Raw genomic sequence first — 56,704 nt, forward strand, 5'->3', positions numbered from 1 at the left:
CTGGGCTCAGTGTGCGATAGTCGATGTGCAACGTAACGGGGGAATGATATGCAACTGAGTATTACCGACACCATTACTGAACATGAACAGGAAGAGTTACTGCAGGGACTGCGGATCTATAACAGCCAGTTTATTAGTTTCTCCCGCGTGGCGAGCGATATCGCCGTCTATGCCCGTGATGAGAGTGGAAAAATGCGCGGGGGGCTGATCGGCAACCGCCAGGGCGAGTGGCTGAACATCAAATATCTGTGGGTCAGCGATGAAATTCGCGGAAACGGGCTCGGGGGCCAGCTGATGCAGGCCGCCGAAGACGAAGCGCGGAAACAAGGGTGCCGGCATGCGCTGGTGGATACCTTCAGTTTCCAGGCGCGTCCGTTTTATGAAAAGCAGGGCTATCAGGTAACCATGACGCTGGAAGATTTTCCGTATGAGGGAATACAGCGCCACTACCTGTCGAAGGCGCTTTAAGCGCCAATCCCGCCACCGATCACCGCCAGCGCATGACGGACGATCTGCTCAGGCGAAAGAGCGCGTAACCTCTCGTCATTCCGCATCCGGGAAAAGGGCACCAGCACCAGGCTTAACAGGGTGGTGAACAGCAGTTCTGGCGCCAGGCTGGGGTTCAGTTTGCCCTCCTGCTGCCAGCGGGCGACGGTATTCAGCGTCGCCTGATATTTTTCGTCGCCAAACCGGGCCTGCAGATGCGCACGCAGCACCGGCATTTCACCAATCACCTCCTGCATCCACAGCGGTGCGAACCAGTGATGTTCAACGGCCAGTTCGGCCAGCTTCTCAACCATTAACGTCAGGGCAGTCACCGGATCGTCCGGGTGGGCGCTGAAAAGGGTGGCGATGGCGCTGCGAAGCGGCAAAAAGCGCTCCTCGATCATCGCGTCGAGCAGCTGCTCCCGGGAGTTGAAGTAGTAGTGCAGCATCGCCGGCGTTACGCCTGCCTCTCTGGCGATGGCGTTGAGCGAGGTGCGGGCAATCCCCTGACGGGCAAAGAGATCCAGGGCGATATCCAGCAGCTGTTCCCGGCTGGTGGCATTGGGTTTGCTCCCGCGCGGGCGACCGGGGCGGCGGGCCTGTGGCGTGACGTCGGAATTATCTTTATGTGCTGACATGCGCGGGGGATCCCTTGACCTGATTCATAACTTCATTAAATATTAATTATCCAATTAATTAATTTCAAGCGGTGTTTCATGGTGTCCGATTCGACAACGCAAACCAAAAACGCGCCTTCCGTGCGGCTGCTGTTCAGCGCGCTCCTGCTGGTGATGCTGCTCTCGGCCCTCGATCAGACTATCGTCTCCACGGCGCTGCCCACAATTGTGGGTGAGCTGGGCGGGCTGGATAAGCTCTCCTGGGTCGTTACGGCCTATATTCTGAGTTCCACCATTGTGGTCCCCTTGTACGGCAAGTTTGGCGATCTCTTTGGCCGCAAAATCGTCCTGCAGATCGCGATTGTCCTGTTTCTGGTCGGCTCCGCCCTGTGCGGGCTGGCGCAGAACATGACCCAGCTGGTGCTGATGCGCGCCCTGCAGGGGCTGGGTGGCGGCGGGCTGATGGTGATCAGCATGGCGGCGGTGGCCGACGTCATTCCACCTGCCGAGCGTGGCCGCTACCAGGGCCTGTTTGGCGGGGTTTTTGGCCTCGCGACGGTCATCGGCCCGCTGGTGGGCGGCTTTCTGGTGCAGCACGCCTCCTGGCGCTGGATTTTCTACATCAATCTGCCGCTGGGGCTGTTTGCCCTGCTGGTGATTGGGGCGGTATTCCACGGCAGTGCGAAGCGTAACAAGCACGAGATCGACTATCTGGGGGCGATTTACCTCAGCATGGCGCTGCTGTGCATCATCCTGTTTACCAGCGAAGGGGGCACGGTACGCGAGTGGAGTGATCCGCAGCTGTGGTGCATTCTGGCCTTTGGCCTGACGGGTATTGCCGGGTTTATCTATGAGGAGCGTCTGGCCTGGGAGCCGATTATTCCGCTGTCGCTTTTCCGGGATCGCAGCTTCCTGCTCTGCAGCCTGATTGGCTTTATCATCGGCATGTCGCTGTTTGGCTCGGTGACCTTCCTGCCGCTCTATCTGCAGATTGTCAAGGAAGCCACCCCGACCGAGGCCGGTTTACAGCTTATCCCGCTGATGGGCGGGCTGCTGCTGACCTCGATAATCAGCGGCCGCATTATCAGCCGCACCGGGAAATACCGCCTGTTCCCGATCCTCGGCACCCTGCTGGGTGTTGTGGGCATGGCTCTGCTTACGCGGATCACTATTGCGTCGCCAGTCTGGCAGCTGTACCTCTTTACCGGCGTGCTGGGCGCGGGGCTGGGCCTGGTGATGCAGGTGCTGGTCCTGGCGGTGCAGAACAGCGTCTCATCCAGCCAGTATGGGGTGGCGACTTCGGGCGTGACCCTGTTCCGCTCCATCGGCGGGGCGATTGGTGTGGCGCTGTTTGGCGCGGTCTTTACCCATGTCCTGCAGTCGGGCCTGATGGCGCGCATTCCCGAGGGCACCGAGTTGCCGCGGGAGATGAACCCGACGGCCATCCATCACCTGCCGGATGCCCTGCGCCTGGACTATCTGGATGCCTTTGGCTCCGCCATTCATGCGGTGTTTCTGATGGCCGCGGGGATTATGGTACTGGCCTTTGTGCTGTCGTGGTTTTTGCGCGAGGCGCCGCTGCGCAAGCGGGAAGTAAAAAGTTAGCGATTCGGCTATTTGTTGCGAGTCGCTTTCCGAATTTGAACGCTTTGGCTTGTCTTCCTCACAGGCGTTAGCGCATGCTTTGGCCTGGTCAATAAACCAGCAGAGGTTGCGATGGAACGTAAGGCAAAAGTGATCAAAAAGGGACGAAATCAGGCGGTTATCCTGCCTGATGAATTCGCGTTTGATACGGACAGTGTGTACATCCGGCGGGATGAAGAGGGGAATGTTGTTCTGAGGGCAATGTCAGAGAAAGAACGCCACAGAGAGCATTTTTTGCGTTTATTGAGGCAGACTCATTTTCCTGATTCGTTCCTGAGCAAGGAAGAGCGCAATCAGAGCTATACAACAAGAGATCCCTTTGAAGGGTTATAAACGATGCTGCATATGCTAGATACTAACATAGTCAGCCACCTCGTAAGGCAACACCCCAGCGTGGTTAATCACTATTCTCAAATAGCGCCAGAAGATATGTGTATTTCAAGCGTAACGGAGGCTGAACTGCTTTATGGCGTCGCCAAAAAGCAAAGTCATGCATTGCATGAAACCATATCGGCCTTTCTGAAAACCATCACCATCTGCGACTGGGACAGTGACGCCGCGGCAATATACGGCAAGCTACGTGCCGATATGGAAAAGCGCGGGAAAGTCATGGGTGATCTCGATCAGTTGATCGCAGCGCATGCGCTCAGCAGGGGAACGACGATTGTGACTAACGATCGGGCCTTTGGGATGGTGCAGGAACTGAAAGTCGAAGACTGGACTACCGCAGCCTGAGCCTCTCGCCCGGTGGCGCTACGCTTACCGGGCCTGGAACACTCCGGCACATAGTCACCCGGAAAAACCTGCATATAACTTATCCTTCTTATTGATTCCTTTTCGTTTTTTAACCTGCCGCTGGGTTGCCGATATAGTCGATAAAACATTTATCAAAAGGACTGACCGGTGAAACTTCGATTGGGTGCGCTTCTACTCGCTGGCCTGCTGCTGGCGGGCTGTGACCAAGGCGGCAGCGATGCTAAACACATTAAAGTGGGCGTGATTAACGGCGCTGAACAGGACGTGGCGGAAGTCGCCAAAAAAGTGGCGAAAGAGAAGTTCGGCCTCGACGTCGAGCTGGTGGGTTTTAGCGGCTCGCTGCTGCCAAACGACGCCACCAACCACGGCGAGCTGGATGCCAACGTGTTCCAGCATCGCCCGTTCCTGGCGGAAGACAACAAAGCGCACGGCTACAAGCTGGTGGCCGTGGGTAACACCTTTGTCTTTCCGATGGCGGGCTATTCCCGCAAGATAAAATCGGTGTCTGAACTTAAAGATGGCGCAACCATCGCCATTCCGAACGACCCGACCAACCTGGGCCGCGCGCTGTTGCTGCTGCAAAACGAAAAGCTGATTACCCTGAAGCCTGACGTGGGTCTGCTGCCGACGGCGCTGGATATCACCGCAAACCCAAAAAACCTCAACATTATGGAGCTGGAAGGGGCGCAGCTGCCGCGCGTGCTGGACGATCCGCAAGTGGATGTAGCGATTATCAGCACCACCTATCTCCAGCAAACCGGGCTATCCCCAGTGCACGACAGCGTCTTTATCGAAGATAAAAACTCGCCGTACGTGAACATCGTGGTTACGCGGGAAGACAATAAAGATGCGGAAAACGTGAAGGAGTTTATCCAGTCGTATCAGTCACCTGAAGTGGCGAAGGCGGCAGAGACCATCTTCAACGGCGGTGCTGTGCCGGGCTGGGAATAAAGTCATTATGCTGCGGCGAGCCGATCGCCGCATCCAGAAAGTAAGTTGGCCCAATCCCATCGCTGAATGCCCTTTTGACCACATTCTGCCGCTCCTCCTCCGGCTAAACTTTTTGCAACACAGACCGGAGAACAGCTCATGAACATCACCCACATTCGTAACGCAACACAGCTCATTACCTACGCCGGAAAACGCTTTCTGATCGACCCGATGCTGGCACCCAAAGACGCATACCCCGGTTTCCCGGGCACCGCGCGGGAGGAAATCCGCAACCCGATGGTAGAGCTGCCCTGTGCGGTTGAAAGCCTGCTGGATGTCGATGCGGTTATCGTGACCCACACTCATGACGATCACTGGGATCGGTATGCGATTGAACAGATCGCCAAAGACAAGCCGATCTTCGTGCAGAACGACAATGACGCGCAGCTACTGCGCAGCCAGGGCTTTACGCACCTCACCGTGCTGACGGACAACAGCCGGTTTGGCGACATCCAGCTCACTAAAACCGATGGCGGCCAGCACGGTACCGATCGTGCCTATGCGGTGCCGGAGCTGGCGGAGCGGCTGGGCGAAGCCTGCGGGGTGGTGTTTCGTCATCCTGATGAAAAGACGCTCTGCATTGTCGGGGATACCCTCTGGCGCGAGTCGGTCGCGGCCGATCTGCAAAAACATCAGCCGGATGTGGTGGTGATCAATGCCGGTTACGCCCATGTAGTCGGTTTTGGGCCGATCATCATGGGCCAGGAGGATGTGCTGAATATCCATTTCCTGCTACCGCAGGCGAAAATTGTGGCGGTTCATATGGAGGCCATCAACCACTGTCTGCTGACCCGCAGCGCGTTGCGTCAATATGCAGAGGATAATCAGGTCAGCGAGGTGCTGAGCATTCCTGAGGACGGAGAATCCGTTATATTCTGAAGCAATCAGGGGAAAGGAGAGAACAATGCCACTTACTAACGTCGCGATTGTCGCCGTGGACGGGTTTAGCCCGTTCCACTACTCCGTTCCCTGCATTCTGTTTGGCGATTCGGTTTCGAGTCAAAAGCGCTTTAACGTCACGATCTGCGCCGAAAAACCGGGGTTACTGACCTCGCCAGACGGCTTTGCGCTCAACGCAACGCAGGACTATTCCGCTATCGGGCGGGGCGATATTGTGGTGGTGCCCTACTGGCAACACGTGCTGAATCGCCCACCGCAGACGCTGCTCGACAGGCTGGTGCAGGCAAGGGACAACGGGGCGGAGATTGTCGGGCTCTGTCTGGGGTCGTTTGTTCTCGGATACGCAGGCATTCTCGACGGCAAACGGGCGGCTACACACTGGGAGTTCGAGCGCCAGTTTCAGACGCTTTTCCCGGACGTACAGCTCGATATCAACGCCCTTTACGTCGATGACGACCGCATCATTACCTCTGCCGGCACCGCCGCCGCGCTGGACTGCTGCCTGTATATTATCCGCCAGCGCTTCGGCGGCGCGGTGGCAAACCAGATTGCCCGGCGGATGATAGTGCCGCCCCACCGCGAGGGCGGACAGGCGCAGTTTATTGCCCAGCCGGTGCCGGAAACCACCCGCGATGTACGGATTAACAACCTGATCGACTATCTCCAGCGTAATATCAGCCAGCCGCTGAGCCTGGATGCTCTGGCAGACAGCGTGGCGATGAGCCGCCGCACGTTGACCCGCCATTTTATGAAAGCCACCGGAATGAGCGTCAGCGAGTGGATCACCGCCGAACGCCTGCGGCGTAGCCAGCTGCTGCTGGAAAGCAGCAATCTGCCGATAGAGGCAGTGGCAGAGCAGGTGGGGTATCTCTCAGCCGTGACCTGGCGCCAGCAGTTTAAGGCCCGCTTTGGCGTCAGCCCGGCGGAGTGGCGTAAAACCTTTCGCACTCAGACCCAGGCCGGGCAAGCGTAGCGCCTGCCGGCATTTACCCCAGCCGCGCCATCTTCGTCTCTCCCTCCGCCATCGACAGCTGATACAGCGAAAACGATCGCTGCTTCTCGATCAGGTTCGCCAGCTCCGGCGAGTGGCTGGTAAGCCAGATCTGCGAATAGCGGCTGGCCTCGGCAATCAGGCTCGCCAGGGCAGGCAGCATCTGCGGGTGCAGGCTGTTTTCCGGTTCGTTGAGGGCGATAAAGGCGGGTGGACGCGGGCTGAGCAGCGCCACCGCCAGGCACAGGAAACGCAGCGTGCCGTCGGAAAACTCCGCGGGCTCCAGGGGGCGGCTTAAGCCTTCGCGCTGCATCATCATTCGGAAACGCCCCCCCGTGTTATCGCTGTAAAACACGCATCCCGGGAACGCCTGGTCGAGGATACGCATCAGCAGCAGTTCGTCGCCAATCTCAACGATGGTCTGAAAAGCGGCCGCCAGGTTGGCGCCGTCGCTGGCCAGCACCGGGGAGCGGAACCCCACCTGCGGGGCGCGCATGGCGGAACCGGACGCGACGGAAAACTCATGATAAAAGCGCCAGTTACGCAGGGACTCGCGCATCTGCGACACCTCCGGGTAGAGGTGTGGCTCGCCAAGCTGCCCGAACACCGATTCGTTCTCATACAGGGTGCCGCTGTGGGTCACTTTCTCGTGGTGAACGTTATTCAGAAACACCGTCTGGTTTTTGCGCTGCATCAGACGTGCGGAAGGGCGGCGCTGGTGGCCGCTCAGCCAGATGGACTCCTCTTTGATCACCGGATCGAGCTGAAACTGCGAGGGGTAGGGCAGTTTCTCAACAAAGCCCACCTGCAGTTCATACTCATATGTCTCTGTTTCCACCGCCAGATTCATGCGCCTGAGCTGGTCGCTGCGGGTTTTGCCCGCCCAGAACACCTTCAGAATGCCGCCTTCATTCGCCAGCGCCTGGGAAAACTGCCCCTGCGCCGCGCTGTGCATCAGGTGGATAGCTTTATAGATATTGGATTTGCCAGTGCCGTTTGGGCCGAAAACAATGTTGAGTTGCTCCAGATCCAGCGACATGTCGCGAATCGAGCGGTAGTTCTGAATGTGCAGGGTGTTGATCATCAGCGTACCCCTTTGCGGTTGAAAAGCTGTATAAAGTTACAGTATTTTAAGCCAGCTGCAAAAAAAAGACGACAGTGAGGGTGTCGTCTAAAAGGGGTATTGTTCGGGCCTCTGTGGGTCAACGGGGCCTTCGCATTTTTATCTTCATGTCACGGCCAGACGCAGACCCAAATCATCAGGATAGGGATCAAAGTAGTTTTGCGTCATCAGATAGCGGTCGGGGTATTCCGCCAGATAGTGCTTCAACAGCGTAAGCGGGGCGAGAATGGGCAGTAGCCCGTCGCGATAGTGCAGGATCACATCGCGGAGCTCGCCGCGCTGGCGGCTGTTCAGCTGGTTACGGAAATAGCCCTGAATATGCATCAGCACGTTGGTGTGAGTTTTCCGCGAAGCGGGTTGCTTCAGGATCGCCATCAGCTTTTCGCGGTACGCCTCGAAGAATTCATCCAGATCCTCCCACTCATGCAGGGAGGCGACGAACGGACCAATTTCCCGGTAGCCCGCCTGATTATGGGCCAGCAGCTGGAGTTTGTACCGGCTGTGGAAGTCCAGCAGCGCGCGACGCGTCAGGCCCCGGGCGCGCAGGGAGTTCAGTTCGTGCAGGGCGAAGACGCGCTCCACAAAATTCTCCCGCAGTACCGGATCGTGCAGGCGTCCATCTTCCTCCACCGGTAGCCACGGCCAGGCTTCAAGCAGGGCGGCGGTGAACAGCCCGACACCCTCCTTGCGGCCCCGATTGCCGTTTTCATCATACAGCCGCACGCGCTCCATGCCGCAGCTCGGGGATTTGGCACAAACGATAAAGCCAGCCAGAACGCCGACTTTTGGCAGGTAAGCCGCCACAAAATCGGCCATCTTCTGCGTCATATCTTCGTGAGGCGCTTTGCTGAACCGCATCTGCGTCTCACCGCTGTCGGTCATTATCAGGCGTAGCGCCGGACGCGGCGTAGGCAGGCCGATAGCCATCTCCGGACAGACGGGCCTGAAGTTGACCCACTGGGCCAGCTCGTCCATGACAAAGCCCATACGCTTATGCCCGCCGTCGAAGCGAACGGCGGAACCGGTCAAACATCCGCTAATACCCAGTACAGGTTTCGTTGTCATGGTGTGTTCCTCCAGAGCCTATCCCTAAAAGTTACACAACATGATAAATTTGTCCAAGTATTAACGGAGATATTTTTTAATATCGTTATATATCAAACGTTTTTAACTTCCCTTGTAGGTTGAATAACCGTACTGGCTCAGCAGCAGAGGAATATGCAGCTTTTCGTTGGTGCGGGTCACGGTAAACAGCACCGGGATCTCCGGGAAGAACGATTTCAGCTTATTCGCCTGGAAGTATTCAGCGGTTTTAAAGGTCACTTTATAGACGCCAGGCTGCATATCCTGATCCTCTGGATAGAGCGACTTGATGCGGCCGTCCTGGTCGGTTTTACCGCTGGCGACCGGGGTCCATTTGTCCTGCTGCTGTTTTTCCAGGGTGACGCTGACGCCCGGCGGCGGCGTGCCGGTTTGCTGGTCAAGAATATGCACGCTCAGCGTGCCGACAGGGGCACTAAAGGCGACAGGGGCAAAGGCCAGAGAGGCCAGGATCAGCAGAGGGGCAGTTTTTTTCATTGGGTTTTCCTGTGGAGTGGTAAGTCACAGGAAAACGTTAGCATCTGCCGCGCGGGAAAATATTCAACTTTTCGTGAAGATTCCCCCAGAAGAAAATCGTCAGAGGATAATCACCTCAAGGGAAACCTGCTGCTGCCACTGCTCCACCTGCTTTTTGCGCGCGGCGTTGAGTTTACCGCTGGTGACCAGCAGCCACCGGCGGTCCGGGAAGATTTCCGGGGCCAGCGCGGCAGGGGGAATGGGCAGAACGTTGATCCGATGGCCCTGACCGGTGCGCGCCAGGGCTTCGAGCCAGATTTCGCACGGATCGTTCAGGTGCCAGCCGGTGAGCAGAAGGTTATCCCCCGGCGCTTTCTTGTCGCCCTCAAGACAAAACGAGGTGTAGGCGACGATGATGCCGTCGAGGGCCTCCCGCAGGGTCATGGCGGCGGCAACGTTGGCCGAGACCTGGCTGCGCAGGGGGCGTAACACCTTCGCGACCAGTTCCGGCCGCGGATATTCGCGACCGGCGTCGTAAATCATCTGGCGCACGGATTCGATTCTGCCCTCCTGCAGACGTTGCAGCATGTTCATTTGCAGCGTCAGCCAGTTATTAGTGCGGTTCGGGGAAGGGCGCTCCAGCAGCGGCTTCACCTGACCAATGGGGACGCCTTTTTTCACCCAGTCGAGGATCTTCAGCGCCTGCTGGACGTCCTCTTCGCTGTACTGGCGATGGCCGCCCTCGGTGCGCTGCGGCTTGAGTAAACCGTAGCGGCGCTGCCACGCGCGAAGAGTGGTGGCGGTGATGCCGCTGAGTCTGGCGAATTCGCCGATGGAGTAGGCCATGTCTGCATCCGAAGGAAAGGAATAATCTCAATATACTACGAATATTTGCCTGCGGGATGAAGCACCAGACCGGTGCACTACACTTTACTTCCAGACGCGCAAATGAAAGGAGTTCTCATGAAACTATGGCCTGTTGTGACCGGTGTCGCCATTGCGTTGACCCTGGTTGCCTGTAAATCCCCGACGCCGCCAAAAGGCGTGCAGCCGATAACCAACTTTGACGCCAGCCGCTATCTCGGCAAATGGTACGAGGTTGCCCGGCTGGAAAACCGCTTCGAACGTGGCCTGGAGCAGGTAACTGCCACCTACGGCAAGCGCAGCGACGGCGGGATCAGCGTGCTCAACCGGGGATACGATCCGGTGAAGCGCAAGTGGAATGAGAGCGAGGGCAAAGCCTATTACACTGGCGCGCCAACAACCGCTGCGCTGAAGGTCTCGTTCTTCGGCCCGTTCTACGGCGGGTATAACGTGATCAAGCTGGACGACGACTATAAGTACGCGCTGGTCAGCGGCCCGAACCGTGACTACCTGTGGATCCTGTCACGCACGCCAACCATTCCGGACGCGGTGAAACAGGATTATCTGAACACCGCGCGCAGCCTGGGCTTCCGGGTCGATCAGCTGGTGTGGGTGAAGCAGTAAAGATCGTGCTTTCCGGGGCGGTAAAAGCGGACCCGCTGATGCCGCCCATACTTGAAAAGCAGTCCAGCGGTGACCTTCCTGCAATATGTTCTGCGGCGCACCCGGCTACAGCTTCAGGACATCCATCTGGCGGTGGGCATTCCGGGAAAAACGTGACGGTCATTGTGCCGAAAGACGGGATGTATGCGCTGATGGAGGTACGGGTTTAGGGCGAGGTAAAATATATACGCAATATTCACCGCTTGATTGAAATCCATTGCTCAATCATGATCGCATCATGAAAATCGAATCCGCAGTACCCTCGCAATTTGAACGTCTCGTCGCGATCTGGGAGTCCTCCGTTCGCGCTACCCACCACTTTTTGCAGGAGAGCGATATCGCGGCCCTGCGTCCGTTGCTGCTCAATGCTTATCTGCCGAACTTAAAGGTTGTCATTGCCCGGGACGAAACCGGTGTGATTCACGGCTTTTTAGGCGTGGATGAGAACCGCATTGAGATGCTCTTTGTCGACGATGCAAGCCGGGGAAAAGGCGTGGGTAAATACCTGCTCACTTACGCCATTGAGCATCTCGGTGCCAACGAAGTGGATGTTAACGAGCAAAACCCGCAGGGCGTCGGGTTTTATCAGCATATGGGGTTTGTGCAGACCGGGCGGTCGGAGCTGGACGGGCAGGGCAATCCGTTCCCGTTATTGCATATGCGGTACGAGGGCTAATTCCCGCACAACGCCGGGTGGCGATGTCGCCTTACCCGGCTTACAAAATGGCTGATTGCGGATTACATCAGCCCCAGCGCCTGTGGAATAAACAGGGAAATCTGCGGGATATAGGTGATGAGCATCAGCGCAATCAGCAGAGCGGCATAGAACGGCAGCAGCGGCTTGATCAGGTGCTGAATTTTCACTCCTGAGATCGAACAGCCGACGAACAGGGCGCTACCCACCGGCGGCGTCAGCAGGCCGATGCACAGGTTCGCCACCATCATGATGCCGAAGTGCACCGGGTCCATCCCCAGCTCCTGGGCGATAGGCAGGAAAATCGGCGTGAAGATCAGTACCGCAGGCGTCATATCCATGAAGATGCCGACAATTAACAGCACGATGTTAATCAGCAACAGGATCACCAGCGGGTTATCCGAAATCCCCATCAGCGTGTCGCTTATCATGTACGGGATATCGGCGTTGGTCATTGCCCATGACATGCCTACCGAGAAACCAATCAGCAACAATACGATAGACGTCGTGACCACTGATTCCAGAATCAGCTTCGGCAGCTGATGCCACTTCACCTCACGGTAGATCAACACCGACAGGATAAAGGTATACACCACCGCAATCGCTGAGGCTTCCGTGGCGGTAAACACGCCGCCCAGAATACCGCCCATCACGATAACCACCAGCAGCAGGCTTGGCAGGGCGTCCAGAAGCGCTTTCGCCGCCTGGGCGCAGGTCGGGCGTTCAGAGAGCGGATAGTTGCGGCGTTTGGCGATGATGGCACACACCACCATAATGGCCAGCCCCATCAGGATGCCTGGCAGATAACCCGCCATAAACAGCGATGCTACCGACACGCCACCCGCCGTCAGGGAGAAGACGATGAGCACGTTTGACGGTGGGATCAGCAGCCCGGTAATACAGGAGGAGACGTTCACCGCCGTTGAGAATGCCGGATCGTAACCCTGCTTTGTCTGGATAGGATTCAGCGTCCCGCCCACTGCCGCTGCGGCAGCAACCGCCGACCCTGAGATTGAGCCGAACATCATATTCGCCAGCACGTTTACGTGGCCCAGCGAGCCCGGCACGCGGCCGACCATCACCTGCGCCAGGTTGATCAGCCGTATCGCGATCCCGCCGCTGTTCATCAGCGTTCCGGCAAAAATAAAGAACGGGATCGCCAGCAGGGCGAAGTTATCCAGCCCGTTTGCCAGACGCTGGGAGACGGTGATCACCGCGATATCCCACGGGAACATCAACAGCATCGAGGCGAAGGTGGCAATGCCGATTGAAAACGAAATAGGCAAGCCAATAAACACCAGCACAAAGAAAGTGCCGAACAGGGTTAATGCGATCATTCCATCCATCAGTGAGTTCCTTCCTGCGGCCGGGACAGGCTGTGAATGCCGGTAGCAATAAAGTACAGGGCGTAGAACATCATTACCGCGCCGCACAGGGGCAGGATCAGATAGACGTACCCCATCGGGATTTGCATGGCGGCGGAGACCTGGGAAGTCGCCAGCGTTTTATCAATCAGCTTCAGGCCGCCGGTAACGATCACCAGCCCTGAGAAGAGGAAAATCAGCACGTTAATAACGATATTCAGGATGAGCTGCTTTGGGCCTTTCAGCATCATGGCGAACAGATCGATGGAGAGATGCCGCTGTGCCCCGACAGTGTACGCCGCGCCCAGGAGTCCTACCCAAATCATCAGGTAACGGGCCAGTTCATCGGTCATCGTGCTGGGCTGGTTCAGCACATAGCGGCTGAACACCTGCCACACCACGCAGACCACCAGCGCGATCATCACGGCGACGGAAAAGGCCGCAATGGTGCGATCAACCAGCGTTTTTATGCGGTTAATTATCATAGGTTATTCCCTGGAGAAGCGGGCCTGCAGGCAGGCCCGGAGGCGTGTTATTCAGCAGCTTGTTCGAATTTTGCGAGCAGGGCGGCCTGCTTAGGATCTTTTTTGAAATCGTCGTACAGCGGCTCTACGGCTGCGCGGAACGGCGCTTTATCGACGGTAACAAACTTACCGCCCATTGCTGTGGCCTGCGCCCGGGTTTCTGCTTCGACCTTATCCCAGGCTTTCTGCTGCCAGGCCTCGGAGTCCTTCGCGGCTTTGGTGAGGATCTGCTGCTGTTCCGGCGTCAGCTTGTTCCAGGTTTTGGTGGAGATGACCAGGAAGTCCGGAATGGAAGCATGCTCGTCTTCAGAAAAGACGTTAGCGATTTCAATATGCCGGGTCTGCACCCAGGACGGGACGTTATTTTCAGCGCCATCCACCACGCCCTGCTGCATGGCGGTATAGACTTCGCCGAACGAGATTGGCGTAGGGGAACCGCCCATCAGCTCAACCATTTTCAGGGTCGTCGGGCTTGCCTGAACCCGAATTTTCAGCCCTTTTAAATCCGCTGGCGTGGTAATGGGTTTTTTAGCATAAAAGCTGCGGGTACCGGCAACATAAGCGGAAAGCGCAAAGAAGCCTTTATCTTTGCTGGCATCCATAATTTCTTTACCGACGCTGCCAAAGACAACCTTATTAAAGTGCGCTTGATCCTTAAACAGGTAGGGTAAATTATAAATGGCATACGTATTATCAAATGACTCCAGATCGCTGGCGGAGCCTTTGGTCATATCCAGCGCGCCGTTTTGCAGTAATTCCATGGTTTCACGGGCGCTACCCATCTGGCTGCTCGGATAAATACGTAGGGTCATGTTGCCATTGGAAAGTTGTTTGACCTCTTTTGCCATCTGTTCGAAAGCCTGATGAACAACGTGACTGCGTTCGAGGTTATGTGCCAGTTTTAACGTGACTTTTTCTGCTGCATATGCCCCGGTTGCCAGCAATGCAAACAGTGATGCGCCCAGAATTGTTCGGGTGAATAAATGTGATTTCATGACGTGCTCCATGCTGAAATAATATAAGTATGGTTTATATCTGATGACGATTTAACATGTCCTGTATGACATCTTATCCTGGTTGTCAGACAGCAATGGATAATCTGCGTCACACTTTTTCCGCAGGTAATGAATTTGTGTCGCTTTTTGTGCGCTGAGTTAAATTTATTTGCGAAGCATGCAGTACGAATTATTAATATCGGAAATATAACGCAGGGAATACACAGGAAAAGCCGATGGGTTGATTCATTATTAACGAGGTAAAATATTTTTTCAGGGGAGGCTTCGGAAATATCGATTATTTAATCAGGAATAACTGGGGTAATGCCAGAGTATTGGCACGGTCGGCTCCCTCTCCTCTTTGGGGAGAGGGTTGGGGTGAGGGGGAATATGCAACTCAGGTGGTGGTTCCGTTCACCTTACGTTCTGCACTCCTTTGTAGACCGCGTCACTCGTGAATGTAGGTCACGCCCTCTCGACGCATCTATGCGCCTCGCCCCAGCCTACAGGAAACGCTTCGGCGATTTTCAGCCGGACCAGGGAGTCGCGCTTAGTTAGTCGATTTCATGGGTTTCTTTATTGCTGTGGGGTTGTTACCTGGTCGTGATGCCAGAGTAAGTGCCCCTTCAATGTCTTTATTTAATTCCATGCATTTTTGCTCGGGGTGGGGGCTGAGAGCTCGCCACAAAAAAGGATTGGCATGGTCGGCTCCCTCTCCTCTTTGGGGAGAGGGTTGGGGTGAGGGGGAATATGCGACTCAGATGGTGGTTCCGTTCACTTCATGTTCTGTGCTTCTCTGTCAATCGCGTCACCCGTGAACGTGTTAAGGGGGCTATCGCGCCCCCTTAACAATCCCGGCTCCCGGCAAAGAAAATCGCCGCTTCGCGGTCCCCTCAGCTTATTCCTTCCGGCTTTCGGGTCAGGCGTGATCCTACATCCCTGTAGGTCACGCCCTCTCGGCGCATCCATGCGCCTCGCCCCGGCCTACAGGAAACGCTTCGGCGATTTTCAGCCGGACCAGGGAGCTGCTATTAGTTATCTGATTTAAAATAATTTCTTCGTTGCTGTGGGTTCGTTATCGGGTTATTAAGCCAGAGCCAGGGCGCCTTCAATGCCTTTCAGCTTTTGTTGCGCCTGTTTTAATTCGCTCAGCAGCATCTTTTCATATGGATTGTGCGCCATCACCACGATGCAGCCATCCATGACTTTGACCGTCACTTTATCGCCAGTATCAAACCCCGCCGCACGCAGCCATTTGCCGGAAAGTCTCAGGTTTGGCGTACTGCGATCAAGACCTTGCGGGCGATATCCCACAATTAATGTACGCTCAGTTCCGGTTGCGGTAGTGTCTGGGGTAGAATGCGAATCAGCCATAATCAACTCCTTGATAGTTGGTGAGGTTAGATGCTCCCGTGTGTTCCTGCACATTGGGGCGTTGATAAAACAGGAGGTTTAGGTGGCCTCCTATATGGTTCAGATTAGATGGATAGGTGGCCTCATGTCAATCATAGCGCGCGAAAAAAAACCAAAAGGCGGCGGGCAGTCCCCGCAGTTTAAAATGCGTATTGATCCGGCACTGAAGGCGCAGTTGGATGCTGTGGCGGCGGAGGAAGGAGTGAGTCTCGCCAGCTGGTTGAAGGAGCTGGCGAGGGCTGAATTACGTAAACGGAGTATTCAGCCTAAAGGGTAAAATATTCAATGCGTGATAAAATGATAGCCATTTAACTTCTTAATAAATTGAGCTGTAGTATCAAATGGGACATCTACACTTTCAAAAAAAGCAAGTAAAAATAAAACTTCTATAAATTTTTCATATTTTCTAAGTTTGCCCAATTCTACTATTAATTCATTGGCATGTGTTATATCATTTCTTAATTTACATATATTAGATAATTCACTTTCTAAAATAGACCAGTTAGATTTTATTTCAGTAGGGATTCTACAGAGAAAACCCCTTAAACATTTCTCTGTGTTATATTTTGTCTTGTTACTATGGATTATTCTTTTTATGAAGCTATTAACATTTTTCTTGTCATTAAAAATATTATGTATCTCTGCTTTGTATTTAGAAATTGTGTCTTGCAATAATTTGCCATTAAGAAATTCCTTTTCAACATAACACATTGACTCCAATAATCTAAAAAATCCCAAAAATCTTTCTTCAGCATTCTGCAAACGTACATAGTGATTATATTTTTCTATGAAAGAATATTTCTCATGATTATAAAAGCTTTCAAACAAATTAAGAGGGAGTTCAGGAAGATAAGAGTAACCCTGTTGAATATTTCTGCCTAAAGGAAATAAAATGGTAATTTTCTCGGAATTTTTATTCTTTGTCGGGTAATAGAAAACAATACTTTTTCTGGTATTCCTTTTTATTAGGTTTATCTCTGAAATGTCTAGATCCCCCCCAACCAGAAAGGAAAATATCTGATAGGTTTTTTTAAGCTCAACCAAAAGGCCTTTTTCATCTTGAGGTTTCTCTAGCCTCCAGGTGAACGATGGAGGATAATATGTTCCAGACTGAAATTTAGTTATATCATAGAAAATATTGATATCATAATCACAGCTAAACACACCAAAATTTTTTACAGAGGTTCTAAATTCTGAGGTGTCAATATCTCCATTTAATAAACTTCCAGAAACGCCAAGTTTACTCTGAATTTCAGATGGTTTATTTGTAATGCCTAACCATTTGTTTAAAGATTCAGATTTTATATTAAATAAGAAATATTTTTCTTGATTAACGCATCCAGAATCTCCTATAAAAACGCATTCAGCTTCAAACTCTACTTCATGAAATGCAATAGAAGTTGGGGAGTATTGAATAGTTCTCCAGCCACCAGTAATTAATTTCAAATTCAAAAGAGTAAATGTATGGTCTCGTTCATAACAAACGAGTTTTTCTAAATTTCTACAATGACCAATATCTGGGAACTCTCTGGAATCGCTACCCTCTCCACAAATGTAGATGGATATTTTTTCAGGAGTAAGAGTTAATTTCCCTGCATAAGGTATATTATTTTCTTCAATCCAAATATTGAGTTTATATTCCTTGCTAAGAGATATTTTATCTTTCATCACATTTCCCCTTGAAATGGTTTCTTGAAAAAGAAATTTTAAGGGAATAGTAATATGAATTGGCGGAAGATCACAGGAGTCGAACCTGCCCAGGACCGCTGGCGGCCCCAACTGGATTTGAAGTCCAGCCACCTCACCGGAGATGACGATCTTCCGCGCCTCGATTGCTACATGGAGGCGGGGCGCATTATATCTACTTTCAATCATTTACCCCAACCTTTCGCACACATTTTTTACCCCTCCTTTGACCTGTATCCCCTCTTTTAAGCTAATTCTTAGGAAAATCCTCAGGTTACATTTTCCCCGTCAGCACTTTTACCGCGATCACAAAAAACAAGAATCGTAAAAACGTAACCAGAAAACGCAATACCTGCCTTGGAGGGGATGGTTTACAAGAAATGTAACCGGTCTCAGCGCCCCTACGCGTGAAGGAAAAATAATGAAAAACGAAGTCTTATCCGTCAAAGAGAAAATTGGTTACGGCATGGGTGACGCCGCAAGTCACATCATTTTCGACAACGTCATGCTCTACATGATGTTTTTCTACACCGATATCTTCGGCATCCCCGCCGGGTTCGTCGGCACCATGTTCCTGCTGGCGCGCGCGCTGGACGCCATCTCCGACCCGTGTATGGGGCTGATCGCCGACCGCACCCGCAGCCGCTGGGGTAAGTTTCGCCCGTGGATATTGTTCGGTGCCATCCCGTTTGGCCTGGTCTGCGTGCTGGCCTACACCACGCCGGACCTCAGCCTGAACGGCAAAATGATCTACGCCGCCGTTACCTACACCCTGCTGACTCTGCTCTATACCGTGGTCAACATCCCTTACTGCGCGCTGGGCGGGGTGATCACCAACGACCCGACGCAGCGTATCTCCCTTCAGTCCTGGCGCTTTGTGCTGGCGACGGCGGGCGGCATGCTCTCTACGGTGCTGATGATGCCGCTGGTGAATATGATTGGCGGCGAGGATAAAGCGTTCGGCTTCCAGGGCGGCATCGCGGTGCTGTCGGTGGTGGCGTTCCTGATGCTGGCGTTCTGCTTCTTCACCACCAAAGAGCGCATCCAGGTGCCGCCGAGCACCACCTCCATGCGCGAAGATCTGCGCGATATCTGGAAGAACGACCAGTGGCGCATCGTCGGGCTGCTCACCATCCTCAATATTCTGGCGGTCTGCGTGCGCGGCGGGGCGATGATGTATTACGTCACCTGGATCATGGGCTCGCCGGAGCTGTTCGTCGCCTTCCTCACCACCTACTGCGTCGGCAACCTGATTGGCTCCGCGCTGGCGAAACCGCTCACCGACTGGAAGTGCAAAGTCAGCGTCTTCTGGTGGACCAACGCCCTGCTGGCGGTGGCGAGCGTGGCGATGTTCTTCGTGCCGATGCAGGCCAGCATCACCATGTTCGGCTTTATCTTCGCGATTGGCGTGTTGCACCAGCTGGTGACGCCGATCCAGTGGGTGATGATGTCCGATACCGTCGATTACGGCGAGTGGACCAACGGCAAACGCCTCACCGGCATCAGCTTTGCGGGCACGCTGTTCGTACTCAAGCTGGGTCTGGCCCTGGGCGGGGCGCTCATCGGCTGGATGCTGGCAGGCGGCGGCTACGATGCCGCAGCCAAAACCCAGAACAGCGCCACCATCAGCATCATCATCGCCCTGTTTACCCTTGTACCGGCCGCGTGCTACCTGCTGAGCGCGGTGATCGCCAAACGCTACTACAGCCTGAAGACGCCATTCCTGGTCAAAATCATTAACGACCTGGCGCAGGGCGCGCGACGTAACGAGCAGGAATTTAACACCCTGCCGGTCAGCAAAGAATTACAGAACTAAGAGGACGAAAGCATGAAAATCAGTGATGGAAACTGGCTTATTCAACCCGGGCTGAACGTGACATATCCGGTTCAGGTATTCGATGTGGAGCAGCAGGGCAATGACCTGGTGGTGTACGTCGCCCCGCGTGACGTGCGCGAGCGTGCCTGGCAGCTCGACAGCCTGATGTTTACGGTGCGTCTGTTTTCCCCGCAGGAGGGGATTGTCGGGGTGCGTATCGAGCACTTCCAGGGGGCGCTCAATAACGGCCCACACTATCCCCTCAACGTCCTGAAAGACGTTAACGTGCAGATCGAAAACAACGCGGAACTGGCGGAGCTGAAAAGCGGTAACGTCAGCGTGCGCGTCACCAAAGGCGAGTTCTGGTCGCTGGATTTCTTCAGGAACGGGCAGCGCATCACCGGCAGCCAGCTGAAAAACAACGGCTACGTGCAGGACGGCAACACCGATCGCAACTACATGTTTGAGCGGCTGGATCTGGGCGTGGGCGAAACCGTCTACGGCCTGGGCGAGCGCTTCACCGCCCTGGTGCGCAACGGCCAGACGGTCGAGACCTGGAACCGCGACGGCGGCACCAGCACCGAGCAGTCGTACAAGAATATCCCGTTCTACCTCACCAACCGCGGCTACGGCGTGCTGGTCAACCACCCGGAAAACGTCTCGTTTGAAATCGGCTCCGAGAAAGTGTCGAAGGTGCAGTTCAGCGTCGAGGGCGAGTATCTGGAGTACTTCGTCATCGATGGTCCGACGCCAAAAGAGGTGCTGAATCGCTATACGCAGTTCACCGGCCGACCGGCGCTGCCGCCTGCGTGGTCTTTCGGCCTGTGGCTCACCACCTCGTTCACTACCAACTACGACGAAGCCACGGTCAACAGCTTTATCGACGGCATGGCCGAGCGCGACCTGCCCCTGCACGTCTTCCACTTCGACTGCTTCTGGATGAAGGCCTTCCAGTGGTGCGACTTCGAGTGGGATCCGGTCACCTTCCCGGACCCGGAAGGGATGATCCGTCGCCTGAAGGAGAAAGGGCTGAAGGTCTGCGTGTGGATCAACCCGTACATCGGGCAGAAATCGCCGGTCTTTAAAGAGCTGAAAGAGAAGGGCTATCTCCTGAAACGCCCGGACGGCTCCCTGTGGCAGTGGGATAAATGGCAGCCAGGGCTGGCGATCTATGACTTCACCAACCCGGACGCCTGCAAATGGTACGCCGACAAGCTGAAAGGCCTGGTGGATATCGGTGTCGACTGCTTTAAAACCGACTTCGGCGAGCGCATCCCGACGGACGTGCAGTGGTTCGACGGCTCCGATCCGCAGAAGATGCACAACCACTACGCCTACATCTACAACGAGCTGGTGTGGAACGTGCTGAAAGAGACGGTGGGCGAAGAAGAGGCGGTGCTGTTTGCCCGTTCAGCGTCCGTGGGTGCGCAACAGTTCCCGGTGCACTGGGGCGGCGACTGCTACGCCAACTACGAGTCGATGGCCGAAAGCCTGCGCGGCGGGCTGTCCATTGGCCTCTCCGGGTTCGGGTTCTGGAGCCACGATATCGGCGGGTTCGAAAATACCGCCCCGGCGCACGTCTATAAACGCTGGTGCGCGTTCGGGCTGCTTTCCAGCCACAGCCGTCTGCACGGCAGCAAATCCTATCGGGTGCCCTGGGCGTATGACGACGAGTCCTGCGACGTGGTGCGCCATTTCACCCAGCTTAAATGCCGGATGATGCCGTACCTCTATCGCCAGGCGGCGCTGGCCCGTGAGCTGGGTACGCCGATGCTGCGGGCGATGATGCTCGAGTTCCCGGACGATCCGGCCTGCGATTACCTTGACCGCCAGTACATGCTGGGGGATTCCGTGCTGGTCGCCCCGGTGTTTAGCGAGGCGGGTGACGTGCAGTTTTACCTGCCGGAGGGGCGCTGGACGCACCTGTGGCATAACGATGAGATCCAGGGCAGCCGCTGGCACACACAGCAGCATGATTTCCACAGCCTGCCGGTCTACGTGCGCGACAACACCCTGCTGGCGCTGGGCAACAACGACCAGAGGCCGGATTATGCCTGGAATGAAGGCACCGCCTTCCAGCTGTTTAACCTGGCCGATGGCGCGACGGCGGTAAGCGAAGTCCCTGCGGCAAACGGCGCGGTGGCCTTTACGCTTACCGCGACGCGCACCGGCGATACCCTGACGTTAAAAGGGAGCGGCGAGGCGCGGGGCTGGTCAGTCTGTTTGCGCAATGTGCAGCGGATCGGCGGGGTAAAAGGAGGGTCAAACGTCGGCAGCGAGTGGGGCGTAGTGGTGAAAGCGGAGGGGAACGAGGTGGTGATTCACCTCTGAGCGGTCTGTTAAACGCCCGGTGGCGCTACGCTTACCGGGCCTGCAATGTGGTTTTGTAGGCCGGGTAAGGCGAAGCCGCCACCCGGCGATGCAGTGCGGTCTGATGCCCGGTGACGCTGCGCTTACCGGGCCTACGGATCGTGCAAGCTGTGGTTTTTGTAGGCCGGGTAAGGTGAAGCCGCCACCCGGCGTTGTCCGGAGCCACTAGGGTGAAGCAACCGGCTGCTCAACCGTACTCACCGCCCCGCCCGTCATTGTCTGCGTCACCTGCTGTTTATCCATATTTATTGCGCTAAGCCTGCCGTTGACCGTCGGTTTCAACGGGGAATCCTTCTGCACGTTGCCGCTGGCGGTGAGCTGAATATTGCCGTCGCCGGTCACCGGCAGCGCCGGCCAGCCCCACTGCTGGATCACGTTCAAGGGGACGCCGCGCCCGGTCAGGTTGACGGACGTCTGGCGCACCGGCGTCTGCGATACCGTCGCTTTTGCCTCCAGAATGCCTTTCTCCGTAAAGGCGCTCAGTTCGCTGATGGAAATTGTCGAGGCGTTAGCCGAGAGCGTCAGCGACGGACGGCGCACGTCCACGCGGTTAAAGGTGGCGGCCGCGCCGTTCAGCGTGGCGGTGCCCGCCCATACGCCCCACTCACGATCTTTCGCCAGCTGCAGGTTGGTGCCGTAACCGTCCAGGGAGGTGATCTGCCACGGGAAATCAGTATCGACGTCGATCACCAGGTTACGGCTCAGGCCAAATTTACGCAGCGTGACGCTGTTCAGCCACTCCGGCAGGGTCGTCATCCACTGGGTTTTCCAGTTCTCCGGCAGGGTGTATTCCAGCCCGGCGACGGCGACATCATCCAGCACCAGCGCTTTACCGCTGCGCAACCAGTTGCCGGAGGTGCGCACCATCCCGCCTTCCCAGCGCGAGGTGAACTGGCGCAGGGCGATCCCCTGCGGGGCGAATTCGGCGTTCAGGATCGGGTCGAACAGATGCAGTGAACCGTAGATAAATTCACTCGCGTTCATCGACAGGCGACCGTCCTCACTCTCCCAGTCGCCCTGGATAAGGGTCAGGTTGCGCAGATTTAAATCGAGATCGGTTACCGCCCAGTCCGGCCCCTGCAGGCTGGCGTCGGTCACATCGAGGCGGCCAATCTGCAACGACGGCAGGGTGGTGATGGGGGCAAAGAAGTCGGCCAGGGATTTATCGCTCTGCAGGCGGATGTCGTTCAGGCGCATGTTGTCCACCTTCCAGCCGCCGTTGGCGTCGCGGCGCGCGGTGCCGGTGAGCGAGCCCCGGGCCATATCTGCGCCGATGGTGGTCAGCACCACCTCTTTATCGCTCAGCTCGCCTTCAATCAGCACGTTACTGGCCGGAACGCCGTTCAGCGTCAGCGACCCGGCGCTGATCTGGATCTGGGCTTTTTTGCCCAGCACGTTACCTGCTTCAGGATCCCAGGGCCGCACGCCGCCGGTCACCTTCTGGGCGCTCAGGTCCCACGCGGTATTCGGGCTGTTAAACGCCATGTTATTCAGCAGCAGACGATCGGCCTTAAAAGGAAGAGGTGCGGTCTGCGGGGAGAGGTTCAGCGTGCCGTCAAACAGGGTGATGGTATCCATGTGCAGCGGATCGGTGAGCTGGCGGCTGCTCACGCCAATATCCACCATTTTTGCGACCAGCGTCGCGGGCTGGCCATCGCGCCCGAAGGTGACGTTTTTCAGCACCAGGTGTGTGGGGGACGAGAAGCGGTGATCCATCAGGTCGAAGTTGAGTTCGTAATCGGTGTTTACCGTGATCCAGTTGCTGACCTGCGCTGCGCCCCAGCGGGTCTGGACAAGGATATAGAGCGCGAGGATCGCAATAAGCAGGACGGCCAGAATACCGACGAGAAGCTTTCCAATAAATTTCATGGTCTTCCATCACGTAAAACGCACATAAAGGAGTTATGCACGATTTATACGCAATGCTCAAGGCGGGAATGGTGTAATTACGTGTCACGGCAGCAGTTGCCTGCTGCCGTGAAAGGGGATCAGTTTTTTTCTGGCGGGAAAATCAGGTTCAGGACGATAGCGGTGATCCCGCCGGCGGCGATGCCGGAAGAGAGCAGGTTCTTCACCCAGTCCGGGGCGAACTGCAGGATCAGCGGCTGCTGAGAAACACCCAGACCCACCGCCAGCGACAGGGCAATGATCATGATAGCGCGGCGGTTCAGCGGCTCGCGGGAGACGATACGCACGCCCGATGCCGCGATGGTGCCAAACATCACCAGCGTTGCACCACCCAGTACCGGCTCAGGGATGTGCTGCACAAAGCCGCTCACTGCCGGGAACAGGCCGAGCACGATCAGCATCAGCGCCACGACAAAGCCCACGTAGCGGCTGGCAACGCCGGTCAGCTGGATCACACCGTTGTTCTGGCCGAAGCAGGAGTTCGGGAAGGTATTGAACACGCCGGAGACAAAAGAGTTCAGGCCGTTTGCCAGCACGCCGCCCTTCAGGCGCTTCATGTACAGCGGACCAGAGACCGGCTGTTCAGAGACGTCAGAGGTTGCGGTAATGTCGCCGATGGTTTCCAGAGAGGTGATCATGAATACCAGCATCAGCGGCAGAAGCAGGTTCCAGTCAATGCCCAGGCCATAGTAGAGCGGTGTCGGGACCATAATCAGCGGGCTGTCGGTCGGGGCAGCAGACTGCGGCAGCATGCCCATCGCCCAGGCAGCCAGGTAGCCTGCGGCCATGGCAATCACCAGCGACGCGACGCGCAGGTACGGGTTGCGCTGACGGTTAAGCAAAATAATGATTGCCAGCACGATGCCCGCCAGCAGCAGGTTTTTCGGTGCGCCGAAGGTGTGGTCGTTCATCGCCGCATAGCCGCCGCCGATGGAGGTCAGGCCTACCTGAATCAGCGACAGGCCGATAATCATCACCACCACGCCGGAAACCAGCGGGGTAATGATGCGGCGCGCCAGGTGAAGAACACGGGAGATGACCATTTCGGTGCAGCTCGCCAGCATCAGGGTACCGAACAGCGCCGCCATCATCGTTGGCACATCCGCGCCGCCGGTTTTCAGCGCTGTGCCGCCCATGATCAGCGGGGCGACAAAGTTAAAGCTGGTGCCCTGAATCGACAGCAGACCGGAGCCCACCGGGCCCCAGGCTTTAATCTGAATGATGGACGCCACGCCCGAGGCAAACAGCGACATGCTGATGATGTGTTGCGTGTCCTGCGCCGGTAATCCGAGCGCCTGGCAGATCAGCAGAGCGGGAGTAATAACGGCCACAAACATGGCCAGCAGGTGCTGACAGGCGGCGAACAAGGTCTGCGCCAGCGGCGGACGATCTTCAAGACGGTAAATCAGTTCACTGTTTTGCGTCTGCGCAATCGGTTGCGCATCCTGCTGTTCAACGGCGTTAACGGACATCTGCTGCGACCCCTGGAGGAAAAGCGGGCATTTTAGCCGAGTGGATGAGAAAAGCAAACGATTGCCAACAAAAAACGCAGAGAAATTCTACTGCAAAATACGCCTTTTTCTGTCCCGACGCGGCAAAGTTCATTACACTCCTGCTCCCGATTGTGGTTATAACGCGCAATCGTTACAGGAAAACGCGCATGTTGATGGAGCACGTGCCTTTAAAGGAGCCCACTATGATTCATCTCGATACATTGTCGACCCTCGTTGCGGCAACACTTGTTTTACTGCTTGGCCGTAAACTGGTTCACAGCGTCCCCTTTCTCAAAAAATACACCATCCCGGAGCCCGTCGCGGGCGGATTGCTGGCCGCCATTGCGCTGCTGGTGCTCAAAAAAAGCATGGGTTGGGAAATCAACTTTGACATGACCTTAAAAGACCCGCTGATGCTGGCCTTTTTCGCCACCATCGGCCTGAACGCCAACCTGTCCAGCCTGCGGGCAGGCGGCAAAGTGCTGGGGGTGTTCTTGATTGTGGTGGTCGGGCTGCTGGTGATGCAGAACGCCATCGGCATCGGTATGGCGTCGCTGCTGGGGCTGGATCCGCTGATGGGTCTGCTGGCCGGTTCGATCACCCTGTCGGGCGGACACGGTACCGGTGCGGCATGGAGTAAGCTGTTTATTGAACGCTACGGCTTCCAGAATGCCACCGAAGTGGCGATGGCTTGCGCCACCTTCGGGCTGGTGCTGGGCGGCCTGATTGGCGGCCCGGTGGCGCGCTATCTGGTGAAGCACTCCACCACCCCGAACGGCTGCCCGGACGATGAGATCACGCCGTCTGCCTTTGAAAAGCCGGACGTTGGGCGCATGATCACCTCTCTGGTGCTGATTGAAACCATTGCCCTGATCGCCATCTGCCTGACGGCAGGTAAAGTGATTGCACAATTGCTGGCGGGTTCCGCGCTGGAGCTGCCGGTCTTTGTCTGCGTGCTCTTTGTCGGGGTGATCCTCAGCAACAGTCTCTCACTGCTGGGCTTTTATCGCGTCTTTGAGCGGGCGGTATCGGTGCTGGGTAACGTCTGCCTGTCGCTGTTCCTGGCGATGGCGCTGATGAGCCTCAAGCTGTGGGAGCTGGCGTCGCTGGCCCTGCCAATGCTGGCGATTCTGGGGGTACAGACCCTGTTTATGGCGCTCTACGCTGTCTTCGTCACCTGGCGACTGATGGGCAAAAACTACGATGCGGCAGTGCTGGCGGCAGGACACTGCGGCTTTGGTATGGGGGCAACGCCGACGGCGATCGCCAACATGCAGGCCATTACCGAGCGCTTTGGCCCGTCGCATATGGCGTTTCTGGTGGTACCGATGGTGGGGGCGTTCTTTATTGATATCGTCAACGCGATCGTCATTAAGCTCTATCTGATGTTGCCAATCTACGGCTGATCAGGCGTTCGAGTAACGCTCGGTCTCTGGCATCCAGCGGTCGATTAACGCTGCCGCCTGTTCGGGGTAGCGTTCATGAATATGGCGTGCCAGACGCTGAACTTCAGGGATCATGCCCTGATCGCGCAGTAAATCCGCCACTTTAAATTCGGCATTACCGGTCTGACGGGTGCCGAGCAACTCACCCGGCCCACGAATCTCCAGATCCTGTTGCGCAATCACAAAGCCGTCGTTGCTGTCGCGCAAAACCTGCAGGCGCTTCTGTGCCGTTTTCGACAGCGGGGCTTTATAAAGCAGCACGCAGTGGGAGGCCACCGCGCCACGTCCGACGCGGCCACGCAGCTGGTGCAGCTGGGCCAGACCCAGACGCTCCGGGTTTTCGATGATCATCAGGCTGGCGTTAGGCACGTCCACCCCCACTTCAATTACCGTGGTGGCGATCAGCAGATGCAGCTCGCCCTGCTTGAAGGCCTGCATCACCGCCTGTTTCTCGGCAGGCTTCATGCGGCCATGCACCAGGCCGACGTTCAACTCCGGCAGGGCCAGCTTTAACTCTTCCCAGGTGGCTTCTGCCGCCTGCGCTTCCAGCAGGTCGGACTCTTCAATCAATGTGCAGACCCAGTAGGCCTGACGGCCTTCCTGGCAGGCGTTGCGCACGCGATCGATAATATCGCTGCGGCGCGTGTCAGGGATAGCGACAGTGGTCACTGGCGTACGCCCCGGGGGCAGTTCGTCGATGACGGAGGTGTCGAGATCGGCATAGGCGGTCATCGCCAGGGTGCGGGGGATCGGCGTCGCGGTCATGATCAGCTGGTGCGGATGGTACCCCTGCTGTAGCCCTTTCTCCCACAGCGCCAGACGCTGATGCACGCCGAACCGGTGCTGCTCATCAATGATCACCAGCGCCAGACCGTGAAACTGCACCTGCTCCTGGAAGATGGCATGAGTACCAACAATCATCTGCACCTGACCGCTGGCAATCGCCTCCTGCTGCGCCTGTCGCGCCTTGCCTTTTTGCTTTCCGGCCAGCCAGCCCACTTCAACGCCCAGCGGCGCAAACCAGCTGCGGAAATTGTTCGCGTGCTGCTCGGCCAGCAGTTCGGTGGGCGCCATCAGCGCAACCTGTCTGCCGTGTGCAATGGCGCGCAGGGCGGCCAGGGCGGCCACCAGCGTTTTGCCCGAGCCCACGTCGCCCTGGACCAGGCGCATCATCGGCACGTCCAGCGCCATATCGCGCTCGATCTCGGCGGTCACGCGGGCCTGTGCTCCGGTAGGTTTAAACGGTAGCGAGGCCAGCAGTTTATCTTTTAAATCTTTACGGGCCGGGAGCGGCAGGGCGTGAAAACGCTGGGCACCGGCGCGTAACGCCAGCATGCTCAGGTTATGCGCCAGTAACTCTTCAAGGATGAGGCGTCGCTGTGCCGGATGCTGCCCGCTCTCTAAATCGCTTAGCTGCAGCGTCGGCGGCGGGCGATGCAGGGTACGCAATGCGTCAGGCAGGCTCATCATCCCTTGCGCCAGCTCGGGCGGCAGCAGTTCCGCTATGGCGCAGGTGTCCAGCAGCTCCAGCGCCTGATCGGTCAGCTTGCGCAGCGTCGCCTGCTTAACCCCTTCGGTGGTCGGGTAGACCGGGGTCAGCGTCTCCTGTAGCTCCGGCGTGCTGAGATCGCCCTGTACGCGGTACTCCGGGTGGATCATCTCCGCGCCGTATTTGCCGCGTTTGGCTTCGCCGTAGGCCAGCACCCGGCGCCCGGTAGCGAGACTGTTCTTCATTGCCGCGCTGAAGTTAAAAAAGCGCATCGTCAGAATGCCGGAGCCGTCGCTGATCTGGCAGGTCATCATCCGGCGGCCGCCGAAGGTGATGTTGCAGTTCAGGACTTCGCCTTCAACGGTGGCGTAAATGCCAGGCAGGAGTTCGCCGATCTGATAAAGCTGGGTGCGGTCTTCGTAACGCAGGGGGAGATGCAGGAGGAGATCCTGCACGGTATGCAGGCCAATTTTTGCCAGTTTGCTGCTCTGGGCCGCGCCAACGCCCGTCAGGGAATTGAGCGGCACAGCATCCAGCAGACGGCCTTGCATGATTTACTTCGCCGCCTGCATCGTGGCCCACCACGTCGCATCGGCTTCAATTTCGCCCTGCTGATTCACGTGGGGGTAGGGTAATTTTTTCTGCTTCGCCACTCTGGCCAGCACCGGATAACCGCCTTCAAACAGCAGGCGCTGCTGTTCCTCTTCCGGCAGCATGCTGTTTTCGCGCTGGTACATTCCGGCATTTTGCCGCTGACGCTGGGCTTCATACAGAATGAGTGCCGAGGCTACGGAGACGTTCAGGGACTGCACCATGCCGATCATGGGAATGATGATGTCCCGATCCGCCAGATCTAACGCTTCCTGGGTGATCCCCGTTTTTTCCTGACCCATCAGAATGCAGGTCGGGCGGGTGTAATCAATCTCACGGAAATCGACGGCTTTGTCGGAAAGATGCGTCGCCAGCACCTGCATGCCGCGCCCTTTCAGATGCGAAATGGCTTCGCCAATGGTGTCGTGGGCTTTAACCTGTACCCAGCTGTTGCTGCCTGCGGCAGCCGAAGCCATGGGACGCATCCGCGTCCCCTTCCAGACGGCGTGCACTTCATGCACACCGACGGCATCTGCGGTACGGACGATAGCAGCAACGTTATGAGGTTTATGGACCTGCTCCATGCAGACCGTCAGATCGGGCTGACGCCTGGCGAGCATCTCACAGATGCGTGCATAACGCGTTGCATTCATAAAGCTAGTTTCGGTTACGGGTGACTTTAATGACGTCGGCCATCACGCGGATTTTGCGCATGATATTCGCCAGATGTACGCGGTCCCGCGCCGTCAGACGAATAAAGGCGCTGTACACACGGCCATCCTTCTCTTCGGTATTCAGGCTGTGAATATTAGAAGAGGCGGTATTAATCGCCGCCGTCAGGTTCGCCAATGCGCCCTGGTGGTTGAACATATCTACCTTAATTTCGGTGATAAATTCCTGTTCGGTCTCTTTATCCCACTCGACCGCCATAAACTTCTCGGGCTCTTTCTGGTAGCCGCGAATGTTACGACAGGATTCGTGATGGATAACCAGGCCTTTACCCGGGCTGACGTGGGCAATAATGGGGTCGCCAGGGATAGGTCGGCAGCACTTGGCAAAGGTGATCAGCACGCCGTCGGCGCCCTTGATCGGCAGATGCCCGTGGCTGGCGGACGACGGCTGCGGTACAGAGGTTTCGCCCTGCTGCAGGTTCTTCGCCACCACGACGCTCATGGCGTTGCCAAGACCGATCTCCGCCAGCAGATCGTCAAGCGTGGCAAGCTTCATACGCTCGATTTCACGCTGCACGTTCTCTTTCGGGATCTCTGCCAGCTTGCGGCTACCGCCGAGCGCATGGTTGAGCAGACGGCGACCCAGGCTAACGGAGTCGTCGCGTTTGAGGTTTTTCAGCAACTGGCGGATTTTGGCGCGAGCCTTCGAGCTCACGACAAAGTTAAGCCACGCCGCGTTCGGACGTGCGCCAGGTGCAGTAATGATTTCTACCGTCTGGCCGCTGGTCAACGGCTGTGACAGCGGGTACGGCTGCCTGTCGACGCGTGCCCCCACGCAGGCATGACCGATATCGGTATGCACGGCATAGGCGAAGTCGACCGGCGTGGCACCAGCAGGCAGTTCGACAATGCGCCCTTCTGGTGTGAAAACGTAAATCTCATCCGGGAAGAGATCGGATTTAACGCTCTCGATAAATTCAAACGAGCTTCCGGCGCTCTGCTGCAGTTCCAGCAGGCTCTGCATCCAGCGCTGGGCGCGGATCTGCGCAGTGGTGCTGGTTTCGCCGTGCTCTTTGTAAGCCCAGTGCGCGGCAACACCCATCTCCGCCATCTGATCCATATCTTCGGTACGGATTTGCACTTCAACCGGCACGCCGTGCGGGCCGATCATCGAGGTGTGCAGAGACTGATAGCCGTTCGCTTTTGGAATGGCGATGTAATCTTTCATCCGACCTGGACGCGGTTTGTACAGGCTGTGCATCTGACCGAGCACGCGATAGCAGGTGTCGGAGTCGTGGACGATCACGCGGAATGCGTAGATATCCATGATCGAGTGAAAACGCTGCTCTTTGAGCACCATTTTGCAGTAGATGGAGTACAGATGCTTTTCGCGACCGCTGACGCGGCAGGGGATACCGGCTTCCTGCAAACGTCCTTCGATTTCGGAGAGGATCTTCTGAATCATCTCTTTACGATTGCCACGTGCGGCTTTCACCACCTCTTTAATCACGCGGAAGCGGTTCGGGTACAGCGCTTCAAAACCCAGCTCTTCCAGCTCGGTTTTAATGTGATGAATACCTAAACGGTGCGCCAGCGGGCTATAGATTTCGAGGGTTTCACGGGCAATGCGGCGACGTTTGTCCGGGCGAAGAGAGCCCAGCGTGCGCATATTGTGGGTACGGTCAGCGAGTTTGATCAGAATGACGCGGATATCCTGCACCATCGCCATGATCATCTTGCGAAAGTTTTCGGCTTGCGCCTCTTTCTTGTCGCGGAAGTTCAGCTTATCAAGCTTAGAGACCCCTTCCACCAGCTCGGCAACGCTTTTGCCAAACAGCTGTTCCATATCCTGGTAGGTGGCAGGGGTATCTTCGATCACGTCATGCAGCAGGGCGGCCATCAGCGTTTCATAGTCGAGTTTCATCTCGGCCAGAATACAGGCCACCGCTACCGGGTGCGTGATATAGGGTTCACCGCTTGAACGTGTCTGGCCCTCGTGAGCGTCACGTGCAACGAGATACGCCTGCTGGAGACGTTTAATCTGGTCTACCGGCAGGTAGGTTTGAATCAGTTGATTCAGGCTTTCAAACAGATACAAGGGCGACCCGCAGGTTTAATTAACGACGACCTTCAGCAATGGCGGTAACGGCCTGCAGTTCTGCGGCTTCCTGCTCTTGCTGCTCCTGGCGCTCACGAACATCGAGGATCTGGCTGTTGATCAGGCCTTCTTCGATTTCGCGCAGTGCGATAACGGTAGTTTTATCGTTTTCTTCCGGTACCAGTGGATCTTTACCGCCTGACTGCATCTGACGAGCGCGACGCGCGGCGACCAGCACCAGGTCAAAACGGTTACCAATTTTCTCTACAGCGTCCTGAACAGTTACGCGTGCCATACTTAAAATGCTCCACAGATGAAGAAATGACTGGGCATGATACTGAATGTGGGTTCAGTCTGCCAACAGTTTGGTGATTAATGCGTCATGTCGCTGCTTCTGGCGGCTCATGCGCAGACGTTCGGCGCGAAGGATAGTTTTGAGATCGCTCAGGGCGGCATCAAAATCATCATTCACAATCAGGTAATCATATTCGGCGTAATGGCTCATTTCCGCAACTGCCTGGGCCATACGTTTTGCGATAACCTCTTCGCTATCCTGGCCGCGGCCACGGAGTCGGCGATCCAGCTCATCTTTCGATGGCGGTAAAATAAATATGCTCCGTGAATCAGGCATTTTCTTGCGGATCTGCTGTGCGCCCTGCCAGTCGATATCAAGGAACACGTTTACGCCGGTCGATAATACCTGCTCAATGGTTTCACGCGAGGTGCCGTAATAGTTACCGAAGACTTCAGCGTGTTCAAGAAACGCATCTCTGCCAATCATCGTTCTGAATTCGTCGTGATCGACAAAGAAATAGTGTTCACCGTGTACCTCACCCGGACGCGGCGCGCGCGTGGTGTGAGAAACAGAAACCTGCGTATCGTACAACGGTTGGGTTTTTAACAGCGCCTGAATCAGGCTGGATTTACCCGCGCCACTTGGGGCAGAAACAATATAAAGCGTGCCTTGAGCCATGAGAGTCTTTTGTATGTGTTAGCGAAGAAAGTCCTACATACGGGCTTATTATACACGTCGCCGCTGCGTGACGTAGCCTTTGTCACACTTTTTCCGCGTTCTTGTTGATTTTTGCGAGCCTTTTTCTGGTTTTCTGCGGCATTTGCTGCAACAGAAATTGAGTTCTGACGCTGCCTCGTAAAGTGGGTTTTTGCGTCTCGCCTGCGGCGGCACAGCGCGGTATACCCTTTGAAAAACAGGGGGGTGTAACGATATGGCGATATTTTGGCGTACTGGTGTGGATCTGGAGCAGTATGGGGCTGGCGGTATGCCCGGTGTGGTCGCCCACGCAGGCAGAGCAGGAGATAGCCAGGCTTAGTGCACAGCTCGCCCGCTGGGATAAGGCGTACTGGCAGCAGGGCGTCAGCGACGTGAATGACGACGTATATGACCAGCTGGCTGCGCGGTTGAAGCAGTGGCGGCGCTGCTTTGGCGATGAACAGGCATCAGAGGCGCTGGCGGGGGCGGCGGGGACGGTTAAACACCCGGTAAGCCACACCGGGGTTCCAAAGATAGCCGATAAAGCGGCACTCCGGCAGTGGATGCTGTCCCGTCGCGACCTGTGGATCCAGCCGAAAGTGGACGGCGTGGCAGTAACCCTGGTTTATCGACAGGGGCAACTGGTACAGGCGACAAGCCGGGGTAACGGCCTGCAAGGCGAAGACTGGACGGAGAAGGTCAAACGTATCGCCTCGGTGCCCGGGCAGGTAAAAGGCCCGCTCGGCAACAGCGTGTTGCAGGGTGAGCTCTTCTTACTGCGCGATAACCATATCCAGCGGCAGATGGGGGGAATGAATGCGCGGGCAAAAGTCGCCGGAGCATTGATGCGGCACGATACCGGCGCAGGGCTGGATCGCATCGGTATCTTCATCTGGGCGTGGCCGGACGGCCCCGCCTCCATGCCCGACCGTCTGCAGGCGTTAACCCGGGCGGGCTTCACTCTTACCGGGACGTGGACGCACAAAGTCAGTTCCGTTGAGGAGGTTGAAAAATTACGCGATCGCTGGCTTACGTCTGCGTTGCCTTTTGTAACCGATGGGGTCGTGAACCGCGCGGCGCAGGAGCCCGCAGGCAACCGCTGGCAGCCCGGTGAAGGCAACTGGGTCGTGGCGTGGAAATATGCGCCGGTCGCGCGGGTTGCTGAGGTTCGGACCATCAACTTTACCCTGGGGCGTACCGGCAGGGTTGCGGTGGTCGCCACGCTTGAGCCCGTACAGCTTGATGACAAAAGGGTGCAGCGCGTCAACCTGGGATCGGTGAGGCGCTGGCAGGAACTGGATATTGCGCCAGGGGATCAGGTTCAGGTCAGCCTGGCCGGGCAGGGGATACCACGCGTCGATAAAGTCGTCTGGCGGGGGAGCGACCGACGCAAACCCGTGCCACCCGAAACACGCTTTACGCCGCTCACCTGTTTTTATGCCACGCCGGAATGTCATGGGCAGTTTATGGCCCGTCTGACGTGGTTGAGTTCGTCGTCAGCGTTGAATATCGAAGGGCTGAGTGAAGCGGGCTGGCAGTTACTGCACCAGGCGCACCATTTTGAACACCTCTTTTCATGGCTGGCGCTGTCTCAGGAGCAACTTCAGCATACGCCCGGACTTTCAGCGCAGCGTGGCCTGCGGCTCTGGCATCAGTTCAGCCTGGTGCGTCGTCAGCCCTTTACCCGTTGGCTGGATGCGCTGGGCGTTCCCCTGCCACGTATGGCCATGCGCGCGCTCAGCGATCGGGACTGGCAGCAGTTGCAGAGCAGAAATGCATTAGGCTGGCAGCAGGTGCCTGGCGTTGGCCCGGAAAAGGCGCGCAGGCTGGTGGAATTTGTGCATCACCCCACCGTTAATGCCCTGACGTCCTGGCTGGGCGAGCAGGGTGTGCAGGGTTTCTAGTGGCTGTCGTGAGTGTAATAAAATACGGGTAACCCCAGCTTTAAACGCAGTGCCAGCAAGCGGGCGGCAAAGCCAAATAACAGCGTGGAGATGATCACTACGTCCTGATTGCTCACGTAATGCTGGAGCGCGACGTACAGCACGGCGGAGGCGAACGAAACCCCGGCGTAGAGCTCTTTCTGAAAGACCAGCGGGATGCGCTTACAAAACATATCGCGCAGTACGCCGCCAAATACACCGGTGATCACCGCCGCGATAGTAGCAATGACCGGGCCATGACCCATATCCAGCGCGACCTGGGCGCCAATAATGGAGAACACGATCAAGCCGAGGGCATCCAGCACCAGAAACAGACGGCGCAGATGGGGCATAACCGGGGCGGCAATGGTCGTCAGCACGGCGGCGACGGCCACGATAATCACATATTCAGGGTGTTGTACCCAACCGAGAGGATAGTGGCCCAGCAGGATATCCCGGACAGATCCGCCGCCCAGCGCCGTGGCGGTGGCAATGATAATGACGCCAAAGGTATCCATACGTCGACGTCCGGCAGCCAGGGCGCCGGTCATGGCTTCAGCGGTGATACCGATCAGATACAGGATATGCAGCAGCATGTTACCCCCCAGAGTTAAGGCCGTAAGGGTAACGTTTTGTGCTCTGGCTCACGATTTAGATTTTCTTGTGCGAGCGGTTATGCCTTAGTTTAGCTAATGGCAATTTGGCTTAAATAGGGCAATTTTGGGTTTTTGATCCAGATATCGCATTAGATTTATTTAGTCTTTAACTATTATGGCGGGTAAATACCTGGCGGAACATCGGCACCAGTACTTTATTACCGGTTTCACTGAGGTGGTTATCGTCGAAATACCACGGCTGTAAATTTTTGCTGCCCATACAGCGGCCCGCAGTGCAGAGCCAGGCGGTGGGATCAAGCACCTGAACGCCACACTGTTTAGCTGCACGCGCCTGGGCCTGCAGAATGACCGCATTTTGTTTAGCGTAAGTCGCGACCGGTACTGATAAATCGTGCGTGGTTCTGCCGGTCATCAGGCGATGCGATAACGTACGGGGAACATTCTGCGCCATTTCCGGGATGGGGTTGACCAGATAAACGGGACGCGTGCTGTTAAGTGAGCATGCCATATCCACTATCGCATCCGAATACAGACGCAGGTAGTCCTGCTTGTTTTGCTGTCCGGTACCAAAGTTGACCAGTTGCTTTTCGGCATAGTGCGTGAGGCGATTAACGATCACCACCGGTACGCCAGACGGATAGTCCTTCAGCCGTGAAGGGAGAGAGCGGTTAAACGCCCCGCATCGGTTGTTCTCACTCAGCTCACCTGCCGCCAGAGTCGGACAGCCAGAATAGGTGATACCGACAACCGATCCCTTGCCTTGCGCAGCTTCTGCCAGCGCGGTCGCGGTGGCTTCCGCATGGCTGTCCCCGATGATAATGGCCACAGGCTGGCCTGTACCGTATGTGCTCAGGTGCGTTTTAGGGTTGGCAGCATAGTTTTTGTTGGTGGCTTCCAGCGCGATGTTGTTCACTATCGGGTCGGGCTGGCTGACAACGATCTGGTTTTTCACCAGATAACTGAACAACCATGCGGCACCCACGCAGGCAAACAGGATCAACCAGAAGGCACGTGTTGAACGCTCGCTAAGGTAATTTTTGCCGGGTTGCTCAATCAGCACCCATGACAGCCAGCCGACGGCAAAGGAGAGTGCAATCGCGCTCATGACCCAAAGCCCGTTGTGCTGCTTTCCGCAGTAGAGCAGGAATACCGCAACAGGCCAGTGCCATAAATAGACGGAATATGAACTCAGCCCCGCCCAACGAAAATTGCGATCAAACAGGCTCACCAGCGGCTGGTAGTCACTGTAGATCACCAGCATCGCGCCCGCGACGGGCAACAGGGTCAGGGGGCCAGGCCAGGCCTGGTCAGCGGTAATGAAAAAGAGGGACAGCATGATCAGCGCGTAACCCGTAATTGCCGCAACCGGACGAAGCATGAGCGGCATAACAAAGCGCTGAGCGGCATACCACACCAGTCCACCGCAGAGCATCTCCCAGGCGCGATAAGGCATCAGGTAGAAACTGGTCGCCGCATTAGTGGGCGTATGCGTAATACTCACGATAAACGCCGCGATAGTAAGCACCGTCAGGCATAAGCCGGTGTTCAGCTTCTTTCGCAGAGGATAGAGCGCCATCATAATGAAGGGCAATACCAGGTAAAATTGCCATTCAACGGACAATGACCAGGTGTGTAAAAACCAGTTTTCATGGGAGTCGGGAGCAAAATAATCCCCGGACTCTTTGTTAAGTTTCAGATTGGAAATAAATAAGGCGGCATAGCCAATATAGTTTCCGAGCTTCTTATACTCATTTGTCGGTAACCAGAAAAAAGTTATTGCGGCAACAATCAGGCACATTGCCAGCAGCGCGGGAATTATTCTTTTACAGCGTGCGGCATAAAACTGAAGAAGTTTAAAGCTGTTTCGTTCCAGTCCGGTGGCGATGATTTTTGTCATCAAAAAGCCGGAAATAACGAAAAACACATCTACGCCTGCGAAGCCGCCGGGCAGCAGCGTAGCGGTAAAATGGTAAAACACGACAGAAAGAATGGCTATTCCGCGCAGCAGGTTAATGTCCTGCCGGAAATCCCGGTCAACTGAGAGGCTTGAGGCTTCCTCTAAAGATAAGTTGATGTTTGCCATTATGTTTCCTGAGAGGAAAGAACAGAATAATCAATGCGGGGTGCATTCTAGCAAAAACAGAAAAGGAGTTCTTATGTTCTGATGCGTTGGTGGGATTCAGGACATACTTAAGCCATTAATTGACAATGGTCCCTTAGCGGGACCATTAATAAGAAATCACGCGTGCAAATCTTTATTCGATGTTCTGAATCTGCTCACGCATTTGTTCAATCAACACTTTCAGTTCAATCGCAGAGTTAGTGACTTCGGCGTTGATTGATTTAGACGCCAGGGTGTTCGACTCGCGGTTGAACTCCTGCATCATAAAGTCGAGGCGACGGCCAACGGCTTCTTTCTTCTTGAGAATGTTGTAGGTCTCTTTGACGTGCGCTTCCAGACGGTCAAGCTCTTCCGCCACATCGATACGCTGGGCCATCAGCACCAGCTCCTGCTCGAGGCGGTTATTTTCCAGCTGGACTTCGGCATCTTCCAGTTTGGCGACCAGACGCTCGCGCTGCCACTGCAGGATCTCAGGCATATGGGAACGGACTTTCGCCACTTCGCCGCTCACGCCTTCCAGACGCTGCTCGATAAGTGCTTTCAGGGCCTGACCTTCAGTTTCACGGGCCACGATGAAATCGTCCAGCGTGCTGTCCAGTGCGGCGAGGATCTCGGCGGTAATAGCGTCCAGATCCTGTTCGCCTGCGGCCATCACGCCAGGCCAGCGCAGAATATCCACCGGGTTGATTTCGCCTTCGTCACTCTGCATTTTGACCCAGTTAGCCGCGTTCACCAGCTGTTTAGCCAGCTTCTCGTTCAGGATCAGCTCTCCTTGCGCACTGGCATCAGGCTCAAAACGCAGGTTGCACTCAATTTTTCCGCGGGTCAGGCGAGCGCGAATACGCTCTCGCACCACAGGCTCAAGGCTGCGGAACTGCTCTGGCATACGGAAATAGGTTTCAAGATAGCGTTGGTTTACCGAGCGCATTTCCCAGGTCGCGCTGCCCCAGCTACCCTTGATTTCACGGCGGGCGTAGGCGGTCATACTGCGGATCATAGACATTTCCGTTTTCAAATGAGAGATGGGGGGATTATAGCTTTCGGGGCTTTCTCAGGATAGGAATAAGCGCGTTTAATCCGTATAATGCGCAGCCACATTCGTTTCAAGCCGGAGATCTTACTATGCGTCCATCAGGCCGTAGCGCTAATCAGGTGCGCCCCGTTACCCTGACCCGTAACTATACAAAACACGCTGAAGGTTCCGTGCTGGTTGAATTTGGTGACACCAAAGTGCTGTGCACTGCCTCCATCGAAGAGGGCGTGCCGCGCTTCCTGAAAGGCCAGGGTCAGGGCTGGATCACTGCCGAATACGGCATGCTGCCACGCTCCACCCACACCCGTAACGCCCGCGAAGCGGCGAAGGGTAAGCAGGGCGGTCGTACCATGGAGATCCAGCGACTGATCGCGCGTGCGCTGCGCGCTGCGGTGGATCTGAAAACCCTGGGCGAGTTCACCATTACCCTGGACTGCGACGTGATTCAGGCGGACGGCGGCACCCGAACGGCCTCTATTACCGGTGCCTGCGTGGCGCTGGCCGATGCTCTGAACAAACTGGTTGCAGCCGGTAAGCTGAAAGTGAACCCAATGAAGGGCATGGTCGCGGCGGTGTCTGTGGGTATCGTTAATGGCGAAGCGCTCTGCGATCTGGAGTACGTTGAAGACTCGGCGGCAGAAACCGACATGAACGTGGTGATGACCGAAGACGGCCGTATCATTGAGGTTCAGGGCACCGCAGAAGGTGAGCCCTTTACCCACGAAGAGCTGCTCGCCCTGCTGGCGTTAGCCCGAGGGGGAATCGAATCTATCGTAACGACGCAGAAGGCGGCGTTAGAAAATTGATTTTAAAGGCGACTGATGAGTCGCCTTTTTTTTGTCCGTAAAAAAGCAAAAGTAAGATGAGGAGCGAATCCATGAAACCGTATCAGCGCCAGTTTATTGAGTTTGCGCTTAGCAAGCAGGTACTCAAGTTTGGCGAATTCACGCTGAAATCCGGGCGCAAAAGCCCCTATTTCTTTAACGCCGGGCTGTTTAATACCGGGCGCGATCTGGCACTGTTAGGCCGCTTCTATGCTGAAGCGCTGGTGGATTCCGGCATTGAGTTCGACCTGCTCTTTGGCCCGGCGTATAAGGGCATCCCGATTGCGACCACCACTGCCGTGGCGCTGGCGGAGCATCACGATCGCGATGTGCCGTATTGCTTTAACCGTAAAGAGGCCAAAACCCACGGTGAGGGCGGTAACCTGGTCGGCAGCGCGCTGCAGGGCCGTGTGATGCTGGTGGACGATGTCATCACCGCAGGCACCGCTATTCGCGAATCTATGGAGATTATTCAGGCGAACAGTGCCACGCTTGCGGGCGTGCTGATCTCGCTGGACCGCCAGGAGCGCGGACGTGGCGACATCTCCGCTATCCAGGAAGTGGAGCGCGACTACCGCTGCAAAGTGACTTCAATCATCACCCTGAAAGACCTGATTGCCTATCTGGAAGAGAAGCCGGAGATGGCCGACAGCCTGGTGGCGGTACGTGCGTATCGCGAAGCGTTCGGCGTCTGAGTTAATTGCCCGGTAGCGCTGCGCTTACCGGGCCTGCCATACTGATTTCGCTACTGCAACTGCGCGGCGACTAACGGCCAGCGAGCATCGAAATCGTCCGTCGGGCGATATTTGAACTCACTGCGTACAAAGCGGGAGAGCATCCCTTCACAGAATGCCAGTACCTGTCCGGCAAGCAGCGATTCATCTGTACTAAAACCTTCGCCTTCACGCATTTTCTTTTCGCGTAATACCTGGCGCAGCTGAGCTTCAATACGTTCGAAAAGCTGGTTAATGCGCCCCTGCAGTCTGTCCTGTTCAAACATCAGCGCGTGGCCGGTCAGGATACGGGTTAAACCCGGATTGCGCTCGCCGAAACCAAGGATCAGCAGAACAATCAGACGCAGCCGTGCGGTGGTGTCTTTTTCATCCTTCAGGATCAGGTTGATACGCGTGATCAGGCTATCTTCGATAAACTCGATCAGGCTGTCGAACATTCGCGTTTTGCTGGGGAAATGACGGTAAAGCGCCGCTTCCGACACGCCCACTGAGGCGGCCAGTTTCGCGGTGGTGATGCGTTGACTACCATCGCTGGATTCAAGCATCAGAGCCAGAGATTGAAGTATTTCTTCGCGACGATTCCTTTTCGCTGTTTGTTTTTCTGCCATGTTACAAAATACCCCTGAAAATAATCACTTGTCAGGCTGACATCCACACAACGACCGCAAACAGGTGTTTGCGGTTTGTTATTACGTTATACGTTGTGGAATGCGTATAGCCGGGTTTATTTACGCCCGGAATGGCCAAAGCCGCCTTCGCCGCGATCGGTCGCGTCAAAGTCTTCTACCAGATTAAATTCAGCCTGTACCACCGGAACGAACACCATCTGGGCGACACGCTCGCCGGGCTGAATGGTGAAGCTGTCCTGGCCACGGTTCCAGACAGAAACCATCAGCTGACCCTGATAATCAGAATCGATAAGCCCCACCAGGTTGCCCAGCACGATACCATGCTTATGGCCCAGGCCGGAACGCGGCAGGATCACCGCTGCCAGAGAGGCATCGGCAATATGGATCGCAAGGCCGGTCGGCAGCAGCGTGGTGGCGCCCGGAGCCAGCTCTACGGCGTCGTCGAGGCAGGCACGCAGGTCAAGACCGGCAGAGCCGGAAGTGGCATAGGTCGGCAGTGGAAATTGCTGACCAACACGCGGGTCCAGAATCTTAACGTCGATTTTTTTCATCATAACGGGTAACGATCTCGTCCAGTAATTGTTGGCCCAGGAGTTCCTTGCGCTCAAGCGGTAAGACTTTATCTCCATCCTGCCAGAAAAGGTGCAGTGCGTTGCTGTCGCTGTTGAATCCTTGTGAGGCCAGCGATACGTCGTTCGCGCAAATCAAATCGAGGTTTTTGCGGGTACGTTTTTGCCGGGCATATTCTTCCACATTATTCGTTTCAGCGGCAAACCCAACGACGTAAGGGCGACGATCTTTTAGTGCGGCAACCCCGGCAACAATATCGGGATTCTTCACCATTTTCAGTGTGATTTCATCGCCTTGCTTTTTGATTTTCTCATCCGCTATGGCGGCAGCGCGATAGTCCGCCACGGCGGCACAGCCAATAAAAATTTGCTGTTGCTGCGCGTGGGTCTGCACCGCGGCTTCCATTTCCAGCGCGGTGGTGACGTCGATGCGCTGTACGCCCGGCGGCGTTGCCAGCGACACCGGACCGCTCACCAGCGTAACCTTTGCCCCGCGCAGTGCGGCGGCGGCGGCGATCGCAAAGCCCATCTTGCCGGAGCTTTGGTTAGTGATATAGCGCACCGGATCCAGCGGTTCACGCGTCGGACCCGCAGTAATCATGATGTTGAGATGTTGCAGATCGTTGACAGGTGAAAAATGGTTGGCGGCCAGATCCACAATTGCCAGCGGATCCAGCATGCGGCCCGGGCCGATGTCCCCGCAGGCCTGGCTGCCGCTGTCCGGCCCCCAAATCAGCAGGCCGCGAGAGGCGAGAGTCGCCAGGTTATGCTGGGTTGCCGCGTTACGGTACATCTGCTGGTTCATGGCTGGCACCACGGCGACAGGCGCAGGTGTGGCCAGGCAGATAGTTGAAACCAGGTCGTTGGCCATGCCGGCGGCGACGCGGGCGATGAGATCGGCGGTGGCCGGGGCGAGGATGACTAAATCGGCCCACTTACCCAACTCGATATGGCCCATTGCAGCCTCTGCTGCGGGATCGAGCAGGCTGTCCGATACCGGGTAGCCTGAAACCGCCTGCAGGCTCATTGGCGTAATAAACGCTTTGCCCCCTTCGGTTATTGCCACCCGTACGTCCGCCCCGCGCTCGCGTAAACGGCGCACCAGTTCTGGCGCTTTGTAGGCTGCAATGCCGCCGCTTACGCCAAGAACGATTTTTTTACCGGCCAGGCTCATCATGATTCTTTCCTGTTGGGTTCACCTGAGAGGCGGGCATTTTATCACAATCCGAAAAGCATCGTGATGTTGTCCATCCGCCACTTTGCGAGGCGTTACGCAAGACGCGAAATCTGCCGTCGTGAGGCGCCGGGGCCTGTGGCAGCATAGCGTGCTTATGGAAGAGGAGAGAGTATGGAGACGTTATCCCCGCTGTTGCCGCGGGAAAAAATGCTGCGCGATGGTGCACCGCTGCTGACAGACGAAGAGCTGCTGGCGCTGTTCCTGCGGACCGGGACGCGGAGTAAAAATGTGTTTGCCCTTGCCAGAGATCTGCTGCAGCATTTCGGCTCTCTGCATGGCTTGTTATCCGCAGAGATGAAGGATTTCAGGCGGGTCGAGGGGATTGGCCTGGCGACGTTCGCCCAGCTGAAAGGCATTGCTGAGCTTGCCCGACGCTATTACTGCTCGGGGATACGGGGCATCAATCCGCTGAAAGACCCGCAGATGACACGGGAGTTTGTGCGAAGCCAGCTGGCGGAAGAGGAGCGCGAGATCTTTATGGTTATCTTCCTCGATAACCAAAATCGGGTGCTGAGCCACAGCCGCTTATTTTCGGGTACCCTGAGCCATGTTGAGGTGCATCCACGGGAAATTGTGCGCGAAGCGATAAAAGTGAATGCCGCGGGCGTGATCCTCGCGCATAATCACCCCTCAGGGCGCGCCGAACCGAGCAAAGCCGACAGAGACGTGACCGCACGCATCATTAAATGCTGTCAATTCATGGACATTCGTGTTCTTGATCATCTGGTCATTGGCCGCGGAGAGTACGTTTCGTTTGCCGAACGTGGGTGGATTTAAGCCATTTCTCGCGATCCATCGGGATCTTTGTCTGTTCGGGACTTGAGCACATCCTCGAGTCAGCGTATACTACGCCACCTTTGAGAATCTCGGGTTTGGCAATTGGGCCTGGCAATCGATGGTTCACTTAGAACTGCGATGACTGGGCTGTAAAGCCTGACGAGGCGCCGATACCCCATACGAAGCTCGAGCTAATTTGATTTTTGGAGAATAGACATGTCCCGAGTCTGCCAAGTTACTGGCAAGCGTCCGGTGACCGGTAACAACCGTTCCCACGCACTGAACGCGACTAAACGCCGTTTCCTGCCGAACCTGCACTCTCACCGTTTCTGGGTTGAGAGCGAGAAGCGTTTTGTCACCCTGCGTGTATCTGCTAAAGGTATGCGTGTAATTGATAAGAAAGGCATCGATACAGTTCTGTCCGAACTGCGTGCCCGTGGCGAAAAGTACTAAGTACTTAAAGAGGAAATAAATCATGGCTAAAGGTATTCGCGAGAAAATCAAGCTGGTTTCTTCTGCTGGTACAGGTCACTTCTACACCACCACGAAGAACAAACGTACTAAGCCGGAAAAACTGGAACTGAAAAAATTCGATCCAGTTGTACGCCAGCACGTAGTGTACAAAGAAGCTAAAATTAAATAATTTTAGAATCTTTGTATTGAAAAACCCCGCATCTGCGGGGTTTTTTGCATTCTGCATCTCAACGGAGTAACCATGCCTGAATTACCTGAGGTAGAGACCAGCCGCCGTGGCATTGAGCCTCACCTGGTGGGGGCGACCATTCTTCATGCTGTTGTCCGCAACGGCCGTCTCCGCTGGCCGGTTTCTGATGAGATCCACGCGCTCAGCGATAAGCCCGTTCTCAGCGTGCAGCGCCGCGCAAAATACCTGCTGCTGGAGCTGCCTGACGGCTGGATTATCATCCATCTGGGGATGTCCGGAAGCCTGCGCATCCTCAGCGAAGAGCTGCCTGCTGAAAAGCATGACCACGTCGATCTGGTGATGAGCAACGGGAAAGTGCTGCGCTATACCGATCCGCGTCGCTTCGGTGCCTGGCTGTGGACGAAGGAGCTTGAAGGGCATAACGTGCTGGCGCACCTGGGGCCGGAGCCGCTCTCAGACGCGTTTAATACCGAGTACCTGAAGGCGAAGTGTGCGAAGAAGAAAACCGCCATTAAACCCTGGCTGATGGATAACAAGCTGGTGGTCGGCGTGGGTAACATCTACGCCAGCGAATCGCTGTTTGCTGCCGGGATCCATCCCGATCGGTTAGCCTCTTCGCTGTCTGCCCAAGAGTGCGAACTGCTGGTCAGGGTGATTAAAGCGGTGCTGTTGCGTTCGATTGAGCAGGGCGGCACCACCCTGAAGGACTTCCTGCAAAGTGACGGCAAGCCGGGCTACTTTGCCCAGGAGCTGCAGGTATATGGCCGTAAAGATGAGCCGTGCCGGGTCTGTGGTACGCCGATTGTGGCCACGAAGCACGCCCAGCGCGCCACGTTCTATTGCCGTCAATGTCAGAAGTGATGCGGAAGCCCGGTAAGCGCAGCGCCACCGGGCAAAAAGCGTTATTTCAGCTTTTCCATCAACGCCTGATGAACGTTGGCAGGCAGGAAATGGGTAACATCACCCGCGTGGCGCGCCACCTCTTTCACCAGGGAAGAGGAGATAAACGACCACTCTTTGGATGGCATCAGGAAGACGCTTTCCAGCTCGGGCATCAGATGGCGGTTCATGTGCGCCAGCTGCATCTCGTATTCAAAGTCGGCCACCGCGCGCAGCCCACGAATTAAGATATTGGCCTGCTGAGCGCGGGCAAAATTTGCCATCAGATCGCTAAAGCCCACCACGTCCACATTGGGCAGATGTGCCGTTGCGGCTTTCGCCAGCGCAACCCGCTCCTCGAGGTCAAACAGCGGTTTTTTGCTGGGGCTGGCGGCAATCGCCAGAATCACCGTATCAAACATGCTGGCGGCACGAGTGACGATATCAATATGGCCGTTGGTGATGGGATCGAAGGTACCCGGATAAATCGCTTTTGTGCTCATGGCTCACGCTTTCTCTGAGTAGCCGCGGTTCAGCGCCCACAGCTCGGTGTATTTATTAAAAGTATACTGGGCGTTAACCACCGCCAGTAACCACCCCTGCTTACCGTCCAGCACGCCACCGCGCAGCACCAGCGTCTTCAGAAACGCCCCTGCGGTGTGGCTGAAAATTCCCGCCAGTGAGGTTCTCTTGCCGCGCTGGTGACGCTCCCGGGCCCATGCCGTGGCGTAATTAAGCTGTTTGCGCTGGAAGCTGGCGAAATCACGGCAGGTGAGATGCAGCAGATCGCCGTCGAGGGTCACAAGGCGCGCGCCATCGCAGGCCAGGGATTCATGAACCTGATTATCGTTGTACTGATAACGCGTTCGCGAATAAAGGCGCACCACGCGATCGGGATACCAGCCGCTGTGGCGCATAAAGCGACCGAGAAAATAGTTCCGCCGGGCGATGCTGTAGACGGCGTCAGGCTGAGGGGCAGCCAGCACGTGCTGGATAGCCTGTTGAAGTTCAGGCGTGACGCGCTCGTCAGTATCGATCATCAGGACATAATCGCCGGTGGCGAACTGCTGCGCCCGCTGGCGCTGAATGCCATAACCCTGCCAGTCGGTATTAACATGGACCTTAACGCCGGCCGCGCGGGCGACGTTAATGGTGTCGTCGGTACTGCCGGAATCGAGCAGGACAATTTCATCGGCCCATGCCACGGAGGCGAGGCAATCCGGCAGCAGATCGGCGGCGTTTTTGGCGATCATGACCACCGAAAGACGCGCGGACATCAATGGCTCCGCACGGGCAGGTAAGGCTGCAGAAGTTGCAGCAGACGGGTCAGCGCCCCCTGGTTCTGATGCAGCACTTCAACGGCGTGGCGGCCATACCACAGACGATAATCTTCGTCGGTCAGCAGAGTCGATACTTCTTTTACGATAGAGTTCGCGTCGGTGACCGTAATCAGCCCGTCAGCCTGCTGCAGTTTGGCGCAGATATCTTTGAAGTTGAAAGTATGCGGCCCCATCAGCACAGGTATGGCGTGGGCTGCGGGCTCCAGCGGGTTATGCCCGCCACGCTCGACGAGGCTACCGCCAACAAAGGCCAGGTCGGCAATGCCGTACAGCAGCATCAGCTCACCCATGGTATCGCCAATCACCACCTGGGTGCTGGCAGACGGGATTTCACCGCTGCTGCGCATGGTGAAACTGAACCCGCCCTTCTGCACCATCTCGCGGGCGTCTTTAAACCGCTCAGGATGACGTGGTACCAGAATTAACAGCAGATCCGGGAAGGTTTCCAGAAGCTGACGATGCGCCTGCAGAATAATCTCTTCTTCGCCGTCGTGGGTGCTGGTGGCAATCCACACTTTGCGGCGCGGCGCCCACTGACGACGCAGGGTAACTGCCCGGGCAGCCAGTTCGGGCGTAACAGAAATATCAAACTTCAGGCTGCCAGTGACCGCAAGCTGGTTACGCTTCAGGCCCAGCGACAGGAATCGTGCGCCATCTTCTTCATTTTGCGCCGCAATCAGGGTGATTTTGCTCAGCAGGCGGCGCATAAAGCTACCCAGCTTGCCGTACCCCTTCGCGGAGCGCTCCGACAGACGGGCGTTGGCGACCACCAGTGGAATTTTTCGGGCGTGCAGGGCAGAAATCATGTTCGGCCACAGCTCAGTTTCCATCACGATCACCAGCTTAGGGCGCACGGTGTTAAGGAAACGGTTCATGGCACAGGGTAAATCATACGGCAGATAGACGTGGTGCACGTCTTTGCCAAAGGCGGACATGGCGCGCTCGGACCCGGTTGGCGTCATGGTGGTGACGGTGATCGGCAGCGACGGGTAGCGGTGGCGCAGGGCGCGGACCAGCGGAATAGCGGCCAGCGTTTCACCTACCGAAACGGAGTGGAGCAGGATACCGTCCGGCGCAACTTTATTGCGGCAATAACCATAGCGTTCAGCCCAGCGTTTACGGTAGGCAGGCGCTTTACGGCTACGCAGCAGCAGTCGTAGCCACACCAGTGGCTGAATAATATAGAGCAGAGCGGTATACAACAATTCCAAGCGATTATCCGTTTTTTCAGTTTCGGCGGGCAAATTCTAAGCATTTAGACCGTTTAAAGCTATCCCTTTGGCGCTTTTGCTCAGCCATTTGCCTGCGTTACGTGCGTTCACAGATAAAAAAACGGGCATTAGCTGCCCGTTTGATTATTTCTGCTTAACGTTCCGCTTCCGGCAGTTCGTTGAGGTGATAGGTGACGCGCTCTGACAGCCCCCGAATATCACCCCCGGTGATGTAGTAGCTGTCGTCTTTCTGATTTGGGTTAGTGACCTCATATCCCAGCATCTTGTTGATCAGCGTCGCCATCTGGTAATGGTTGAGCGGGACTTGCGGGCTGATAGCGCTCATCGCATACGCCGGATCGTTACTGAAGTAGAGGAATGGCACCTGGGCAATGGGCATCTCGACGATGGAGTGACCAAACAGACCGCCATCGCCCACGCGTTCGCCATGATCCGAGGTGATAAAGACCAGGACCGGTAATCTGGATTTCGCCATCGCGGTACGGATCGCCGAAGCCAGCTCTTTGTCGTACAGGCGCACGGCATCATCGTATTCGTTCTTCTTCTGCGCCACGTCATCGCTCAGGCGTGGGGTAGAGAATTTGGCAAAGCCCTGCGGGATATTGCGCTCGTAAGGGATGTGCGGTGCACGGCTGTTCAGCACCATCAGGAACGGTTTGCTCCAGTCCAGTTTCGCCTGCTCAACCGAAGGGGTCAACACCACATCGGCACCCACGTCCGGTGCCGGGCGGATCTGCGTATCTTCCCACAGGTCGATATCGTGGATCCCAATCCAGTTGCTTAGCCCTTCCAGACCCTGGGCGGAGATAAACGCCGTCTGGTAGCCCTGCTTTTTGGCATTATTGAAGAGGTTGGTCGATTTCGATTTATAGGCGGCGTAATTGTCTGGCTCGCGCAGGTTGTTCACCAGCATCGGGATCGCCACGCGGGTCGAGACGGCATTAGACACGATCAGACGGCCGGTACCCTGATACTGCTGCATCAGCGCTTTCAGCTCCGGCGTGGTGTCGCGTTCATAGCCCAGCGCGCTGACATGATGCGGGTTCAGGCTCTCACCGATCGCCAGGATGATGGAATATTTCCCGGCCTGGCTGCCCTCTATCGGCGTGACCTTATACGGTTCATAGTGCGTGACGCTCTGGTTTTCACCGGAAAGAGCTTCCGGGATCAGGCGAATAGCGCTGAAGCTCATGGCCGATAGGCCGTTACGCAGCAGAGAGTGGCGCAGATCCGGGTTGAATTTATACATCTGCCCGTCAATGGCTTTATAGAATTGACCGACAAACATCACCACAATAGCCAGCAGGCACGGCATTGCCACCCACTTATGCCATTGCGGTGCAAGGCGGCGGGTAAAGACCAACGCGAAGATCACCGCGACGGCCATGATGGCAAAGTAGATCCCAAGCGATCCCAAACTGTCCGTAATGCCGCTGGCGATATCTTTGGTTTCGACAAAGACCAGCCATACTTCGCTTGGGCCGTAAAACTGGCCGTAGAACTGATAATAGACCGCTTCCGATACCTGCACGATAAAGGTGACCGCCAGCAGCAGCCGGGTCAGGAAGTAGCGGGCGCTGACAGCCGCCAGCAGGGAGATAATCAGATACAGCGACATGTCGCTGGATTTCGGCTGATATACATGGTCTTTCAGCAGAATGATGATTTCACACAGTGAAAACAGCCCCAGGAATACCAGGGTTAACATCAGGGTACGCAGAATATTGCGGCGTGGCGTCAATGACGACCGTGAGGATGCTTTAAACATAAACGGACTCAAGTAGCTCAGAACTTTTTAGTCAGTGGGCGAATGGCTTTACCAAACCCAAAACGCAGTGCACGAACCAGGGTAGGGCGTTTATGCAGCCCTTTACGCCAGATATCTTCAAACAGGCTGAACCAGCGCGCGGCGACAGCTTCGCGGGAATAGACCTGCAGACGCTTGTCGCCCTGCTCACGCATCTGACGATACAGTTCAGGGTGGTTTTTCAACCGCATAATGGCCTCGAAGGCTTCATCAGGCGTTTTGGCGATCAGGTAATCGAGCTCGCTTTCACGAATAGCGCGGTAAGAAGGTTCGTCGTCGCAGATCATCACCGTTTTGCCGAGCCAGTTGTTAATCAACTTGCTGGCTGGTTTGCGGGCCAGCTTGTGATCATGTGACTTACGGAAACTGATACAGACGTCGACGTCCTGATAGTGGGTCCAGTTATCGAAGGAGATACGCAGGTCGATACCTTGCTCCGCCAGACGCTGCTTAAAGGCTTCGCTGCGAAACGCTTCCGGGAAGCTGTCCACACGGCCAAAAAAGGCGACGGTTTTGATGGTTTCATCGGTACGTTCACGCGGTTTCACCCCCGGCTGCGGCCAGTAGGGTACAAAAACGCCGTTGCTGCGGTTGCCAGCTTCAGGGTTCTGATCCACCACCACGTCAGCACCAATCACCGGTGGGCGATCGGCACGCGCAACGACGGTCACGCCACGCCAGGGTTTGACGCGCGAGCCAAAATCATCGTTATGCATCAGGTTGATGGCATCCGGGCGACACTCTGATCCAAAAGAACACTCAATGTCGTCACCGTAATAGTGCTTCAGCGCCAGGGTTGTCTGGAACGTCCAGCCGCCGCGCCCGCCGCAGTAAAAACGCTCCGGAATGGTGTCGGGGTTTACGCGGTTATCCAGCAGCGTCTGAAAATCTGCATAGTTTTTAGCGATGAAATCAGCGCGGGAGACTGCGTGTAATTTAAGTTTGCTCATAATGTCCGTTAGCCGATGATTTTCTTAAGACGGAAGTAACGACGCCCCAGGCGCCAGCGCTGACGCACACCACGCGCGTTTTGCCAGATCATCGACCAGATGCCGCGATCGAACAGTTCCTGGGTGATTTCACGTTTTTTCGCGCTGTCTTCGATGTTGTTAATGCTGTGCAAAATACCCAGACCCTCTTTGGCGATTTGCCACTGACAGGCCGGGACACGCTTCACCTGTTCCGGGTAGCGTTTATTAATCGCGTCCAGCATTTCGAGGATCTTCATATAGTGGCGTGACGAACGCATACGCGTGTCGTCGGTGCCAGGCGTATGGGATACCGAGGCAGAGTGGATAAGATAGTCGTAATAAACTTCGTCAATATACTGAACGCGTTTCGCGGTAAGCAGCACTTCGGTAGTCCAGGGAATATCCTGATGGCGCAGGCCATGCTCGAAGGTAAAACCCTGCGCTTTGATAAAGGCGTGGCGGTAAATATTCAGCCAGGTGACATGCAGGAATTTGCGTGAGGCCAGCGCCATCTGCAGCCATTCGGGGCCGTCCAGTACGCCCGTTGAGGCCAGTTTGTCGGAAGGGAAAATCTTTTTCGACGGACGGCCATCGTCATAAATATAGGTGCCGTTGCAGGTCGCAACATCCAGCTGGCCCGCAAAGGCGATCTCCAGCAGGCGCGAATACATGCCAGGGTAAATAACATCATCAATATCCGGGAACGCAACGTATTCCCCTGTAGCCACGGCAAGGCCGGTATTGCGAGCGGCCGATACGCCGCCATTAGGCTGGTCAATGACCTTAAAATGCGTAAATTCGTCGGCATAGCGGGAAATAATTTCAGCTGAGCGATCCGTCGAGCCGTCATTAACAATAATGAGTTCCAGACGCGATAAATTCTGCTGTTTAATGCTGTCAAAAAAAGCGCTCAGGAATTTTTCGCCATTATAAACGGCAACGATGAGGCTTAATTGAGGCGTTTCAGACATGCTTTCTCCGTAAAAATACGCAGCAATTAAAAGGGTATAACCATTACATTCAACGGCATTTCGACAGTCAACAGGCTAAAGCGTTCCGCGCCAGGGTGTTAAACCCTTCAGGCGCGGACGGATTCGTCAGGATGTTAACTTTTTGGTCGGGGCAGGGCGTAGCGCGCACATGCCCACCAGCAGGCCGGTCAGGAACATATATTGCTCAAGATAGTGATCTTTGAGGTTGTGATCGACCATGGTTCGGCAGAAGAAGCCGACGGTAAACAGCAGCAGGAACATCCCTACCATCATGTTGCCGCGACGGAACTCCCGCCAGCCGATGTACCAGCAGCCAACCAGCAGAATCAGCCAGCCAGCGATGCCAATAACACCGTTCTGAATACCAAATTCAATCAGGCCGTAGTGGCTATGGGGAATGTTAATCCGGTTATCCTGGGTATCCCGGCGCAGCACATAGCGGAACGCCTCTTTTTTGGCCCCTACCCCTGCCGGGTGTTCGGCAATTAACATCCAGCCCTGGTGGAAAAAGCTGGCCCGACAGCCATTGGAATGATTCATAGGTACACCCAGACTGTTAACCGGTACTGCACCGTCTGTTTTGTTATAGCAAAAGCTTGTAAAAGGAGCATTCCAGCCAGCAATAGCATCACTTTCAAGGGTTTGCCAGCGCGGGTCAGTTTTCCATGAGGCATAACCGAGCAGCGCAGAAGCAATAATAAGACCAACCAGAATGCCACCGGTGACGATAACACGGCTACGGCGCATGCTGTGCAGGCTCAGCAGGATAAAGGTAGAGAACAGGCTGCCGACCAGACCAATAGTGCCCCAGCGGGTATCCACCAGTGCGGTACAGACCAGGTTGCTCAACAATATCAGCGCCAGAAAAGGAGTATTCAGCCGCAGGAAGCGTTGTTTGAGCAGACCGCGCGCCAGCAATTCCGCAAGGATAAAGCCGGTGATCATGTTGACCTGGAAACTCATGCGGGTGCGGTTATAAACAATCCGCGTTTCACCCCAGTGAATATAGCCGTCGCGCCAGTAGAGCCAGACAGTGTCCAGCAAATGAACGCAGACCACGCCCCAGAAGAAGAGGATCACCAGCGTAAAGTAGCGTGCGGCAGTTACGGAAGGGTATGTTCTTTGGATCGCCGGTAATAGTATCAGGCCTGCGCAGAACAGTAATACCGGACGTAACCACTGGCCACTCCAGGCAGAAACCATTTCTTTTATGTCTGGCGCGACAAAAAAACCATTAATCAGAATAAAGAAAGTTAACGCCCATACCACAATAAGAACGAACTTAATTTTGCTTAAATCCAGCCGTTGTCTGGTAGTGCTTTTACTAAAAAACAGGCCAAGGGCGACAGCAATAATGGGGTAAATCAACCCATTGCGGTGAAACGGTAGCTGATCGTTGGGAATAGGCCAGACAAAACATAAAGCCAGTACAGCAAGGACTAACAGAGCTGTCAGAATGTTACGAGTATTTGTCATATATTTTGGGCTGGTTAAGGATTCTCGGCTCTTGACCGGCTAATTAACAGTGCAGTGAGCGATTTCCACGGTTTTTCAGTGGGAAATAAAAAGCCAAAGAAAACTATCACAAATACCTGACCTACAGAAGGACAATGTTTGTAAGCAAGAATAATCCCTATCGCGCCTTACGGAACCGGGAGTTTATGTATTACCGGGGCCGTAACGGTTATAATTTGTTGTTATGCCAGCTATTGCACAATAATCAGGAAAAGTATGCATATTGTTCACACTGAAGCAGACGGGGGTAAGGGCGGCCAGCCGTTACGCATCATTAATGAATCCCTTGGGATGATTCAGCGCGGCCATCAGGTAACCATACTTTGCCCGGAGAGTGCGCCGCTGCACGCCCTGGCGCAGGATGCCGGGTTAACGGTGGTCACCATGCCGTTAAGACGTAAGAATCTCCAGAACCTGCAGCAGCTGCGCAGCTGGCTGAAAGAGAACCGCCAGTCGGTTGATGTCATAAACAGTCACAATTCAGCCGATACCTGGCTGGTGGCGCTGGCCAATCTCACCCTCGCAAATCCGGTACCGCTGGTGCGTACCCGTCATGCTTCCGGCGTGCCGCGCAATAACTGGACCACCCGCTGGCTGTTTCGCAAAGCCTGCGCCCACATCGTGACCACCGGAGAGGCGCTGCGCCAGCAGATGGCGGATATCGGCGTGCCGATGGCCCAGAGCACGTCGGTGCCCAGCGGGGTGGATACCCGGCGTTTTCATCCGGCGGATAAGCGACAGGCCCAGGCACACTGTGGCCTGTCGCAGGAGGATTTCTGGCTGGGAGTGGTGTCGCATTTGCGCCCTAACAAAGGCCATAGCGTGCTGTTACGCGCTCTCGCCGCCATTGATAATCCGCACATCAAACTGGCGATTGTCGGTGAAGGGCCGCATAAAGCGACGCTTGAGCAGGAGATCCTGGCGCTGGGATTACAGGCGCGCGTGGTAATGGCGGGGCACCGCAGCGATCCTGAGCGCTGGTTCCCGGCGTTTGATATCGCGCTCAGCCCTTCGCATGATATGGAAGGCGTTCCGCAGGGGGTACTGCAATCACTGGCCTCGCGGATCGCGACCATAGCCACCGACGCAGGCGGCACGGCAGATGCGGTGATTAACGGCCAGACCGGGATGTTGATTGCGCAGCGCGACGAGGCGGCACTGCGCGAAGCGATTGTGAAGCTGTATGAGGACGCGTTGCTGCGCGAAACGCTGGCGCAGCAGGGATACGATTACCTGTGCAGCCATTTCACCCGGGAATGCATGCTTGAGGCGATGGAAAAAGTCTTCTCCACCGCGGCTCAGCGTAGCAGTTCACGATAGAGCGCCTGCAGCTCTTTCGCCATCCGCTCCAGGGTGTAAGGCTCAGCAGTAGCGCGTGCTGCTGCTGAGTAATCTGTGCCCTGTCTGCGTCCTTCAAGCCAGAGTCCGATTATCTGCTGATAACCGTCGCTGTCGAGCGCGTCGCGCACCCAGCCGTTTACCCCCTCTTCAATCCACTCTGCCGCACCGCAGCCATGGCTGGTGAGCAGCGGCAGGCCGCAGGCCAGGGCTTCGACACAGACGTTCGGAAAGGGATCGTAAAGCGTCGGCAGGATCAGCGCGTCGGCGCTCCCGTAGACCTGGCGCACGTCAGCAACCGGCCCCAGAAAACGCACCCGGGATGCCACGCCAAGCGACTGCGCCAGCTTTTCAAATTTGCGGGCGTGTTTGTCACGCCCGGCAACCAGCAGCCAGACCTCAGGATGAGGCACAATGGCCCGCAGCGCTGTCGCCACCCCTTTACGGCTGAAGCCGGAGCCGACATAGGCCAGCACCGGCGCATTCTGTGGGATACCCAGTGCATCACGCAGAGATTGTGTGCGCACATCCGGGCTGAAGTGGGCTGTGTCCACACCGTTGTAGATCACCGTCAGCTTGTCATCCGTCAGGCCAAAGCGGCGGGCAATATCGTCCCGCACCATCTTCGAGTTGCAGATCACGTTGCGCAGCGCAGGGTGAGTAAACATCTGCGCTTCCGCCTGCAAAATATAACGATGATAGCGGCTGAGGGATTGCGCCCAGCGCGCCAGCGGCGACTGAATACGGTTGTACTGCTCAAGCCAGGTGGCGTGTACGCCATCACCGGCCCGGAAGAGGGTTGCCCCCGGAATGCGCTCGTGGCTCTGCACAATATCGAACTGTGCGAACTGCGCCGCCGCCGCGTCGGCAAAACCCGATTCGCGGTCGAGACGGTTACGGAAGGCGGGATTAACGGTCAGCGTTTTCCAGCCTGCGGCATCTTCCCACTGACGGGCGATGAGCGTCACGTCCAGCGCCGTATCCTGCGCCAGCACGTTCAACGCGCGGGAGACGAAGCGCTCCGCACCGCCGTTGGGGTTGTAGGTCTGTCGGACGATAGCCAGCTTCATGCCGGGTTTTCCAGCAGCAGGGTATCAATGGCGCTCAGTACCATTTGCGGGGTAATGGCCGTAATACAGTCGGAGACGCCGCTGTCGCCGCAGCCCGCTTTACCGCAGGGCTGACAGGTAAATCCGGCGGTAATAACGCGGTAGTTCACCCCCCAGGGCGCCCATTTGATCGCCCCGGTCGGGCCGAAGATGGCGACGGTCGGGGTGCCCACGGCGCTGGCGAGGTGCATCGGCATGGAGTCGACGCCGAAGTAGATCCGCGCATGCTTCATCAGCGCGCCCAGCTCTTTCAGATTCAACTGGCCGCTTAAATCAAACACCGGCTGGGTGAGGGCCGCGCGCAGCTCATCCATATAGGCAGTCTCTTCTTTTGACGGCGCGGCAGAGAGGATGATCGGCAGGCCGCGGGCCGCCAGCGTATCGATGGTCGCCGCCAGCTTGTTGATATCCCATGCCTTAAACATCCAGCGCGACGTGGGGTGGACCAGAATATAAGAGCCGCTGCTCAGGCCAAATCCGGCCAGTTTCTCTGCAATCGACGCTTCTGCCGCGTCGCCCGGCACAAACAGGGTGTGTTTATCGGCATCGGTCTGGGGATGAATCCCGATCCGCCGCAGCGCATCCAGATTCACTTCCACCATATGGCGGCTGTTATCCTGGATCGCCGGATAAAGCGTGGTAAAAGATTTCACCCAGCGGCGACGCGCCAGCCCACCACGCTTATCAGGCTTAAAGCCGACGGAGACGCGCGGCTTCAGACGACGTGCCAGACGGGCGCCGTGCCAGTGTTCGGTCAGGTTGATCAGCACGTCGTAGTGACGTGCTTTCAGGGTGTTCAGTAACGCACGGTACAGCCGGAACTGCGCGAACCAGCCTTTTTTACGCCAGTTACGTCCGATGGTATGCACCTGGTCGATAAACGGATGGCTGGTGAGCATCGCCTGGGTGTCGTCATACACCAGGGCATCCACTTCGACGTTGGGATAGTTAGTTTTTAACACCGTAAAGACCGGCGAGGTCAGCAGAACGTCACCGTGGTGGCGCAGCTTCACGATCAGCACGCGCTTCGGTGGGCGCTCCGCTGAGAAAAAATCAGACATAGGCTCTCTCTGCTGCCAGCAAAGGCTCTAATTGCGCAAATACCGCAGTGGCGGAAAGGTCGCTCAGCTGCGATGAATGTTCCGGGCGGCAGATATATTGATTTTTGCCGTAGCCGCCAATCAGCCCCGGATCCGTCGGGCCGTAAAGCGTAATATTAGGACGATCCAGCGCCGCCGTCAGGTGGCTGAGACCGGTGTCGACCGACACCACTGCCGTTGCCCCCGCCAGCGCCTGCGCTACGCCGTCCAGCTTCATGCGGGGCAGCACGTCCACGTATTCAAACCCTTCTGCCAGGCGCTTCGCTCGCGCCTCTTCGTGCGGCGCGCCCCACGGCAGCTTGATGCGCAGACCCGCATTGCCCAGCAGGCCGATCAGTTCGCGCCAGTGCGCTTCCGGCCAGTGTTTATCATCCCGGGTGGTGGCGTGCAGGAAGATGAGATACGGCGCGCCTGATTTTGCATCGTGCAGGAAATGCTGCGAAATCGCGTAATCGCCCTGAATCTCGGGTTTGGTATAGCCCAGGCTTTTAGCGAACAGCTCCCGGGTGCGTTCCACCGCGTGCTGCTGTTTCGCGATGGCGTGACGGCAGTTGTAGAACAGGCTGGCCAGCGGTTCGCGGGCACTTTGCCAGTCCATGCCGTGCTTCACGCCATGCGCCAGCCGGGTGACCAGCGCCGCGCTTTTTACCAGCCCCTGGGCGTCGATAATGGCGTCATAACGCTGCGCCTGCACCGCCTCGCGAAAGGCCTTACGCTCGGCCTTAATCGGGGCAGAGAACCAGGCTTTACGCCAGCGGCGGATAGCCACCGGGATCACGCGGTCTACCGCTTCGTGCCAGGTGGGGATCTGCGCGAAGCCTTCTTCCACCACCCAGTCAAAACGGATGCCCGGTATAGCCTGCATGGCGTCAGTGAGCGAGGGCAGGGTGTGGAGCACATCGCCCATGGAGGAGGTTTTAACGATCAATACCCGCATCCGTTATCCTTCTTCGCTCAACAGCAGCTCGTTAAGCTCGTCGAGGACACGCTGCGGGGTGATGTCGATCAGGCTCTGGTGATAGCCTTCGGCGGCATCACCTTTACGGACTTTGTGGTAGCCGGTGATCAGACGAATGACGCGCGCCTTATTGGACAGCGGCGGCGTGAAGTCCGGGCTGCTCGGGCCGTACAGGGCCACCAGCGGACGGTTCAGC

General features: G+C 56.2%; 55 protein-coding genes and 1 tRNA gene (1 of these 56 cut by a window edge). 21 read left to right on the forward strand and 35 right to left on the reverse strand.

The window, feature by feature from the left end; genetic code table 11:
- The first annotated feature begins 48 nt into the window (after positions 1–48).
- Positions 49–468 carry a GNAT family N-acetyltransferase gene (locus tag NB069_RS00285; RefSeq protein ID WP_250586816.1) on the forward strand — a complete coding sequence of 140 codons (420 nt, stop codon included), beginning with the start codon at positions 49–51 and terminating at the stop codon, positions 466–468.
- Here NB069_RS00285 and NB069_RS00290 read toward each other — a convergent pair.
- Positions 465–1,124, reverse strand: a complete 660-nt coding sequence (locus NB069_RS00290) for a TetR/AcrR family transcriptional regulator (protein ID WP_250586818.1) — start codon at positions 1,122–1,124, stop codon at positions 465–467. The genes NB069_RS00285 and NB069_RS00290 overlap by 4 nt on opposite strands.
- A 78-nt stretch (positions 1,125–1,202) precedes the next feature.
- Here NB069_RS00290 and NB069_RS00295 point away from each other — a divergent pair, with 78 nt between their 5' ends.
- The 6 genes from NB069_RS00295 (at position 1,203) to NB069_RS00320 (ending at position 6,366) form a co-directional block, all read left to right on the forward strand.
- Positions 1,203–2,708, forward strand: coding sequence for an MDR family MFS transporter (locus tag NB069_RS00295; protein ID WP_250586820.1), 1,506 nt, complete (start codon positions 1,203–1,205; stop codon positions 2,706–2,708).
- Positions 2,709–2,819: 111 nt separating this feature from the next.
- Positions 2,820–3,080: an antitoxin gene (locus tag NB069_RS00300; protein WP_250586822.1), complete on the forward strand. Its 261-nt coding sequence runs from the start codon at positions 2,820–2,822 to the stop codon at positions 3,078–3,080.
- 3 nt (positions 3,081–3,083) lie between these two features.
- Positions 3,084–3,482: a type II toxin-antitoxin system VapC family toxin gene (locus NB069_RS00305; RefSeq protein WP_250586824.1), complete on the forward strand. Its 399-nt coding sequence runs from the start codon at positions 3,084–3,086 to the stop codon at positions 3,480–3,482.
- A gap of 168 nt (positions 3,483–3,650) precedes the next feature.
- Positions 3,651–4,454, forward strand: a complete 804-nt coding sequence (gene nlpA, locus NB069_RS00310) for a lipoprotein NlpA (RefSeq protein WP_250586826.1) — start codon at positions 3,651–3,653, stop codon at positions 4,452–4,454.
- A gap of 138 nt (positions 4,455–4,592) precedes the next feature.
- Complete coding sequence (locus NB069_RS00315) at positions 4,593–5,372, forward strand: MBL fold metallo-hydrolase (protein WP_250586828.1); 780 nt, start codon at positions 4,593–4,595, stop codon at positions 5,370–5,372.
- Positions 5,373–5,397: 25 nt separating this feature from the next.
- Entirely contained in the window at positions 5,398–6,366 is a 969-nt protein-coding gene (locus NB069_RS00320; protein WP_250586830.1) for a GlxA family transcriptional regulator, read from the forward strand.
- Between the two features lie 13 nt (positions 6,367–6,379).
- On the opposite strand, the gene NB069_RS00325 is transcribed toward NB069_RS00320, so the two are convergent.
- The 4 genes from NB069_RS00325 to NB069_RS00340 all read right to left on the reverse strand — a co-directional run bounded on the left by NB069_RS00325 (position 6,380) and on the right by NB069_RS00340 (position 9,910).
- Positions 6,380–7,468 (reverse strand): AAA family ATPase, encoded by a 1,089-nt coding sequence (locus NB069_RS00325; RefSeq protein ID WP_250586832.1) that lies wholly within the window; start codon positions 7,466–7,468, stop codon positions 6,380–6,382.
- Between the two features lie 144 nt (positions 7,469–7,612).
- On the reverse strand, positions 7,613–8,572 hold the full coding sequence (locus tag NB069_RS00330; protein WP_250586834.1) for a YbgA family protein: 960 nt from the start codon (positions 8,570–8,572) through the stop codon (positions 7,613–7,615).
- Positions 8,573–8,674: 102 nt separating this feature from the next.
- Entirely contained in the window at positions 8,675–9,085 is a 411-nt protein-coding gene (gene uraH, locus NB069_RS00335) for a hydroxyisourate hydrolase (protein ID WP_250586836.1), read from the reverse strand.
- Between the two features lie 99 nt (positions 9,086–9,184).
- The gene (locus tag NB069_RS00340) at positions 9,185–9,910 is read right to left on the reverse strand and encodes a MerR family transcriptional regulator (protein ID WP_250586838.1); all 726 of its coding nucleotides are present in this window, start codon (positions 9,908–9,910) and stop codon (positions 9,185–9,187) included.
- A 117-nt stretch (positions 9,911–10,027) separates the two neighbouring features.
- Between NB069_RS00340 and NB069_RS00345 the strand changes: the two genes are divergently transcribed.
- Entirely contained in the window at positions 10,028–10,552 is a 525-nt protein-coding gene (locus NB069_RS00345; protein ID WP_250586840.1) for a lipocalin family protein, read from the forward strand.
- Positions 10,553–10,829: 277 nt separating this feature from the next.
- A complete protein-coding gene (locus tag NB069_RS00350) occupies positions 10,830–11,267 on the forward strand; it encodes an acetyltransferase (RefSeq protein WP_250586842.1) in 438 nt (145 codons plus the stop codon).
- A 62-nt stretch (positions 11,268–11,329) separates the two neighbouring features.
- On the opposite strand, the gene NB069_RS00355 is transcribed toward NB069_RS00350, so the two are convergent.
- The 4 genes from NB069_RS00355 to NB069_RS00370 all read right to left on the reverse strand — a co-directional run bounded on the left by NB069_RS00355 (position 11,330) and on the right by NB069_RS00370 (position 15,542).
- Entirely contained in the window at positions 11,330–12,631 is a 1,302-nt protein-coding gene (locus NB069_RS00355) for a TRAP transporter large permease (RefSeq protein ID WP_250586844.1), read from the reverse strand.
- Positions 12,631–13,134 carry a TRAP transporter small permease gene (locus tag NB069_RS00360; RefSeq protein ID WP_250586846.1) on the reverse strand — a complete coding sequence of 168 codons (504 nt, stop codon included), beginning with the start codon at positions 13,132–13,134 and terminating at the stop codon, positions 12,631–12,633. Before NB069_RS00360 ends, NB069_RS00355 begins: the two co-directional genes overlap by 1 nt.
- 47 nt (positions 13,135–13,181) lie before the next feature.
- The gene (locus NB069_RS00365) at positions 13,182–14,168 is read right to left on the reverse strand and encodes a TRAP transporter substrate-binding protein (RefSeq protein ID WP_250586848.1); all 987 of its coding nucleotides are present in this window, start codon (positions 14,166–14,168) and stop codon (positions 13,182–13,184) included.
- 1,086 nt (positions 14,169–15,254) lie between these two features.
- Entirely contained in the window at positions 15,255–15,542 is a 288-nt protein-coding gene (locus NB069_RS00370; protein WP_250586850.1) for a SymE family type I addiction module toxin, read from the reverse strand.
- Positions 15,543–15,666: 124 nt separating this feature from the next.
- On the opposite strand from NB069_RS00370, the gene NB069_RS00375 reads away from it, so the two are divergent.
- Positions 15,667–15,858, forward strand: a complete 192-nt coding sequence (locus NB069_RS00375) for a toxin-antitoxin system HicB family antitoxin (RefSeq protein WP_250586852.1) — start codon at positions 15,667–15,669, stop codon at positions 15,856–15,858.
- Positions 15,859–15,863: 5 nt separating this feature from the next.
- On the opposite strand, the gene NB069_RS00380 is transcribed toward NB069_RS00375, so the two are convergent.
- Together NB069_RS00380 and NB069_RS00385 are read right to left on the reverse strand one after the other, a co-directional pair.
- Positions 15,864–17,249, reverse strand: coding sequence for a hypothetical protein (locus NB069_RS00380; RefSeq protein WP_250586854.1), 1,386 nt, complete (start codon positions 17,247–17,249; stop codon positions 15,864–15,866).
- 60 nt (positions 17,250–17,309) lie between these two features.
- Positions 17,310–17,404: transfer RNA gene (locus NB069_RS00385), tRNA-Sec, on the reverse strand.
- Positions 17,405–17,688: 284 nt separating this feature from the next.
- On the opposite strand from NB069_RS00385, the gene NB069_RS00390 reads away from it, so the two are divergent.
- Both NB069_RS00390 and yicI read left to right on the forward strand, forming a co-directional pair.
- Positions 17,689–19,083 (forward strand): glycoside-pentoside-hexuronide family transporter, encoded by a 1,395-nt coding sequence (locus NB069_RS00390; protein ID WP_250586856.1) that lies wholly within the window; start codon positions 17,689–17,691, stop codon positions 19,081–19,083.
- Between the two features lie 12 nt (positions 19,084–19,095).
- A complete protein-coding gene (yicI, locus tag NB069_RS00395; protein WP_250586858.1) occupies positions 19,096–21,414 on the forward strand; it encodes an alpha-xylosidase in 2,319 nt (772 codons plus the stop codon).
- Between the two features lie 204 nt (positions 21,415–21,618).
- Here the strand turns inward: yicI and NB069_RS00400 are convergent, their stop codons facing one another.
- Positions 21,619–23,322 (reverse strand): AsmA family protein, encoded by a 1,704-nt coding sequence (locus NB069_RS00400; protein ID WP_250586860.1) that lies wholly within the window; start codon positions 23,320–23,322, stop codon positions 21,619–21,621.
- 119 nt (positions 23,323–23,441) lie between these two features.
- A complete protein-coding gene (locus NB069_RS00405; protein ID WP_039030184.1) occupies positions 23,442–24,833 on the reverse strand; it encodes a nucleobase:cation symporter-2 family protein in 1,392 nt (463 codons plus the stop codon).
- 224 nt (positions 24,834–25,057) lie between these two features.
- On the opposite strand from NB069_RS00405, the gene gltS reads away from it, so the two are divergent.
- Positions 25,058–26,260 carry a sodium/glutamate symporter gene (gene gltS / locus NB069_RS00410; RefSeq protein ID WP_250586862.1) on the forward strand — a complete coding sequence of 401 codons (1,203 nt, stop codon included), beginning with the start codon at positions 25,058–25,060 and terminating at the stop codon, positions 26,258–26,260.
- Here the strand turns inward: gltS and recG are convergent, their stop codons facing one another.
- The 5 genes from recG to gmk are packed head-to-tail and all read right to left on the reverse strand — an operon-like array spanning position 26,261 to position 32,121.
- Positions 26,261–28,339, reverse strand: a complete 2,079-nt coding sequence (gene recG, locus NB069_RS00415) for an ATP-dependent DNA helicase RecG (protein ID WP_250586864.1) — start codon at positions 28,337–28,339, stop codon at positions 26,261–26,263.
- A gap of 3 nt (positions 28,340–28,342) precedes the next feature.
- Complete coding sequence (gene trmH / locus NB069_RS00420) at positions 28,343–29,032, reverse strand: tRNA (guanosine(18)-2'-O)-methyltransferase TrmH (RefSeq protein WP_250586866.1); 690 nt, start codon at positions 29,030–29,032, stop codon at positions 28,343–28,345.
- A 4-nt stretch (positions 29,033–29,036) separates the two neighbouring features.
- Positions 29,037–31,148, reverse strand: coding sequence for a bifunctional GTP diphosphokinase/guanosine-3',5'-bis pyrophosphate 3'-pyrophosphohydrolase (gene spoT / locus NB069_RS00425; protein ID WP_250586867.1), 2,112 nt, complete (start codon positions 31,146–31,148; stop codon positions 29,037–29,039).
- Positions 31,149–31,167: 19 nt separating this feature from the next.
- The gene (gene rpoZ / locus NB069_RS00430) at positions 31,168–31,443 is read right to left on the reverse strand and encodes a DNA-directed RNA polymerase subunit omega (protein WP_039030179.1); all 276 of its coding nucleotides are present in this window, start codon (positions 31,441–31,443) and stop codon (positions 31,168–31,170) included.
- A gap of 54 nt (positions 31,444–31,497) precedes the next feature.
- Positions 31,498–32,121, reverse strand: a complete 624-nt coding sequence (gene gmk / locus NB069_RS00435) for a guanylate kinase (RefSeq protein WP_142487723.1) — start codon at positions 32,119–32,121, stop codon at positions 31,498–31,500.
- A gap of 293 nt (positions 32,122–32,414) precedes the next feature.
- Between gmk and ligB the strand changes: the two genes are divergently transcribed.
- Positions 32,415–34,043 carry an NAD-dependent DNA ligase LigB gene (ligB, locus tag NB069_RS00440; protein ID WP_250586868.1) on the forward strand — a complete coding sequence of 543 codons (1,629 nt, stop codon included), beginning with the start codon at positions 32,415–32,417 and terminating at the stop codon, positions 34,041–34,043.
- On the opposite strand, the gene NB069_RS00445 is transcribed toward ligB, so the two are convergent.
- From NB069_RS00445 to NB069_RS00455, 3 genes are all read right to left on the reverse strand, one after another.
- A complete protein-coding gene (locus NB069_RS00445) occupies positions 34,040–34,657 on the reverse strand; it encodes a trimeric intracellular cation channel family protein (protein ID WP_250586869.1) in 618 nt (205 codons plus the stop codon). The two genes, ligB and NB069_RS00445, sit on opposite strands and share 4 nt — an antisense overlap.
- 166 nt (positions 34,658–34,823) lie before the next feature.
- A complete protein-coding gene (locus NB069_RS00450) occupies positions 34,824–36,761 on the reverse strand; it encodes an acyltransferase family protein (RefSeq protein WP_250586870.1) in 1,938 nt (645 codons plus the stop codon).
- Between the two features lie 172 nt (positions 36,762–36,933).
- Positions 36,934–37,797, reverse strand: a complete 864-nt coding sequence (locus NB069_RS00455) for a YicC/YloC family endoribonuclease (protein ID WP_250586872.1) — start codon at positions 37,795–37,797, stop codon at positions 36,934–36,936.
- 125 nt (positions 37,798–37,922) lie between these two features.
- On the opposite strand from NB069_RS00455, the gene rph reads away from it, so the two are divergent.
- Both rph and pyrE read left to right on the forward strand, forming a co-directional pair.
- Complete coding sequence (gene rph, locus NB069_RS00460) at positions 37,923–38,639, forward strand: ribonuclease PH (RefSeq protein WP_250586874.1); 717 nt, start codon at positions 37,923–37,925, stop codon at positions 38,637–38,639.
- Between the two features lie 71 nt (positions 38,640–38,710).
- Positions 38,711–39,352, forward strand: coding sequence for an orotate phosphoribosyltransferase (pyrE, locus tag NB069_RS00465; protein ID WP_250586876.1), 642 nt, complete (start codon positions 38,711–38,713; stop codon positions 39,350–39,352).
- 50 nt (positions 39,353–39,402) lie between these two features.
- On the opposite strand, the gene slmA is transcribed toward pyrE, so the two are convergent.
- The 3 genes from slmA to coaBC all read right to left on the reverse strand — a co-directional run bounded on the left by slmA (position 39,403) and on the right by coaBC (position 41,763).
- Entirely contained in the window at positions 39,403–39,999 is a 597-nt protein-coding gene (gene slmA / locus NB069_RS00470) for a nucleoid occlusion factor SlmA (protein WP_039030169.1), read from the reverse strand.
- Between the two features lie 116 nt (positions 40,000–40,115).
- Complete coding sequence (dut, locus tag NB069_RS00475; protein ID WP_139563925.1) at positions 40,116–40,574, reverse strand: dUTP diphosphatase; 459 nt, start codon at positions 40,572–40,574, stop codon at positions 40,116–40,118.
- The gene (coaBC, locus tag NB069_RS00480) at positions 40,552–41,763 is read right to left on the reverse strand and encodes a bifunctional phosphopantothenoylcysteine decarboxylase/phosphopantothenate--cysteine ligase CoaBC (protein ID WP_250589562.1); all 1,212 of its coding nucleotides are present in this window, start codon (positions 41,761–41,763) and stop codon (positions 40,552–40,554) included. Before coaBC ends, dut begins: the two co-directional genes overlap by 23 nt.
- Positions 41,764–41,937: 174 nt before the next feature.
- Here coaBC and radC point away from each other — a divergent pair, with 174 nt between their 5' ends.
- The 4 genes from radC (at position 41,938) to mutM (ending at position 44,128) form a co-directional block, all read left to right on the forward strand.
- Entirely contained in the window at positions 41,938–42,603 is a 666-nt protein-coding gene (radC, locus tag NB069_RS00485) for a RadC family protein (RefSeq protein WP_250586878.1), read from the forward strand.
- A 216-nt stretch (positions 42,604–42,819) separates the two neighbouring features.
- Complete coding sequence (gene rpmB, locus NB069_RS00490; protein ID WP_002436699.1) at positions 42,820–43,056, forward strand: 50S ribosomal protein L28; 237 nt, start codon at positions 42,820–42,822, stop codon at positions 43,054–43,056.
- Positions 43,057–43,078: 22 nt separating this feature from the next.
- A complete protein-coding gene (rpmG, locus tag NB069_RS00495) occupies positions 43,079–43,246 on the forward strand; it encodes a 50S ribosomal protein L33 (RefSeq protein WP_002436700.1) in 168 nt (55 codons plus the stop codon).
- A gap of 72 nt (positions 43,247–43,318) precedes the next feature.
- Complete coding sequence (gene mutM, locus NB069_RS00500; protein ID WP_250586880.1) at positions 43,319–44,128, forward strand: bifunctional DNA-formamidopyrimidine glycosylase/DNA-(apurinic or apyrimidinic site) lyase; 810 nt, start codon at positions 43,319–43,321, stop codon at positions 44,126–44,128.
- A gap of 41 nt (positions 44,129–44,169) precedes the next feature.
- Here the strand turns inward: mutM and coaD are convergent, their stop codons facing one another.
- From coaD to NB069_RS00535, 7 genes are all read right to left on the reverse strand, one after another.
- Positions 44,170–44,649, reverse strand: coding sequence for a pantetheine-phosphate adenylyltransferase (gene coaD, locus NB069_RS00505; protein ID WP_250586882.1), 480 nt, complete (start codon positions 44,647–44,649; stop codon positions 44,170–44,172).
- Between the two features lie 3 nt (positions 44,650–44,652).
- A complete protein-coding gene (locus tag NB069_RS00510; protein WP_250586884.1) occupies positions 44,653–45,423 on the reverse strand; it encodes a glycosyltransferase family 2 protein in 771 nt (256 codons plus the stop codon).
- Positions 45,423–46,697, reverse strand: coding sequence for a lipid IV(A) 3-deoxy-D-manno-octulosonic acid transferase (gene waaA / locus NB069_RS00515; protein ID WP_250586886.1), 1,275 nt, complete (start codon positions 46,695–46,697; stop codon positions 45,423–45,425). The genes NB069_RS00510 and waaA overlap by 1 nt, the downstream gene beginning before the upstream one ends.
- Positions 46,698–46,851: 154 nt before the next feature.
- Entirely contained in the window at positions 46,852–48,486 is a 1,635-nt protein-coding gene (locus NB069_RS00520) for a sulfatase-like hydrolase/transferase (protein ID WP_250586888.1), read from the reverse strand.
- A 17-nt stretch (positions 48,487–48,503) separates the two neighbouring features.
- On the reverse strand, positions 48,504–49,475 hold the full coding sequence (locus tag NB069_RS00525) for a glycosyltransferase (protein WP_250586890.1): 972 nt from the start codon (positions 49,473–49,475) through the stop codon (positions 48,504–48,506).
- A gap of 8 nt (positions 49,476–49,483) precedes the next feature.
- Positions 49,484–50,467: a glycosyltransferase gene (locus NB069_RS00530; RefSeq protein ID WP_250586892.1), complete on the reverse strand. Its 984-nt coding sequence runs from the start codon at positions 50,465–50,467 to the stop codon at positions 49,484–49,486.
- Between the two features lie 126 nt (positions 50,468–50,593).
- Positions 50,594–51,964 carry an O-antigen ligase family protein gene (locus NB069_RS00535; RefSeq protein WP_350223400.1) on the reverse strand — a complete coding sequence of 457 codons (1,371 nt, stop codon included), beginning with the start codon at positions 51,962–51,964 and terminating at the stop codon, positions 50,594–50,596.
- 255 nt (positions 51,965–52,219) lie between these two features.
- On the opposite strand from NB069_RS00535, the gene NB069_RS00540 reads away from it, so the two are divergent.
- Positions 52,220–53,323 (forward strand): glycosyltransferase family 4 protein, encoded by a 1,104-nt coding sequence (locus NB069_RS00540; protein ID WP_250586896.1) that lies wholly within the window; start codon positions 52,220–52,222, stop codon positions 53,321–53,323.
- On the opposite strand, the gene NB069_RS00545 is transcribed toward NB069_RS00540, so the two are convergent.
- The 4 genes in view from NB069_RS00545 to rfaF are tightly spaced (at most 3 nt apart) and all read right to left on the reverse strand, a layout consistent with a single transcriptional unit that may run on beyond the window.
- Entirely contained in the window at positions 53,302–54,411 is a 1,110-nt protein-coding gene (locus NB069_RS00545) for a glycosyltransferase family 4 protein (protein ID WP_250586898.1), read from the reverse strand. The genes NB069_RS00540 and NB069_RS00545 overlap by 22 nt on opposite strands.
- A complete protein-coding gene (gene rfaQ, locus NB069_RS00550) occupies positions 54,408–55,511 on the reverse strand; it encodes a putative lipopolysaccharide heptosyltransferase III (protein WP_250586900.1) in 1,104 nt (367 codons plus the stop codon). Before rfaQ ends, NB069_RS00545 begins: the two co-directional genes overlap by 4 nt.
- Positions 55,504–56,487, reverse strand: coding sequence for a lipopolysaccharide heptosyltransferase RfaC (rfaC, locus tag NB069_RS00555; RefSeq protein ID WP_250586902.1), 984 nt, complete (start codon positions 56,485–56,487; stop codon positions 55,504–55,506). Before rfaC ends, rfaQ begins: the two co-directional genes overlap by 8 nt.
- Before the next feature lie 3 nt (positions 56,488–56,490).
- A protein-coding gene (rfaF, locus tag NB069_RS00560; RefSeq protein WP_250586904.1) for an ADP-heptose--LPS heptosyltransferase RfaF crosses the window boundary here: on the reverse strand, positions 56,491–56,704 show its 3' portion. The gene runs 833 nt beyond the window's last position; the window shows 214 of its 1,047 coding nt (coding positions 834–1,047); its start codon lies off the right edge, out of view — the gene reads right to left on this strand; the stop codon is at positions 56,491–56,493.

This window comes from Leclercia adecarboxylata, assembly GCF_023639785.1.
In the GTDB taxonomy this organism is placed as follows: Bacteria; Pseudomonadota; Gammaproteobacteria; order Enterobacterales; family Enterobacteriaceae; genus Enterobacter; species Enterobacter adecarboxylatus_D.

Bases quoted from the DNA above. Each gene is read 5' to 3' on its own strand.
- NB069_RS00285 (WP_250586816.1), top strand. From the start codon at position 49: ATGCAACTGAGTATTACCGACACCATTACTGAACATGAACAGGAAGAG.
- NB069_RS00290 (WP_250586818.1), bottom strand. From the start codon at position 1,124: ATGTCAGCACATAAAGATAATTCCGACGTCACGCCACAGGCCCGCCGC.
- NB069_RS00295 (WP_250586820.1), top strand. From the start codon at position 1,203: ATGGTGTCCGATTCGACAACGCAAACCAAAAACGCGCCTTCCGTGCGG.
- NB069_RS00300 (WP_250586822.1), top strand. From the start codon at position 2,820: ATGGAACGTAAGGCAAAAGTGATCAAAAAGGGACGAAATCAGGCGGTT.
- NB069_RS00305 (WP_250586824.1), top strand. From the start codon at position 3,084: ATGCTGCATATGCTAGATACTAACATAGTCAGCCACCTCGTAAGGCAA.
- NB069_RS00315 (WP_250586828.1), top strand. From the start codon at position 4,593: ATGAACATCACCCACATTCGTAACGCAACACAGCTCATTACCTACGCC.
- NB069_RS00320 (WP_250586830.1), top strand. From the start codon at position 5,398: ATGCCACTTACTAACGTCGCGATTGTCGCCGTGGACGGGTTTAGCCCG.
- NB069_RS00325 (WP_250586832.1), bottom strand. From the start codon at position 7,468: ATGATCAACACCCTGCACATTCAGAACTACCGCTCGATTCGCGACATG.
- NB069_RS00330 (WP_250586834.1), bottom strand. From the start codon at position 8,572: ATGACAACGAAACCTGTACTGGGTATTAGCGGATGTTTGACCGGTTCC.
- uraH (WP_250586836.1), bottom strand. From the start codon at position 9,085: ATGAAAAAAACTGCCCCTCTGCTGATCCTGGCCTCTCTGGCCTTTGCC.
- NB069_RS00340 (WP_250586838.1), bottom strand. From the start codon at position 9,910: ATGGCCTACTCCATCGGCGAATTCGCCAGACTCAGCGGCATCACCGCC.
- NB069_RS00345 (WP_250586840.1), top strand. From the start codon at position 10,028: ATGAAACTATGGCCTGTTGTGACCGGTGTCGCCATTGCGTTGACCCTG.
- NB069_RS00350 (WP_250586842.1), top strand. From the start codon at position 10,830: ATGAAAATCGAATCCGCAGTACCCTCGCAATTTGAACGTCTCGTCGCG.
- NB069_RS00355 (WP_250586844.1), bottom strand. From the start codon at position 12,631: ATGGATGGAATGATCGCATTAACCCTGTTCGGCACTTTCTTTGTGCTG.
- NB069_RS00360 (WP_250586846.1), bottom strand. From the start codon at position 13,134: ATGATAATTAACCGCATAAAAACGCTGGTTGATCGCACCATTGCGGCC.
- NB069_RS00365 (WP_250586848.1), bottom strand. From the start codon at position 14,168: ATGAAATCACATTTATTCACCCGAACAATTCTGGGCGCATCACTGTTT.
- NB069_RS00370 (WP_250586850.1), bottom strand. From the start codon at position 15,542: ATGGCTGATTCGCATTCTACCCCAGACACTACCGCAACCGGAACTGAG.
- NB069_RS00375 (WP_250586852.1), top strand. From the start codon at position 15,667: ATGTCAATCATAGCGCGCGAAAAAAAACCAAAAGGCGGCGGGCAGTCC.
- NB069_RS00380 (WP_250586854.1), bottom strand. From the start codon at position 17,249: ATGAAAGATAAAATATCTCTTAGCAAGGAATATAAACTCAATATTTGG.
- NB069_RS00390 (WP_250586856.1), top strand. From the start codon at position 17,689: ATGAAAAACGAAGTCTTATCCGTCAAAGAGAAAATTGGTTACGGCATG.
- yicI (WP_250586858.1), top strand. From the start codon at position 19,096: ATGAAAATCAGTGATGGAAACTGGCTTATTCAACCCGGGCTGAACGTG.
- NB069_RS00400 (WP_250586860.1), bottom strand. From the start codon at position 23,322: ATGAAATTTATTGGAAAGCTTCTCGTCGGTATTCTGGCCGTCCTGCTT.
- NB069_RS00405 (WP_039030184.1), bottom strand. From the start codon at position 24,833: ATGTCCGTTAACGCCGTTGAACAGCAGGATGCGCAACCGATTGCGCAG.
- gltS (WP_250586862.1), top strand. From the start codon at position 25,058: ATGATTCATCTCGATACATTGTCGACCCTCGTTGCGGCAACACTTGTT.
- recG (WP_250586864.1), bottom strand. From the start codon at position 28,339: ATGCAAGGCCGTCTGCTGGATGCTGTGCCGCTCAATTCCCTGACGGGC.
- trmH (WP_250586866.1), bottom strand. From the start codon at position 29,032: ATGAATGCAACGCGTTATGCACGCATCTGTGAGATGCTCGCCAGGCGT.
- rpoZ (WP_039030179.1), bottom strand. From the start codon at position 31,443: ATGGCACGCGTAACTGTTCAGGACGCTGTAGAGAAAATTGGTAACCGT.
- gmk (WP_142487723.1), bottom strand. From the start codon at position 32,121: ATGGCTCAAGGCACGCTTTATATTGTTTCTGCCCCAAGTGGCGCGGGT.
- ligB (WP_250586868.1), top strand. From the start codon at position 32,415: ATGGGGCTGGCGGTATGCCCGGTGTGGTCGCCCACGCAGGCAGAGCAG.
- NB069_RS00445 (WP_250586869.1), bottom strand. From the start codon at position 34,657: ATGCTGCTGCATATCCTGTATCTGATCGGTATCACCGCTGAAGCCATG.
- NB069_RS00450 (WP_250586870.1), bottom strand. From the start codon at position 36,761: ATGGCAAACATCAACTTATCTTTAGAGGAAGCCTCAAGCCTCTCAGTT.
- NB069_RS00455 (WP_250586872.1), bottom strand. From the start codon at position 37,797: ATGATCCGCAGTATGACCGCCTACGCCCGCCGTGAAATCAAGGGTAGC.
- rph (WP_250586874.1), top strand. From the start codon at position 37,923: ATGCGTCCATCAGGCCGTAGCGCTAATCAGGTGCGCCCCGTTACCCTG.
- pyrE (WP_250586876.1), top strand. From the start codon at position 38,711: ATGAAACCGTATCAGCGCCAGTTTATTGAGTTTGCGCTTAGCAAGCAG.
- slmA (WP_039030169.1), bottom strand. From the start codon at position 39,999: ATGGCAGAAAAACAAACAGCGAAAAGGAATCGTCGCGAAGAAATACTT.
- dut (WP_139563925.1), bottom strand. From the start codon at position 40,574: ATGATGAAAAAAATCGACGTTAAGATTCTGGACCCGCGTGTTGGTCAG.
- coaBC (WP_250589562.1), bottom strand. From the start codon at position 41,763: ATGAGCCTGGCCGGTAAAAAAATCGTTCTTGGCGTAAGCGGCGGCATT.
- radC (WP_250586878.1), top strand. From the start codon at position 41,938: ATGGAGACGTTATCCCCGCTGTTGCCGCGGGAAAAAATGCTGCGCGAT.
- rpmB (WP_002436699.1), top strand. From the start codon at position 42,820: ATGTCCCGAGTCTGCCAAGTTACTGGCAAGCGTCCGGTGACCGGTAAC.
- rpmG (WP_002436700.1), top strand. From the start codon at position 43,079: ATGGCTAAAGGTATTCGCGAGAAAATCAAGCTGGTTTCTTCTGCTGGT.
- mutM (WP_250586880.1), top strand. From the start codon at position 43,319: ATGCCTGAATTACCTGAGGTAGAGACCAGCCGCCGTGGCATTGAGCCT.
- coaD (WP_250586882.1), bottom strand. From the start codon at position 44,649: ATGAGCACAAAAGCGATTTATCCGGGTACCTTCGATCCCATCACCAAC.
- NB069_RS00510 (WP_250586884.1), bottom strand. From the start codon at position 45,423: ATGTCCGCGCGTCTTTCGGTGGTCATGATCGCCAAAAACGCCGCCGAT.
- NB069_RS00520 (WP_250586888.1), bottom strand. From the start codon at position 48,486: ATGTTTAAAGCATCCTCACGGTCGTCATTGACGCCACGCCGCAATATT.
- NB069_RS00525 (WP_250586890.1), bottom strand. From the start codon at position 49,475: ATGAGCAAACTTAAATTACACGCAGTCTCCCGCGCTGATTTCATCGCT.
- NB069_RS00530 (WP_250586892.1), bottom strand. From the start codon at position 50,467: ATGTCTGAAACGCCTCAATTAAGCCTCATCGTTGCCGTTTATAATGGC.
- NB069_RS00535 (WP_350223400.1), bottom strand. From the start codon at position 51,964: ATGACAAATACTCGTAACATTCTGACAGCTCTGTTAGTCCTTGCTGTA.
- NB069_RS00540 (WP_250586896.1), top strand. From the start codon at position 52,220: ATGCATATTGTTCACACTGAAGCAGACGGGGGTAAGGGCGGCCAGCCG.
- NB069_RS00545 (WP_250586898.1), bottom strand. From the start codon at position 54,411: ATGAAGCTGGCTATCGTCCGACAGACCTACAACCCCAACGGCGGTGCG.
- rfaQ (WP_250586900.1), bottom strand. From the start codon at position 55,511: ATGTCTGATTTTTTCTCAGCGGAGCGCCCACCGAAGCGCGTGCTGATC.
- rfaC (WP_250586902.1), bottom strand. From the start codon at position 56,487: ATGCGGGTATTGATCGTTAAAACCTCCTCCATGGGCGATGTGCTCCAC.